At 73.0% G+C, this 55,139-nt stretch carries 50 protein-coding genes, 1 other RNA gene and 2 pseudogenes (1 of these 53 running past the window's edge); 24 read left to right on the top strand and 29 right to left on the bottom strand.

The features are described 5' to 3' along the window. Positions 1-891, bottom strand: the 5' portion of a protein-coding gene (locus tag ACZ6I1_RS28435) for a serine/threonine-protein kinase (protein WP_469291771.1). The gene continues 831 nt to the left of window position 1, outside the view; only the first 891 of its 1,722 coding nucleotides appear in the window; the start codon lies at positions 889-891; its stop codon lies off the left edge, out of view. A gap of 192 nt (positions 892-1,083) precedes the next feature. Between ACZ6I1_RS28435 and ACZ6I1_RS28430 the strand changes: the two genes are divergently transcribed. Together ACZ6I1_RS28430 and ACZ6I1_RS28425 are read left to right on the top strand one after the other, a co-directional pair. Beyond that, a complete protein-coding gene (locus ACZ6I1_RS28430; protein WP_469291770.1) occupies positions 1,084-3,228 on the top strand; it encodes an acyl-CoA dehydrogenase in 2,145 nt (714 codons plus the stop codon). Positions 3,229-3,240: 12 nt separating this feature from the next. After that, complete coding sequence (locus ACZ6I1_RS28425; protein WP_469291769.1) at positions 3,241-4,428, top strand: lipid-transfer protein; 1,188 nt, start codon at positions 3,241-3,243, stop codon at positions 4,426-4,428. Between the two features lie 41 nt (positions 4,429-4,469). On the opposite strand, the gene ACZ6I1_RS28420 is transcribed toward ACZ6I1_RS28425, so the two are convergent. Then, a complete protein-coding gene (locus tag ACZ6I1_RS28420) occupies positions 4,470-4,829 on the bottom strand; it encodes a response regulator (protein ID WP_469291796.1) in 360 nt (119 codons plus the stop codon). A 286-nt stretch (positions 4,830-5,115) separates the two neighbouring features. On the opposite strand from ACZ6I1_RS28420, the gene ACZ6I1_RS28415 reads away from it, so the two are divergent. Genes ACZ6I1_RS28415 through ACZ6I1_RS28405 form a run of 3 tightly spaced genes read left to right on the top strand, consistent with a single transcriptional unit; the run spans position 5,116 to position 8,062 of the window. Further along, positions 5,116-5,988, top strand: a complete 873-nt coding sequence (locus ACZ6I1_RS28415) for a MaoC/PaaZ C-terminal domain-containing protein (RefSeq protein WP_469291768.1) — start codon at positions 5,116-5,118, stop codon at positions 5,986-5,988. A gap of 22 nt (positions 5,989-6,010) precedes the next feature. Beyond that, entirely contained in the window at positions 6,011-7,087 is a 1,077-nt protein-coding gene (locus ACZ6I1_RS28410) for a Zn-dependent alcohol dehydrogenase (RefSeq protein WP_469291767.1), read from the top strand. Between the two features lie 33 nt (positions 7,088-7,120). Then, positions 7,121-8,062 (top strand): 3-oxoacyl-ACP reductase, encoded by a 942-nt coding sequence (locus ACZ6I1_RS28405; RefSeq protein ID WP_469291766.1) that lies wholly within the window; start codon positions 7,121-7,123, stop codon positions 8,060-8,062. Here ACZ6I1_RS28405 and ACZ6I1_RS28400 read toward each other — a convergent pair. Beyond that, positions 8,049-9,134, bottom strand: a complete 1,086-nt coding sequence (locus tag ACZ6I1_RS28400; RefSeq protein WP_469291765.1) for a hypothetical protein — start codon at positions 9,132-9,134, stop codon at positions 8,049-8,051. The two genes, ACZ6I1_RS28405 and ACZ6I1_RS28400, sit on opposite strands and share 14 nt — an antisense overlap. A gap of 215 nt (positions 9,135-9,349) precedes the next feature. Between ACZ6I1_RS28400 and ACZ6I1_RS28395 the strand changes: the two genes are divergently transcribed. From ACZ6I1_RS28395 to ACZ6I1_RS28380, 4 genes are all read left to right on the top strand, one after another. Next, positions 9,350-10,390: an ABC transporter substrate-binding protein gene (locus tag ACZ6I1_RS28395; protein ID WP_469291764.1), complete on the top strand. Its 1,041-nt coding sequence runs from the start codon at positions 9,350-9,352 to the stop codon at positions 10,388-10,390. Positions 10,391-10,461: 71 nt separating this feature from the next. Further along, complete coding sequence (locus ACZ6I1_RS28390) at positions 10,462-11,319, top strand: Nif3-like dinuclear metal center hexameric protein (protein WP_469291763.1); 858 nt, start codon at positions 10,462-10,464, stop codon at positions 11,317-11,319. Then, positions 11,316-12,059 (top strand): zinc ribbon domain-containing protein, encoded by a 744-nt coding sequence (locus tag ACZ6I1_RS28385; protein WP_469291795.1) that lies wholly within the window; start codon positions 11,316-11,318, stop codon positions 12,057-12,059. Before ACZ6I1_RS28390 ends, ACZ6I1_RS28385 begins: the two co-directional genes overlap by 4 nt. Continuing rightward, a complete protein-coding gene (locus ACZ6I1_RS28380) occupies positions 12,059-13,519 on the top strand; it encodes a bifunctional RNase H/acid phosphatase (protein WP_469291762.1) in 1,461 nt (486 codons plus the stop codon). Before ACZ6I1_RS28385 ends, ACZ6I1_RS28380 begins: the two co-directional genes overlap by 1 nt. Before the next feature lie 80 nt (positions 13,520-13,599). Here the strand turns inward: ACZ6I1_RS28380 and ACZ6I1_RS28375 are convergent, their stop codons facing one another. The 3 genes from ACZ6I1_RS28375 to ACZ6I1_RS28365 all read right to left on the bottom strand — a co-directional run bounded on the left by ACZ6I1_RS28375 (position 13,600) and on the right by ACZ6I1_RS28365 (position 15,987). Then, a complete protein-coding gene (locus ACZ6I1_RS28375; RefSeq protein WP_469291761.1) occupies positions 13,600-13,800 on the bottom strand; it encodes a hypothetical protein in 201 nt (66 codons plus the stop codon). A gap of 121 nt (positions 13,801-13,921) precedes the next feature. Beyond that, an RNA gene (gene rnpB / locus ACZ6I1_RS28370) (RNase P RNA component class A) lies at positions 13,922-14,323 on the bottom strand. A 221-nt stretch (positions 14,324-14,544) separates the two neighbouring features. Then, complete coding sequence (locus ACZ6I1_RS28365) at positions 14,545-15,987, bottom strand: RNB domain-containing ribonuclease (RefSeq protein ID WP_469291760.1); 1,443 nt, start codon at positions 15,985-15,987, stop codon at positions 14,545-14,547. A gap of 117 nt (positions 15,988-16,104) precedes the next feature. Here ACZ6I1_RS28365 and yaaA point away from each other — a divergent pair, with 117 nt between their 5' ends. Further along, on the top strand, positions 16,105-16,908 hold the full coding sequence (yaaA, locus tag ACZ6I1_RS28360; RefSeq protein ID WP_469291759.1) for a peroxide stress protein YaaA: 804 nt from the start codon (positions 16,105-16,107) through the stop codon (positions 16,906-16,908). A gap of 196 nt (positions 16,909-17,104) precedes the next feature. Here yaaA and ACZ6I1_RS28355 read toward each other — a convergent pair whose 3' ends face one another. Continuing rightward, complete coding sequence (locus ACZ6I1_RS28355) at positions 17,105-17,854, bottom strand: bifunctional DNA primase/polymerase (protein ID WP_469291758.1); 750 nt, start codon at positions 17,852-17,854, stop codon at positions 17,105-17,107. A gap of 149 nt (positions 17,855-18,003) precedes the next feature. After that, entirely contained in the window at positions 18,004-18,615 is a 612-nt protein-coding gene (locus ACZ6I1_RS28350) for a TetR/AcrR family transcriptional regulator (RefSeq protein ID WP_469291757.1), read from the bottom strand. Between the two features lie 131 nt (positions 18,616-18,746). Between ACZ6I1_RS28350 and ddaH the strand changes: the two genes are divergently transcribed. Next, complete coding sequence (ddaH, locus tag ACZ6I1_RS28345) at positions 18,747-19,604, top strand: dimethylargininase (RefSeq protein WP_469291756.1); 858 nt, start codon at positions 18,747-18,749, stop codon at positions 19,602-19,604. Here ddaH and ACZ6I1_RS28340 read toward each other — a convergent pair. Further along, a complete protein-coding gene (locus tag ACZ6I1_RS28340; RefSeq protein WP_469291755.1) occupies positions 19,601-20,608 on the bottom strand; it encodes a small ribosomal subunit Rsm22 family protein in 1,008 nt (335 codons plus the stop codon). The two genes, ddaH and ACZ6I1_RS28340, sit on opposite strands and share 4 nt — an antisense overlap. A 9-nt stretch (positions 20,609-20,617) precedes the next feature. Beyond that, the gene (locus ACZ6I1_RS28335; RefSeq protein WP_469291754.1) at positions 20,618-21,928 is read right to left on the bottom strand and encodes a Bcr/CflA family multidrug efflux MFS transporter; all 1,311 of its coding nucleotides are present in this window, start codon (positions 21,926-21,928) and stop codon (positions 20,618-20,620) included. Positions 21,929-22,036: 108 nt separating this feature from the next. Here ACZ6I1_RS28335 and ACZ6I1_RS28330 point away from each other — a divergent pair, with 108 nt between their 5' ends. Continuing rightward, positions 22,037-22,795 (top strand): SDR family oxidoreductase, encoded by a 759-nt coding sequence (locus ACZ6I1_RS28330; protein WP_469291753.1) that lies wholly within the window; start codon positions 22,037-22,039, stop codon positions 22,793-22,795. Between the two features lie 40 nt (positions 22,796-22,835). Then, positions 22,836-23,699, top strand: coding sequence for a PhzF family phenazine biosynthesis protein (locus tag ACZ6I1_RS28325; RefSeq protein ID WP_469291752.1), 864 nt, complete (start codon positions 22,836-22,838; stop codon positions 23,697-23,699). 25 nt (positions 23,700-23,724) lie between these two features. On the opposite strand, the gene efeU is transcribed toward ACZ6I1_RS28325, so the two are convergent. The 6 genes and pseudogenes from efeU to ACZ6I1_RS28295 all read right to left on the bottom strand — a co-directional run. Beyond that, complete coding sequence (gene efeU, locus ACZ6I1_RS28320) at positions 23,725-24,582, bottom strand: iron uptake transporter permease EfeU (RefSeq protein WP_469291751.1); 858 nt, start codon at positions 24,580-24,582, stop codon at positions 23,725-23,727. A gap of 71 nt (positions 24,583-24,653) precedes the next feature. Beyond that, complete coding sequence (gene efeB, locus ACZ6I1_RS28315; protein WP_469291750.1) at positions 24,654-25,955, bottom strand: iron uptake transporter deferrochelatase/peroxidase subunit; 1,302 nt, start codon at positions 25,953-25,955, stop codon at positions 24,654-24,656. 31 nt (positions 25,956-25,986) lie between these two features. After that, positions 25,987-27,138 carry an iron uptake system protein EfeO gene (gene efeO / locus ACZ6I1_RS28310; protein ID WP_469291749.1) on the bottom strand — a complete coding sequence of 384 codons (1,152 nt, stop codon included), beginning with the start codon at positions 27,136-27,138 and terminating at the stop codon, positions 25,987-25,989. 175 nt (positions 27,139-27,313) lie between these two features. Then, complete coding sequence (locus ACZ6I1_RS28305; protein WP_469291794.1) at positions 27,314-28,189, bottom strand: heme ABC transporter ATP-binding protein; 876 nt, start codon at positions 28,187-28,189, stop codon at positions 27,314-27,316. Positions 28,190-28,206: 17 nt separating this feature from the next. Further along, positions 28,207-29,019: pseudogene (locus ACZ6I1_RS28300) on the bottom strand (FecCD family ABC transporter permease); the annotation flags it as partial. Positions 29,020-29,024: 5 nt separating this feature from the next. Then, a pseudogene (locus tag ACZ6I1_RS28295) lies at positions 29,025-29,453 on the bottom strand (ABC transporter substrate-binding protein); the annotation flags it as partial. 115 nt (positions 29,454-29,568) lie between these two features. Between ACZ6I1_RS28295 and ACZ6I1_RS28290 the strand changes: the two are divergent. The 3 genes from ACZ6I1_RS28290 (at position 29,569) to ACZ6I1_RS28280 (ending at position 33,129) form a co-directional block, all read left to right on the top strand. Then, positions 29,569-30,954: an HtaA domain-containing protein gene (locus ACZ6I1_RS28290; RefSeq protein WP_469291748.1), complete on the top strand. Its 1,386-nt coding sequence runs from the start codon at positions 29,569-29,571 to the stop codon at positions 30,952-30,954. Between the two features lie 74 nt (positions 30,955-31,028). Then, positions 31,029-32,435: an HtaA domain-containing protein gene (locus ACZ6I1_RS28285; protein WP_469291747.1), complete on the top strand. Its 1,407-nt coding sequence runs from the start codon at positions 31,029-31,031 to the stop codon at positions 32,433-32,435. A gap of 31 nt (positions 32,436-32,466) precedes the next feature. Continuing rightward, entirely contained in the window at positions 32,467-33,129 is a 663-nt protein-coding gene (locus tag ACZ6I1_RS28280; protein ID WP_469291746.1) for a PhzF family phenazine biosynthesis protein, read from the top strand. 73 nt (positions 33,130-33,202) lie between these two features. Here ACZ6I1_RS28280 and ACZ6I1_RS28275 read toward each other — a convergent pair whose 3' ends face one another. Then, complete coding sequence (locus ACZ6I1_RS28275; protein WP_469291745.1) at positions 33,203-33,850, bottom strand: biliverdin-producing heme oxygenase; 648 nt, start codon at positions 33,848-33,850, stop codon at positions 33,203-33,205. A gap of 130 nt (positions 33,851-33,980) precedes the next feature. Then, complete coding sequence (gene map / locus ACZ6I1_RS28270; protein ID WP_469291744.1) at positions 33,981-34,838, bottom strand: type I methionyl aminopeptidase; 858 nt, start codon at positions 34,836-34,838, stop codon at positions 33,981-33,983. 81 nt (positions 34,839-34,919) lie between these two features. Here map and ACZ6I1_RS28265 point away from each other — a divergent pair, with 81 nt between their 5' ends. Continuing rightward, positions 34,920-35,165, top strand: a complete 246-nt coding sequence (locus tag ACZ6I1_RS28265; RefSeq protein WP_469291743.1) for a hypothetical protein — start codon at positions 34,920-34,922, stop codon at positions 35,163-35,165. 19 nt (positions 35,166-35,184) lie between these two features. Here ACZ6I1_RS28265 and ACZ6I1_RS28260 read toward each other — a convergent pair whose 3' ends face one another. Further along, entirely contained in the window at positions 35,185-35,850 is a 666-nt protein-coding gene (locus ACZ6I1_RS28260; RefSeq protein ID WP_469291742.1) for a hypothetical protein, read from the bottom strand. Between the two features lie 128 nt (positions 35,851-35,978). Between ACZ6I1_RS28260 and npdG the strand changes: the two genes are divergently transcribed. Then, complete coding sequence (gene npdG / locus ACZ6I1_RS28255) at positions 35,979-36,695, top strand: NADPH-dependent F420 reductase (protein WP_469291741.1); 717 nt, start codon at positions 35,979-35,981, stop codon at positions 36,693-36,695. 108 nt (positions 36,696-36,803) lie between these two features. Beyond that, complete coding sequence (locus ACZ6I1_RS28250) at positions 36,804-36,986, top strand: hypothetical protein (RefSeq protein WP_469291740.1); 183 nt, start codon at positions 36,804-36,806, stop codon at positions 36,984-36,986. Here the strand turns inward: ACZ6I1_RS28250 and ACZ6I1_RS28245 are convergent. Further along, positions 36,983-37,783 (bottom strand): site-2 protease family protein, encoded by an 801-nt coding sequence (locus ACZ6I1_RS28245; protein ID WP_469291739.1) that lies wholly within the window; start codon positions 37,781-37,783, stop codon positions 36,983-36,985. The two genes, ACZ6I1_RS28250 and ACZ6I1_RS28245, sit on opposite strands and share 4 nt — an antisense overlap. Before the next feature lie 73 nt (positions 37,784-37,856). On the opposite strand from ACZ6I1_RS28245, the gene ACZ6I1_RS28240 reads away from it, so the two are divergent. Next, positions 37,857-41,729, top strand: a complete 3,873-nt coding sequence (locus ACZ6I1_RS28240; protein ID WP_469291738.1) for a BTAD domain-containing putative transcriptional regulator — start codon at positions 37,857-37,859, stop codon at positions 41,727-41,729. A 44-nt stretch (positions 41,730-41,773) separates the two neighbouring features. Here ACZ6I1_RS28240 and ACZ6I1_RS28235 read toward each other — a convergent pair whose 3' ends face one another. From ACZ6I1_RS28235 to panB, 3 genes are all read right to left on the bottom strand, one after another. After that, complete coding sequence (locus ACZ6I1_RS28235; RefSeq protein WP_469291737.1) at positions 41,774-42,628, bottom strand: ABC transporter permease; 855 nt, start codon at positions 42,626-42,628, stop codon at positions 41,774-41,776. Beyond that, entirely contained in the window at positions 42,625-43,617 is a 993-nt protein-coding gene (locus ACZ6I1_RS28230; protein ID WP_469291736.1) for an ATP-binding cassette domain-containing protein, read from the bottom strand. Before ACZ6I1_RS28230 ends, ACZ6I1_RS28235 begins: the two co-directional genes overlap by 4 nt. 160 nt (positions 43,618-43,777) lie before the next feature. Next, entirely contained in the window at positions 43,778-44,656 is an 879-nt protein-coding gene (panB, locus tag ACZ6I1_RS28225; protein WP_469291735.1) for a 3-methyl-2-oxobutanoate hydroxymethyltransferase, read from the bottom strand. A 309-nt stretch (positions 44,657-44,965) separates the two neighbouring features. Here panB and ACZ6I1_RS28220 point away from each other — a divergent pair, with 309 nt between their 5' ends. After that, entirely contained in the window at positions 44,966-45,988 is a 1,023-nt protein-coding gene (locus ACZ6I1_RS28220; RefSeq protein WP_469291734.1) for an endonuclease/exonuclease/phosphatase family protein, read from the top strand. 96 nt (positions 45,989-46,084) lie between these two features. Here ACZ6I1_RS28220 and ACZ6I1_RS28215 read toward each other — a convergent pair whose 3' ends face one another. Both ACZ6I1_RS28215 and ACZ6I1_RS28210 read right to left on the bottom strand, forming a co-directional pair. Then, positions 46,085-47,842, bottom strand: a complete 1,758-nt coding sequence (locus ACZ6I1_RS28215; RefSeq protein ID WP_469291733.1) for an NAD+ synthase — start codon at positions 47,840-47,842, stop codon at positions 46,085-46,087. Between the two features lie 74 nt (positions 47,843-47,916). After that, positions 47,917-49,116 carry a DUF4190 domain-containing protein gene (locus tag ACZ6I1_RS28210; RefSeq protein ID WP_469291732.1) on the bottom strand — a complete coding sequence of 400 codons (1,200 nt, stop codon included), beginning with the start codon at positions 49,114-49,116 and terminating at the stop codon, positions 47,917-47,919. A gap of 228 nt (positions 49,117-49,344) precedes the next feature. Between ACZ6I1_RS28210 and ACZ6I1_RS28205 the strand changes: the two genes are divergently transcribed. Beyond that, positions 49,345-50,046: a DUF998 domain-containing protein gene (locus tag ACZ6I1_RS28205; RefSeq protein WP_469291731.1), complete on the top strand. Its 702-nt coding sequence runs from the start codon at positions 49,345-49,347 to the stop codon at positions 50,044-50,046. A gap of 68 nt (positions 50,047-50,114) precedes the next feature. Next, positions 50,115-50,954 carry an alpha/beta fold hydrolase gene (locus tag ACZ6I1_RS28200; protein WP_469291730.1) on the top strand — a complete coding sequence of 280 codons (840 nt, stop codon included), beginning with the start codon at positions 50,115-50,117 and terminating at the stop codon, positions 50,952-50,954. On the opposite strand, the gene ACZ6I1_RS28195 is transcribed toward ACZ6I1_RS28200, so the two are convergent. From ACZ6I1_RS28195 to ACZ6I1_RS28180, 4 genes are all read right to left on the bottom strand, one after another. Then, positions 50,939-51,358 carry a CBS domain-containing protein gene (locus ACZ6I1_RS28195; RefSeq protein WP_469291729.1) on the bottom strand — a complete coding sequence of 140 codons (420 nt, stop codon included), beginning with the start codon at positions 51,356-51,358 and terminating at the stop codon, positions 50,939-50,941. The two genes, ACZ6I1_RS28200 and ACZ6I1_RS28195, sit on opposite strands and share 16 nt — an antisense overlap. A 132-nt stretch (positions 51,359-51,490) precedes the next feature. Further along, positions 51,491-52,219 (bottom strand): DUF305 domain-containing protein, encoded by a 729-nt coding sequence (locus ACZ6I1_RS28190; RefSeq protein ID WP_469291728.1) that lies wholly within the window; start codon positions 52,217-52,219, stop codon positions 51,491-51,493. Next, entirely contained in the window at positions 52,216-52,887 is a 672-nt protein-coding gene (locus ACZ6I1_RS28185) for a DUF3105 domain-containing protein (RefSeq protein WP_469291727.1), read from the bottom strand. The genes ACZ6I1_RS28190 and ACZ6I1_RS28185 overlap by 4 nt, the downstream gene beginning before the upstream one ends. A gap of 55 nt (positions 52,888-52,942) precedes the next feature. Then, positions 52,943-53,452 (bottom strand): hypothetical protein, encoded by a 510-nt coding sequence (locus tag ACZ6I1_RS28180; RefSeq protein ID WP_469291726.1) that lies wholly within the window; start codon positions 53,450-53,452, stop codon positions 52,943-52,945. Positions 53,453-53,626: 174 nt separating this feature from the next. Here ACZ6I1_RS28180 and ACZ6I1_RS28175 point away from each other — a divergent pair, with 174 nt between their 5' ends. After that, the gene (locus ACZ6I1_RS28175; protein WP_469291725.1) at positions 53,627-54,988 is read left to right on the top strand and encodes a glutamine synthetase family protein; all 1,362 of its coding nucleotides are present in this window, start codon (positions 53,627-53,629) and stop codon (positions 54,986-54,988) included. The last annotated feature ends 151 nt before the right edge of the window (positions 54,989-55,139 follow it).

Genomic DNA, 55,139 nt, shown 5'->3' with positions numbered 1-55,139 from the left:
AGCCGGGGCGGCGGCGGTCGTGCCGTGCACCGGCCGGCCCGAGGCGACGCGCTCCAGCATGTCGCGCGCCTGGTCCGCGGTGGGCCGGTCCTCCGGTTCCTTCGCCATCAGCGCCCTGAGCACCGGCGTGAGCGGTCCCGCCCGGCGGGGCTCCGGCAGCGGCTCGGTGACGATGGCCGACATCGTGGACCACGCGGAATTGCGGCGGAACGGCGAACTGCCCTCCACAGCCGCGTACAGCGTCATGCCGAGCGCCCAGATGTCCGACGCGGGACCGGGCTCCCTGCCCTGCGCGCGCTCCGGGGGCAGGTAGTCGAGGGAGCCGACGATGTCACCGCTGCGGGTCAGCTTGGCCATGGCGTCGTCGCCGGAGGTTTCCATGGTGGCGATGCCGAAATCGGTGAGGACGACCCTCCCGCCGTGCTCCAGCAGCACGTTCGCGGGCTTGACGTCCCGATGCAGTACGCCGGCCCGGTGCGCGGCGTCGAGCGCGTCCATCAGCGCGGCGCCGATCGCCGCGGCCTCGTGCGGCTCCAGAGTGCCGCGCTCCGTCAGCAGGCCGTCGAGCGAGGTGCCCTCGACGAGTTCCATGACGATGACCGGCAGGCCCTGCTCCTCGGTCACGTCGTGCACGGTGACCACGCCGCTGTGCCGGATGCGGGCGGCGGCCTGCGCCTCCCGCTGCATCCGGGTCCGCAGACCGGCCAGTTCGGCTGCGGAGGAGTCGTTGAAGGCGCGCAGGACCTTGACGGCGACCTCGCGGTTCAGCAGTTCGTCCACGGCCCGGGCGACCACTCCCATGCCGCCGCGTCCGATCACGGAGGTCACGCGGTAGCGGCCCCCGAGGACCTTGCCCGTCAGCTCTCCGCCATTCGCTTCCCCCGTCGTCACCGCTCGCTCCGTTCGCACCCGTTCGTCATCCATCCACCAGCGGCCTCAAGGGTAGAGGCAGGCGCGCGAGGGGAGTCCGGCGGCCTTCCGGCGGCAGGACACGTCGTCAGCCGACCACTGTCCGACCACTGTCCGACATCCGACCGCAATCTGACCTTCCGTCAGATTGGAACGTGTTCTAGTCTGCCGCGCATGGGCATCGGAATCACGCAAGAGCACCGGGAGTTGGCCGAGGCGGTGCGCGGATGGGTGGCGCGGGCCGTCCCGCCCGAGGAGGTGCGCAAGCTCCTCGACACCCCGCCGCAGACCGGCGCGCGCCCGGCCTACTGGGACGCGATGGGCGCGCAAGGGCTGCTGGAACCGCACCGGGAGGGCGGCACCCTGCTCGACCTGGCCGTCGTCGTCGAGGAGGCCGCCCGGGCGGCGCTGCCGGGGGCGTACCTGCCGAGCGCGCTGGCCTCCGTCCTGCTGGACCGGGCCGGGGCCGAGCCGCTCGAGGGCAGGGTCGGGGCGGTCGCCCTCGGCCCCGGGAGCCTGACCGCCGTCGCCGTCGAGGGCGGCGGGTACCTGCTCGACGGGACCGCGCCCCCGGTGCTCGGCGCCGGTGAGGCCGACCTCGTACTCCTCGCCGCCGAGGCCGCGCACGGCACCCGCTGGTTCGCCGTGGACGCCGCCGCGCTGGACATCCGTACGCACGAGAGCGCCGACCCGACCCGGCCCACCGCCGAGGTGCACGCGCTCGGGGTCACCGCCGCGCCCGGCCGGGTGCTCGAACTGGACGCGGCCCTGGTGCGGGACCTGGCCTGCGTGCTCTTCGCCGCCGACGCCTGCGGCACCGCCGCCTGGGCGCTGCACACGGCCGCCGAGTACGCCAAGGTGCGCGAGCAGTTCGGCCGGCCCATCGGGCAGTTCCAGGGCGTCAAGCACCTGTGCGCCGACATGCTGGTCCGGCTGGAGCAGGCCAGGGCGCTGGCCTGGGACGCGGCGCAGGCGATCGACGAGCCCGCGGAGGTGCGCTCGCTGGTCGCGGCGCTGGCCGCCGGGACCGCGCTGGACGCCGCGTACTCCTGCGCGAAGGACTGCATCCAGGTGCTCGGCGGGATCGGGTTCACCTGGGAGCACGACGCCCACGTGTACCTGCGCCGGGCCCTGGTCGCCCGCCAGCTCCTCGGCCCGGGGGACGGACACCGCGTACGGGCCGTGCGGCTCGCGGCGGCGGGCGCCCGGCGCGAGCTGCGGCTGGAACTCCCGCAGGAGAGCCTGCGGGAAGCCGCGGCGTACCGGGCGAGGGCGCGGGCCGCCATCGAGGACGCGCGGGGGCTCGACCCGGCGGCCGCCCGGCGGATCCTGGCCCCCACCGGCTACGCGGCCCCCCACCTGCCGGCCCCCTACGGCCTGGGAGCCGGACCGGTCGAGCAGCTCGTCGTCCAGCAGGAGCTGCGCGCGGCCGGGGTCACGCTCTCCGACCTGGGCATCGCCACCTGGGTCGTGCCCTCGCTCCTCGCCTACGGGACGGACGCGCAGCGCGAGGCCCACCTCCTGCCGACGCTGCGCGGGGACGTGACCTGGTGCCAGCTCTTCTCCGAACCGGGGGCGGGCTCCGACCTGGCCTCGCTGCGGACGAAGGCCGAGCGCGCCGAGGACGGCTCCTGGAGGATCAACGGGCAGAAGGTGTGGACGAGTTCCGCGCACAGCGCCGACTTCGGGATCCTGCTGGCCCGGACGGACCCGGACGCCCCCAAGCACCAGGGGCTCGGCTACTTCGTCGTCGACATGAAACGAACGCCCGGCATCGACGTCCGGCCGCTGAAGGAGATCACCGGCGAGGCCCTCTTCAACGAGGTGTACTTCGACGACGCGGAGCTCCCGGCGGACGCGCTGGTCGGGGCGGCCGACGGCGGGTGGAAGGTCGCCCGCAACACCCTCGGCAACGAGCGGGTCCACATGGCCGACCAGATGACCTTCGACACCGGTCTGGAAGCCCTGATCGCCCGCTCGGCCGGGCTCGACGGGGCGTACCGGGCGCGGATCGGGGCGCTGGCCGCCGAGGCGCACGCGCTGGCCTGCATCGGGCTGCGGACCACGCTCCAGCAGGTGTCGGGGCTGGAGCCGGGCGCGGGTGCCTCCGTACGCAAACTCGTGCAGACCCCGCACCAGCAGCGGACCGCGGAGCTCGCACTCGAACTGCTGGGTCCGGCGGGCGCGGTGCGGGAGGGGGCTGGGGAGCGGGCGGTGCACGGGATGCTCATGTCCCGCTGCCTGACCATCGCCGGGGGCACCACGCAGGTCCAGCTCAACGTCGTCGCCGAGCGGATCCTCGGCCTTCCCAGGGACTAGGAGTTGTCGGGCATGAAGTCGTACATCGTGGGCGTCGGCATGACGAAGTTCGAGAAGCCGGAGTCGAGGGACTGGCAGTACTGGGACATGGCCGAGGAGGCCGGGACCGCGGCGCTGGCGGACGCGGGGGTGGACTACGGGCTGGTGGAGCAGGTGGCGGCGGGGTACTGCTTCCAGGCTTCCACGGCCGGCCAGCGGGCCGTGTACGAGCTGGGGCTGAGCGGGGTCCCGGTCTACAACGTGAACAACAACTGCGCGACGGGCTCGACGGCGCTGATGATGGCGCGGCAGTTCGTCGCGGGCGGTCTGAACGACTGCGTGCTGGCGCTCGGCTTCGAGAAGATGAAGCGGGGCGCGCTGGGCGGCGGGGCGGACGACGGCGACTTCTCGACCTCGCCGGTGGCCCGGCACTACGGGATCATGGCGGCCCGGCACGGCTTCGAGATGTCCCCGCCGACCGCGCAGATCTTCGGGAACGCGGCGCGGGAGCACATGGAGCGGTACGGGACCACGCCCGCGCAGCTGGCGGCGGTCGGTGCGAAGAACCACCGGCACTCGGCGAACAATCCGAACGCGCAGTTCCAGGACGTGTACGCGGTGGAGGAGGTGCTGGCGGCGAAGGAGATCCACGCGCCGCTGACGAAGCTGCAGTGCTCGCCGACCTCGGACGGGGCGGCCGCGGCGCTGGTGGTGTCGGAGCGGTTCGTCGTCGCGCACGGGCTGCACGACAAGGCGGTGGAGATCGTCGCCCAGTCGATGACGACGGACACGGAGGAGTCCTTCTCGTCGGGCTCGTGCATCGACGTCGTCGGCAAGCCGATGACCGCGGCGGCGGGGCGTGCCGTGTTCTCGGCCTCGGGGCTCGGCATCGACGACGTCGACGTGATCGAGCTGCACGACTGCTTCTCGATCAACGAGCTGCTGACGTACGAGGCGCTGGGCATGTGCGAGGACGGGGCCGCGGGCAAGCTGGTGGAGAGCGGGGCCACGACGTACGGCGGGCGCTGGGTGGTCAACCCCTCCGGCGGGCTGATCTCCAAGGGCCACCCGCTGGGCGCGACGGGGCTGGCGCAGGCCGCGGAGCTGGTCTGGCAGCTGCGGGCCGAGGCCGGGCCCCGCCAGGTCCCCGGAGCCCGGGTGGGTCTCGCCCACAACATCGGCCTGGGCGGGGCGGCGGTGGTGACGCTGCTCAGGCGGTAGCGCCCGCGGCCGCGACCTGGTGGAGCTTTCCGGTCAGGGCGCTAGGGGGTTTCGAGGCTGGGGTCGACCACCGTTTCGCCCATCGAGGCGCGGCGGATCGCGTCCGCGAGTTCCTCGATGGGGCCGTCGCGCAGGACCAGCCCCGCCGCCCCCGCCGCCAGGACCGAGGCGGACAGGCCCGGGTGTGCGGATCCGGTCATGACCAGGACCCGGCACTCGGGATCCTCCGCCAGCAGCGCCGGTACGGCAGCGGCCTCCTCCACCAGCGCCACCACCGGGCGGGCCGTGGCCGAGGACACCACCTCGATGTCGGGCTGCAGTCCGAGCCGCAGCGCGAGAGCCGGGTCCGGCGGGTCCAGCAGGACCCGCAGGGAGCGTGCCGGACGGTGGTGCACGGGCATTTCCTCCACGCGCGAAGGCTACGGGCAGCGCTGCCCCGACCGGTACGCAACACGCGCCACCCCGGCTTGATCTGACGTGAAGTCAGCAGTCTTCCCAACTGCTGGGGTGTGCGTTATACATTCCTTCACCGGTCCTAGAACGCGTTCTAGTACGTGAGTACGTGAATACGTGAGTACGTGCCCTGCGGGCCGGTCCCGCATACGACCTCGGTGCGGCCGACGGTGCGGACGGCCGCACCGAGGTCTTCCACGGCCCCCGTTCTCCACGACAGGGAGCAGCATTCCCATGCCGATCGATGCCGCCAAGGCCCTCGCCGCCGAACCCCGCCGGGGGGACATCGGCTGGGACCACAAGGACATCCAGCTCTACCACCTCGGCCTCGGCGCCGGTACGTCCTCCAACGGGCAGCGCGGGGCCACCGACCCCGACGAACTGCGCTACACCCTCGAGTCCAGGCTCCACGTCCTGCCCAGCTTCGCGACCGTCGCCGGCGCCGGCATGGCCATGCTCGGCGGCCTCGGCCAGCCCGGCATCGAGGTCGACCTCGCGAGCGTCCTGCACGGCGGCCACTCCATCGAGCTGCACCGGCCCATCCCCGTCAAGGGGCAGGCCACCTCCAGTTCCAGGGTCGCCGCCGTCTACGACAAGGGCAAGGCGGCCGTGATCGTGCTGCGCTCCGAGGTCGCGGACGCCGACGGGCCGCTGTGGACCAGCGACGCGCAGATCTTCGTACGGGGCGAAGGCGGGTTCGGCGGCGAGCGCGGACCCTCCGTCCGCGAGGAGCTGCCCGAACGCGCCCCGGACCGCACCGAGGAACGGACGATCCGCGAGGAGCAGGCCCTGCTCTACCGGCTCTCCGGCGACTGGAACCCCCTGCACGCCGACCCCGAGTTCGCGAAGACGGCCGGCTTCGACCGGCCGATCCTGCACGGCCTGTGCTCGTACGGAATGACCCTCAAGGCCGTCGTCGACACGGTCCTCGGCGGGGACGTGTCGCGGGTCCGCGCCTACCGCACGCGCTTCGCCGGGATCGTCTTCCCCGGCGAGACCCTGCGCATCCGGATGTGGCAGGAGACCGGCCGCGTCCTGGTGGCCGTGAGCGCCGCCGACCGCGACGACGCGCCGGTCCTCGCCGACACCGTCGTCGAACACTCGTAGCACTCACAGAAGGAGCCGCACCGTGCGCGCAGCACTGCAGAGCGAGATCGGCCAGGACAAGCTCGAGGTCGTCGACGACATGGAGGCCGTGGGCCTCGCCCCCGGCAAGGTCAAGATCCGGATCAAGGCCACCGGCCTGTGCCACTCCGACCTCTCCGCGATGAGCGGGATCCTGCCGCAGCCCGCCCCCTTCATCCCCGGGCACGAGGGCTCCGGAGTGATCTCCGACGTCGGCGACGGCGTCACGAGCCACCGGATCGGCGACCGCGTCCTCGTCTGCTGGCTGCCGCCGTGCGGCCACTGCCCGTCCTGCAAGCGCGGCCAGGGCCACCTGTGCCTGGAGAGCCTGGTCAACGCGGGCACCCCCAACTTCCGCCGGGCGGGCGGCGACGTCTTCGGGTTCGCCGCGACCGGCACCTTCGCCGAGGAGCTCGTGGTCGACGCCGCGTGCGCCGTCCCCATCCCCGACGACGTGCCCTTCGACATCGCCGCCCTCATCGGCTGCGGGGTCACCACCGGCCTCGGCGCGGCCATCAACACCGCCAAGGTGGAGGCCGGCTCCTCGGTCGCCGTCATCGGCTGCGGCGGCGTCGGCATATCCGTCATCCAGGGCGCCAAGGTGCAGGGCGCCGCCCAGATCATCGCCGTCGACCCGGTGGAGTCGCGGCGCGAGGCGGCCCTGCGGTTCGGGGCCACCGAAGCGGTCGCCCCGGACGCCTTCGACGACGCCAAGAACCGGATCACCGGCGGAGAGGGCTTCGACTACGTCTTCGAGGTCGTCGGCAAGTCGGCCACCGCGCAGACCGCGTACAAGATGACCCGGCGCGGCGGCAGCGTGGTCGTCGTCGGCGCGGGCGCCATGGACGACACCTTCCAGATCGACATGTTCTCGCTCTTCTTCGACGAGAAGAAGATCCTCCCGTCGATGTACGGCGGCGGCGACGTGCTCCGCTCCTACGAGCGCACCATCGCCCTGTGGCGGGCCGGCCGGGTGGACCTGGCGGGCCTGATCACGCACCGGGTGCAGCTCGCCGAGATCAACGACGCCCTCGACCAGATGCGTACGGGCGTGGCCCTGCGCACCTGCATCGAACTCTGACCCGTTCCACCGATTCCGAGGGGAACCGTACGGATGTCACTGCCACTTGAGGGGCTCAGCGCCATCGTCACGGGCGCGGGCCGCGGGCTCGGCCGGGCCGAGGCGATCGAACTCGCGCGGCTCGGCGCGAGCGTGGTCGTCAACGACTTCGGCCAGCCCGGCCGGGACGGCTCGGGAGAGGCCTCGGCCGCCCCGGCGGAGGAGGTGGCCGCGGAGATCCGCGCCGCGGGCGGGCAGGCCGTCGCGCACCTGGGTGACGTGGCCGACTTCGAGCAGGCGCGCGAGCTGGTCGAGCTGGCGGTCGGCAGCTTCGGCAAGCTCGACATCCTGGTCAACAACGCGGGCATCCTGCGCGACCGGATGGTCTTCTCCATGTCGGAGGCGGAGTGGGACTCGGTCATCCGGGTCCATCTCAAGGGCCACTTCAACACCACGCACTTCGCGTCCGCGCACTGGCGGGAACGGTCGAAGGCGGCGGGCGGCCCGGTCTACGGCCGGATCGTCAACACCTCCTCCGAGGCCTTCCTCGGCGGCTCGGCCGGCCAGCCCAACTACGCGGCGGCCAAGGGCGGCATCGTGGGGCTGACCACCTCCACCGCCCTGGCCCTGGCGAAGTACGGGGTCACCGCCAACGCCATCTGCCCGCGCGCCCGCACCCGGATGACCGAGGACGTCTTCGCCGGCTTCCAGGTCCCCGAGGAGGGCAAGCTGGACGCGCTCGCCCCCGAGCACGTCTCCCCGCTCGTCGGCTACCTGGCCTCACCCGCCGCGGCCAAGGCCAACGGGCAGCTGTTCGTCGTACACGGCGGGATCGTGGCCGTCATGGAACGCCCCAAGGTGGCCGCGAAGTTCGACACGACCAAGGAGGCCTTCTCCTACGAGGAGCTCGACGAGGTCCTGACCCCGCACTACGCCTCCCGTCCCGCGAACGAGACCTTCGCCGCGACGGAGGTGCTGGGCCTCAAGCACGACTGAGCGGAGCCTGCTGGAGCGGCACCGGGCGGGGCGCGGGCGGCGGTCCCGGGTCCACGCGGACCGGCGGGGGAGGGGCGAGCGGAATGCTCGACACGACGACCCCGCAGGGCACTTCGGGGGTCGCGTACGGCAGGCGCAGGCGGCCCTCCGGGCTCCACAGGCCCGTACCGCCCAGCCAGCCCCGGGGCGCCGGGAGCCGGAACACGTGCCGGTCGGCGGGGCGCCACAGGCCGATGCCGCCCTCCCCCGACGGGCCCAGCCGCAGGGCCACCCCGCAGGTCTCCGGCATCAGCGCCTGGCCCGGCTGGACCGCGAACGGGGTCGCGTCCAGGTGGCGCAGGCACTCCGGGAAGCGGACCGGCAGGGAGCTGCCCAGCACCCCCCACCCGAGACGCGTCTCACCCGGTGCGTCGGAGCGGATCAGCAGCAGCCCGCTGTCCGGGTCGGCCAGCAGCAGCCGGTCCTCGCTGTCCTCCGCGATCTGGAGCAGCGGGGACACCTCGCCGCCGCGCTCCAGGTCCACGGCCACGGCCTTGGCGGTGCCGTCCAGCTCGCGGTCCAGGGACAGCAGCCGGCCCGTCCGGTCCAGCCACACGCCGCCGGAGCAGCGGCCCGGCACCCGGGCCACCCGCTGCGGCCCGAAGGCGCCCCCCGCCACCTGCCAGACCGTGGTCCCGGCCTCGCCCGAGGCCAGCGCGAAGGCGCCGCGCCCGTCGGGGGACGGCGGCAGCAGCCGGACCCGCACCCCGTCCTCCTGCTCCACCCCGCCCAGCTGGAGCTCCCCGGTGCGCGGTCCCGCCGCGGCCCCCGTCGGATAGAGCAGCGCGAAGGCGTGCCGCTCCGCCACCCGGCGGTGGATCAGCACCCGCCCGTCGGCCAGCGGCAGCACCTCGCTGTCGGCCTCTTCGGGCTGCCCGAGCGGCAGCGGCACCGCGTACGGCTCGGGTCCGGCCAGGGTCCAGCGCTCCGCGTAGAGCGCCTCGCCGTCCCCGGCGAGCCGGGCGGCGTACGCACCGTCCGCGGCGATCGTGAACGGGGCCGTGTTCGTCGTTGCGATGGCACAGACACTCATCCGTGCGTCACCTCCGGGAGGAAGCTAGTTTTCGGACTTCCTGCCGAACAACACGACCAACCCCGCTTCACACATACGGGTGGCCGGGTGGCGGTTCCCCTGAGGGCGGGGAGGCGGTTGTGCTGCGCGAGATCGGGACGTTTAGGGTGGGGAATTGGTTAGGGGTGCCTAACTCGACCCGGCCGCCCCGGTCCCCCCACCCCAGGAGTTGTGACATGTCCTTCCGACGCCGCGGAACCGCCGCCGTCGCCCTCGCCGCTGCCGCCGCGCTCGTCCTCACCGGCTGCGGCGGACAGGACGACAAGGCGGCCGAGGACAAGGCCCCCGCCGGAGGCGGCGACAAGAAGGCCGTCGCCCAGGGCGGCAAGGAGTTCGGCGAAGCCGCGCAGAAGACGGCCGTCTTCGGGACCACCGCCGCGGCCGGCCAGTTCCCCCGCACCGTCACCCACGCCATGGGCTCCACCGAGCTCAAGGCCGCCCCCCAGCGCGTCGTGGTCCTCGACGTCGGCGAGCTGGACAACGTTGTCTCCCTGGGGATGCAGCCCGTGGGCTACGCGCCGTCCGAGGGTGACGCGGGCATTCCCGAGTACCTGAAGAAGGACGCGGGCGAGCCCAAGTCGGTCGGCACGATCAACAACCTCAACCTGGAAGCCATCAACGCGCTCAAGCCCGACTTGATCCTCGGCAGCCAGCTGCGCGCCGCGGACAAGTACGACGCCCTCTCGAAGATCGCCCCGACCGTGTTCTCCATCCGCCCCGGCTTCCCGTGGAGGGAGAACTACCTCCTGAACGCGGCCGCGCTCGACAAGACCGCCGAGGCCAAGGCCAAGCTCGACGCCTACCAGGCCAAGGCGGCCAAGCTCGGCGCCGACCTCGGCGAGAAGAAGCCCACCGTCACGATGCTGCGCTACATGCCGGGCAAGACCCGCCTGTACGCCGGGGCCTCCTTCATCGGCACCGTCCTGAAGGACTCGGGCATCCCGCGCCCGCAGAACCAGCAGGTGGAGGACCTCGCCGTCGAAATCAGCCCGGAGCGGATGGACGAGGCCGCCGCCGACTGGATCTTCACCGGCGTCTACGGGGCCAAGGACAAGACCAAGCGCGACTCCGCCGAGGCCAACCCGCTGTGGAAGGGCCTGGAGGCCGTGCAGCAGGGCCGCGCCAAGGACGTCCCGGACGAGACGTGGTACCTCGGCCTCGGCGTGACCGCCGCGGACAAGGTCCTCGACGACCTGCGCGGCTTCCTCGTCACGTGACGAGCCCCCCGCGGGCCGGCCGGTGCACGGCCGGGCCGTGGGGCGGGCGCCACGGACGGTAGCCTTGGCCCGTGCCCCGTCTCTCTGAAGTCATCGCCGCGCTGGACGCTCTCTGGCCCCCCTCGCGGGCCGAGCAATGGGATGCCGTCGGCACCGTCTGCGGCGACCCCGACGCCGAGGTCTCCCGGGTCCTGTTCGCCGTGGACCCCGTACAGGAGATCGCCGAAGAAGCCCTCACGCTGGGTGCCGACCTGATCGTCACCCACCACCCGCTCTACCTGCGCGGCACCACCACCGTCGAGGCCGGCACCTTCAAGGGCCGCGTCGTGCACACGCTGATCAAGAACGACATCGCGCTGCATGTCGCCCACACCAACGCCGACACCGCCGACCCCGGGGTCTCCGACGCCCTCGCGGGCGCCCTGGACCTGCGCATCACCGGCCCGCTGGTGCCCGACCCCACCGACCCCGCGGGCCGCCGCGGCCTCGGCCGGATCTGCGAACTGGACCACCCCGAGACGCTGCGCGAGTTCGCCGCGCGCACCGCGGCCCGGCTGCCGCAGACCGCCCAGGGCATCCGCTTCGCGGGCGACCCGGACGCCCTGATCCGCCGCGTCGCCGTCAGCGGCGGCTCCGGCGACAGCCTCTTCGAGCAGGTCCGCGCCGCCGGCGTGGACGCCTTCCTGACCGCCGACCTGCGCCACCACCCGGTCTCCGAGGCCCGCGAGCAGAGCCCGCTCGCCCTCGTCGACGCCGCCCACTGGGCCACCGAGTGGCCCTGGTGCGAGCAGGCCGCGGCCCAGCTCGACGCGATCTCCGAGCGCCACGGATGGGGTCTGCGGACCCACGTCTCGCGCACGGTCACCGACCCGTGGACGGCGCACGCGCCGTCCGTCACACACCCTTCTATCTCTGGAGCCCCCAACTGAACGCCGAGCCCGCCGACCAGATCCGACTTCTCGACGTCCAGGCCCTGGACGTGCGGCTGTCTCAGCTCGCCCACAAGCGCAAGTCGCTGCCCGAGCACGCCGAGGTCGACTCGCTGACCAAGGACCTCACCCAGCAGCGCGACCTGCTCGTCGCCGCCCAGACGCAGGCCAGCGACGCCGCACGCGAGCAGACCAAGGCGGAGCAGGACGTGGACCAGGTGCGCACGCGCGCCGCCCGCGACCAGCAGCGCCTGGACTCCGGTGTGGGCATCTCGGCCCGGGACCTGGCCAACCTGCAGAGCGAGGTCGTTTCCCTGGCCAAGCGGCAGGCCGACCTGGAGGACGTGGTCCTGGAGGTCATGGAGCGCCTGGAGGGCGCGCAGGAGCGGGTCACCGAACTCACCGGCAGCGTCTCCGCCCTGGAGGCCAAGCTGACCGACGCCACCGCGCGCCGCGACGCGGCCACCGGCGAGATCGACGCCGAGGCCGCCAGGATCGCCAAGGACCGCGAGGTCATCGTCGGCTCCATGCCGGCCGACCTGATGGCCCTGTACGAGAAGATCCGCGTCAAGCAGGGCGGGGTCGGCGCCGCGCGCCTGTACCAGCGCCGCTGCGAGGGCTGCCGCCTCGAGCTGGACATGGCCGAGGTCAACGAGATCAAGGCCGCGGCCCGCGACCAGGTCGTGCGCCACGAGAACTGCGGCCGCATCCTGGTCCGTACGGCCGACTCGGGCATCTGATGCAGGGGCCGGTCCGGTTCGTCGTGGAGGCGGACGGCGGCTCCCGGGGCAACCCGGGGCCCGCCGGCTACGGCGCGGTCGTCCTCGACCCGGTGACGGGCGAGACGCTGGCCGAGCGCGCGGAGTACATCGGCGTCGCGACGAACAACGTGGCGGAGTACAAGGGCCTGATCGCCGGGCTCAGGGCGGCGCGCGAACTCGCGCCGGGCGCGCAGGTCCTGGTCCGGATGGACTCCAAGCTGGTCGTCGAGCAGATGTCCGGACGCTGGAAGATCAAGCACCCGGACATGAAGCCGCTCGCGGCGGAAGCGGCGACGATCCTGCCCCGCTCCCAGGTGACGTACCAGTGGATCCCGCGCGAGCAGAACAAGCACGCGGACCGGCTCGCCAACGAGGCGATGGACGCGGGCAAGCGCGGCAGGCAGTGGGAGCCGTCGGCCTCCTCGGCGGCCCTCGACCGAGGGGCCGCTGCCCTGGCCGGGCCTGCGGCCCCGGCTCCGGCTCAGGCTCCGCCAGGGGACGCGGTCGCGGGAGCCGCGGCCGTCCGCGCCGCCCTCGCCACCGGCGGTCGCACGTCCTCCGGCGGTCGCACGTCCTCCGGCGCGGCCGAGGCCGCGGACGTCGGCGCCGCCCTCGCCGCCGGCAGGCGTACGGCGGCCGAGGCCGCGGGCTCCGCCGACGCCTTGTTCGGCGAAGCCGTGGCGTTCGCGCCGGCCCCCGCCGTGGCGGGGCGCGTTCCGGCACCCGCGGCCGACGCGGGTGCGGGCGGCGCCCACGCTGCCGGGCACGCCACGGCCACCGCCCCGGTGGGCGGTACCGGCTGGGGCCCCGACATGGGCACACCCGCCACCTTCGTGCTGCTGCGCCACGGCGAGACCGCCCTCACCCCGCAGAAGCGCTTCTCCGGCAGCGGGGGCAGCGACCCCGAGCTGTCCCCGGCCGGGCGCCGCCAGGCGTCGGCCGTGGCCGAGGCGCTGGCCGCCCGCGGCACCGTCCAGGCGGTCATCAGCTCCCCGCTGCGCCGCTGCCGCGAGACCGCCCAGACCGTCGCCGACCGCCTCGGGCTGCCGGTCACGATCGAAGAGGGCCTGCGCGAGGTGGACTTCGGTGCCTGGGAGGGCCTGACCTTCGCCGAGGTCCGGGAGCGGTTCCCCGACGACCTCCAGGCATGGCTGGACTCCCCGCGGGCCGCCCCCACGGGCGGCGGCGAGAGCTTCACGGCCGCCACCCGCCGGATCTCGGCGACCCGGGACCGGCTGCTCGCCGAGCACGCGGGCCGTACGGTGCTGCTGGTCTCGCACGTGACCCCGGTCAAGATCCTGGTCCGCCTCGCCCTGGGCGCCCCGCCGGAGTCGCTGTTCCGCATGGAACTCTCGGCGGCCTCCCTGTCGGCGGTGGCCTACTACGCGGACGGCAACGCCTCGGTCCGGCTGCTGAACGACACCTCGCACCTGCGCTAGCGCCACCGTACGAAAGCCCCCCGTGCCGTGCGCCGGGGGGCTTTCGTACGGGGCGGCGGTGGCTGTCCGCGCGGGCAGGGCTATGCGCCGCCGTCGCCGTTGCCGCCGCTCCCCTTCACGCCCCGGCGCCGGCTCTTGTCGGCGCTGCGCACCATGCGGCCGAGGCCGAGCGTCACGGTCGCCACGCGGCGCACCCAGAGGGGCCCGCCGCGCTCCGCCCAGACCACGCAGACGGCGCCGCCGATGGCGGCAGCCAGGAGCAGCAGGAGCAGAACGGTCATTTCCCCACCTCATCGTTGTGCCCGAGGCGTCTGGGCCGGGGGGCACGCCTGCCGCGGCATTCCCCAGGGGGAGATGCAGAACCGCCCCGGACCGGAGAGACCCCGGTTCGGGGCGTGGTGGCAGACGAGCCGGCCTGTACGCCGGGTTCTGTCGCCCGGAGACCTCGCGGTCGCCGGGGAGACGGCCATCCATCTAGGACCGGTGTTGCCACCGGCCTCGTGCGGTCTACCCGCGAACTCGGGCGGGCAGCCCTCGAGCGTTCGCGCAGACCCGTCCGGAGACGGATCCTCTTGACCTTGCTCCGGGTGGGGTTTACCTAGCCGCCTGAGTCACCTCAGGCGCTGGTGGTCTCTTACACCACCGTTTCACCCTTACCGGGGACCGAAGCCCCCGGCGGTCTGTTTTCTGTGGCACTGTCCCGCGGGTCACCCCGGGTGGGCGTTACCCACCACCCTGCCCTGTGGAGCCCGGACGTTCCTCGGCGGGATCCGGAGATCCCGACGCGGCCGTCCGGCCGACTCGTCTGCCGTGGTGGCCATGTTACCGGCTGTGCCGTTGAGGCTTGACCTTGACGCAGCGGCAGGGTTTCCACTGGGGCCACGATCACCCTGGAGCTGACCCGGCCGCTGCCCTTCGCCCGCCCGCTGGGGCCCGGGGGGAGGCGCGGACCGTCCGCTTCCACGCCGACGACCCGCGCGCGCTGGTCAGCGCGCTGCGGCGGACCGCGTAGGGAGCCCGTGCCGTCAGGCCGGGGCGAAGAGGACCTTCGCGTAGCCCGGGTCCGCCGCCGCGAGCCGGACCCGGATCCGCTCGCCCAGCGGCAGCTCCCGGGCGGTGGACACGACGCGGCCGACCACCGCCGGGTCCTCCAGGTGGACGGTGCCCTTCAGCGGCTCGTGGTCCTTGACGTCGATCACCGTGGCCTCGAAGGTCTCCCCGACGCGGTCCTTGAGCAGGGCGGCCTCGATGAGGTCCACGCACTCGCGCTCCGCCGAGTTGGCCAGCCTGCCGCCGTCCGCCATCTCCTTCGGCAGCGCGTCGAGCGCCGCCACCGCCCACGGCGGGGGCTCGGCCCCGGCCACCGCCGCCAGGCACAGCTCTCCGGTGTACCGGTCGACGAGCCGGCGCAGCGGCGCGGTGCAGTGGGCGTACGGGGCCGCGACCGCCGCGTGGAGCGCGGGGTCGGGGGTCGCGCCGCCGGTGAAGACGGTGTAGCCGGCGCCGCGCAGCAGGGTCGTGCACTCCTGGAGGAAGGCGGCGTGGGCGGGGCGGTGCGGGTCGAGGGTGCGGACGAGTTCGGCGTACGGGACGTGGTGCGGCCAGTCGATCCGCAGGGCTTTCGCCGCCCGCCGCAGCCTGCCGACGGCGCCGTCGGGAGCGGTGGGGAGGGTGCGCAGGATTCCGGTTCCGGCGGCCAGCATCAGGTCGGCCGCGGCGATGCCGGTCATGAGGGAGATCTGCGCGTTCCAGCCGTCGGCGGGGAGCGGGGCGCGGTAGGCGAGGGTGTACGAGCCGTCGTGCGCGACGACCTCCTGCTCGGGCACGCTCAGGGAGATGCCGCCGCGCTCCGCCTCGAGGGCCTCGCGGAGCCTGCCGATCTCCTGGAGGAGGGCGACGGGTTCCTCCGCGGTGCCGGTGTCGATGGCCTTCTGGACGCCGCCGTAGTCGAGCTTGGCCCGGCTGCGGACGAGGGCGCGGCGGACGTCGGTGGTCTCCACCCGGCCCTCGGCGTCGAGGTCGAGGGACCAGAGCAGCGCGGGGCGGGTCTGGTCGGGCAGCAGGCTGGCCGCGCCCTCCGAGAGCACGGCCGGGTGCAGGGGGACCCTGCCGTCGGGGAAGTAGAGGGTGGTGACGCGGCGGTGGGCCTCGGCGTCGAGCGCGCCGCCCGGGGCGACGAAGGCGGCGACGTCGGCGATGGCGTAGTGGACGCGGAAGCCGCCGCCGGGCCGCCTGGCCAGGTGCATGGCCTGGTCCAGGTCGCGGGAGGCAGGCGGGTCGAGGGTGAAGAAGGCGAGGTCGGTGGAGTCGGTGTCGGGCAGCCGGGGTTCCCTGACGGCCCGCTCGGCCTCGGCGAGCACCTCGTCCGGGAACCCGTCCGGCACGCCCAGCTTCGTCCGCAGTGCGCGCAGGGCGGCCCGCAGGGCAGCCCCGTCTGCGCCGGTGATGTGCATCTGGCGGCGTGGCATGGACCGAGCGTAGGCCCTGGCCGGGCGGTTCGCGCGGTTCGGGCCCGTCCGCCGGGGCGTCTACCCTGGCTCGGGGGCCGCATCCCCTGCGACGTGTCGTACCGAAGGAGATCCACCGTGCTCGTGCTGCTGCCGCCGTCCGAAGGAAAGGCCGCCGGCGGCTCCGGCGCACCCCTGGAGCCGGAGTCGCTGTCGTTGCCCGGTCTGGCCGCGGCCCGTGCGGGGGTCCTGGACGAACTGGTCGAACTGTGCGCGGGCGACGAGCTCAAGGCGCGCGAGGTGCTGGGCCTGAGCGAGGGCCTGCGCGGCGAGGTCGCGAAGAACGCGGCGCTGCGGTCGGCGCCCGCGCGGCCGGCCGGGGAGATCTACACCGGTGTGCTGTACGACGCGCTGGGCCTGGCCGACCTGACTCCGGCCGCGCGGGCGCTGGCCGAGGACGCGCTGCTGGTCTTCTCGGGGCTGTGGGGTGCGGTGCGGATCACCGACCGGATCCCGTCGTACCGCTGCTCGATGGGCGTCAAGCTGCCGGGGTGCGGGGCGCTGGGGGCGTACTGGCGGGAGCCGATGGCGCAGGTGCTGCCTGCCGTGGCCGGGGAGGGGCTGGTGCTGGACCTGCGGTCGGCGGCGTACGGCTCCGCGTGGAAGCCGAAGGGGGAGGTGGCGGGGCGGACGGCCACCGTGCGGGTGCTGCACGCGCAGGTGGTGGACGGGGTGGAGAAGCGGTCCGTGGTGAGCCACTTCAACAAGGCGACGAAGGGGCGGCTCGTCCGGGACCTGCTGCTGGCCGGCGCCGTTCCGGCTTCGCCGGCCGAACTGGTCACGGCCCTGCGGGACCTGGGCTACGTGGTCGAGGCGGAGGCCCCCGCGAAGCCGGGCAAGCCGTGGCCCCTCGACGTGGTCGTCACCCAGATCCACCACTGAGCCCCGACGGTGGCGAAAGATTCGGGGCTCCGCCCCGGACCCCGCGCCTCAAACGCCGGCGGGCCTGGATGCGCCCGGCTGGGCTGACCATCGCCCCGCGGAATTCCGGCCTGCCGGTCGCACCTGCGCCAGCCACAATCCAGCCTCGCCGGCGTTTGAGGCGCGGGGCCTGCGGCGGACCTCCGTCAGACACCCCCTAGCGGCCCAGGGGCCAGGCCACCGTGGCCGGAGTCGGGTTCCCGCTGCCCGCGTACGTCGCGCAGGCGTCCGTCAGGGTTTCCAGCAGGGTGAGGGGGTCCGGCAGGGGGTACTGCATGCCGCGGAGCCAGGTCACCGCCTGCTCGCCGGGGAGCACCGCCGGGGGGACCAGGACGTAGCTGCCGCGGCAGTGCCACCGCAGGCCCGGGTGCTCGTCCATCGTCTCGGGGTGGCAGTCCAGTTCGCAGGGCCACCACTCGTCCTCGTCCTCGGGCGTACCGCGGGTGGCGGTGAAGAAGAGCATCCGGGCCTGGTCCCCGGTGCCGCCCGATTCGGCGACCGGGCCCACCTCGATGCCGGCTTCCAGCAGGCGGGCGAGCGCGGCGGCGCCGGCTTCCAGCGGGACGTCGAGTACGTCGTGGACCATGCCGGTCGCGGTGATGAAGTTGGCCTGGGGCTGATTGCGCGCCCAGCGTTCGACCTGGGCGCGGTCGGTGGTCGACTGGGTCTGCCAGGCGAAGGAGACGGGGTGCCGCGCGGGGGTGGGACAGCCGATGCGGTCGCACGAACATCGATAACCGGCGGGATGGGCGGCGGGGGCGAGCGGCAGACCGGCGGCGGCGACGGCCAGGAGGAGCGCCTCGCGCTCTTTTCCGGGGTCCTCGGCGGTGGGTTTCTGCCGCCGGCGCAGCCACTGGGAAATCCTGCTCTGCTCGCCGCGTTTGACGCGGCCGGACTCAGACCCCATCTATCCCCTCACCTCACCGTATCCCCGGCGGACCTTCACATGGTCCCACCATCCTGCGCCCCGGGTGACCGGTCTCGGTGACCGGGGGGTTGGGGAGGGGTGACCGGTAACCGCCGCATAACGGAAGAATTCGGCCATTTGGCTTCCCGTCAGGCGACGGTGACGTTGGCCACCCCGCCCAGCACCCGGTCCACGAGCGCGTCGGTGAAGGCGTGCGTCAGCGGCTGCGTCCGCAGCAGCCAGCGGTAGGTGAGGGGGCCCAGCAGCATCTCCACCGTCAGCCGCAGGTCGGTGTCCGGCGCGAGCTGTCCGGCCTCCCGCGCGGTGCGCAACCGCGCTTCGTACAGGGCGAGCTGCGGCTCCAGCAGCCGCTCGTTGAAACGGGCGCCGAGCTCGGGGTCGGTCGCCCCGGCCGCCGTCAGGGCGCGCGCGGGGGCCTCGTACTTCTCGTCGCACAGCTCGTCCACCGTCGCCCGCAGGACGTGCTTCAGGTCGGCCGCGAGGTCCCCGGTGTCGGGGAAGCCGGTCCACTGGGCCTGCGCCTCCGCGTCCCCGGCGAGCGAGAGGGAGGCGTCGAGGAGGATGGCGGCCTTCGACGGCCACCACCGGTAGATGGTCTGCTTGCCGACCCCGGCGCGGGCGGCGATCGCCTCGATGGTCAGTTTGTTGTAGCCGACCTCCCCGACCAGGGCGAGCGCGGCGTCGAGGATGGCCCGCCGGGAGCGGTCGCTGCGGCGGGTGGCGTCAGGGGTCTTGGTCATGTCCTGAAACTATCAACCGAGACGTCTCGTCTTCCTCTTGTCCGCTAAACCACCCAATCAGTTCACTGCGGTGTCCCGCCGTAGGAGAGACGATTCTCTCCACACTCGTCGTAAGTCGTGAGGAGCCTTCTTTGCGCAGAGACGCCACACCCCGGCGCTACCTGATGTGCCCACCGGCACACTTCAAGGTCACCTACTCCATCAACCCGTGGATGGATCCCACGAAACCGGTGGACCTGCCCCTCGCACTGGCCCAGTGGGAGGACCTGAGGGACCGCTACCGCTCCCTCGGGCACACCGTCGAAACCCTCGAACCGCACCCCGAGCTGCCGGACATGGTCTTCGCGGCGAACGGTGCCCTCGTCGTCGACGGCCGGGTGCTCGGGGCGCGGTTCGCCCATCCGGAGCGGGCCGCCGAGGCCGGGATCCACCTCGAGTGGTTCCGCAGTCACGGCTACCGGGACGTCCACGAGCCGTCCCACGTCAACGAGGGGGAGGGCGACTTCGCCGTCACCGCCAGCTACATCCTGGCCGGCCGGGGCTTCCGCTCCAGCCCGCTCTCGCACGACGAGGCGCAGGAGTTCTTCGGCCGCCCCGTCATCGGCCTCGACCTGGTGGACCCGCGCTACTACCACCTGGACACGGCCCTGTGCGTCCTCGACGGCGACGAGGTCATGTACTACCCGGCCGCCTTCTCGGCGGGCAGCCGGGCCGTACTCCAACGCCTCTTCCCCGACGCGCTGCTCGCCGAGGCCGAGGACGCGGCGGCCCTGGGCATGAACGCGGTGTCGGACGGCCGGCACGTGCTGCTCCCGCAGGCGGCGACCGGGCTGCTGGCGCCGCTGCGGGACCGGGGGTTCGAGCCGGTCCCGATGGACCTGGGCGAGCTGCTCAAGGGCGGCGGCAGCGTGAAGTGCTGCACCCAGGAGCTGAGGCCGGCCCAGGCGGGGCCGGCCCAGGCGGGGCCGGCCCAGGCTAGGCCGGCCTAGGCGTTCTCGGAGGGGGGCGGCCAGGCCTGGCCCCAGTCGGCGTCCCGCGCCGCCTTGTAGAGGTCGCCGTGACGCTTGGTCACGTTGGCCCGGGTCAGGCCCTCGCCCTCCGGTCCGCACAGCTCCAGCAGGACCAGCCCCTTCCGGATCTGCGGCTTCCGCGTGATCCGGGAGGCGGCCGGCCCGGCCGGGAAGCGGGTCGCGGCGACGTAGCTGAACTTCTCGTCCTCGTACGGGAGGGAGCCGCCCTTGACCTGCCGGTGCAGGGAGGACCGGCTGACCCGCGCCGAGAAGTGGCACCAGTCCTGTCCGACCTCGATCGGGCAGGTCCCGTCGTGCGGGCAGGGGGCGGCGACCCGCAGTCCGGCCGCGATGAGCTGGTCACGGGCCTCGCGGATGCGCAGGTACCCCTCCGGCGTGCCCGGCTCGATCAGCACCACGGCCTGGCCGGCCCGCGCCGCCTCGGCGACGACGGCGGTACGGGCCTGCGGGGTCAGCTCGCCCAGGACGTACGAGACCGTCACCAGGTCGGCCTCCGGGAGGGTCAGCCCGGAGCCGATGACGGCCCGCCGCCATTGCGCCGCGCGCAGCACGGGGGAGTGGGAGGCCTGCGCGAGTTCCCTGCCGAGCTGCAGTGCCGGCTCCGCCCAGTCCAGCACCGTGGTCTCGCGCGGGCCGTCCCAGACGGCGTCCACCGCCCAGGTGGCCGCGCCCGTGCCGCCGCCCACGTCCACGTGGGAACCCGGAGCCCACTGCGGGGCCGCCTCCGCGAGGCCGTCCAGGGCGGACCGGACGGCCTCGAAGGTGGCCGGCATCCGGTACGCCGCGTACGCCGCCACGTCGGAGCGGTCGCGCAGCACGGGCGCGTCGGTCGGGGTCTGCCCCCGGTAGCTGGCGATGAGCCGCTCGACGGCGGTCGCGGCCTGCTTGGGCGGGAGTCCGTCGAGCAGCCCGCCGAGCGCGCTGCGGAGGGTTTCGGCGGTGGTGGGGGCGGAGGCGTTCACCAGCGAAGTTTACGGCGCTGCGGGCGCGCCCGATTCGCGGTGCTGCCAGGGGCGGCACAGGCCGAGGAAGCAGCCCACCGCCAGCAGCGAGCAGACCAGCTGCACCACCGCCATCGGCACCGCCGTGTCCTCGCCCGCGATGCCGACCAGCGGTGAGGCGATCGCGCCGACCAGGAAGGACGAGGTGCCGATCAGTGCGGACGCCGAGCCGGCGGCGTGGGGGGTGCGCATGAGGGCCTGGGCGTTGGTGTTCGGCATCACCAGGCCCATCGCCGACATCAGCACGAACAGTGCGGCGGCGATCGGGACCAGCCCGACCTTCCCGAACACCCCGGTGGCCATGAGCAGCAGCGCCACCGAGGCGACCGTGGTCACCGCGAGTCCGACGGCCAGGGTCTTGTCCATGTCGACCCGGCCGACGAGCAGCTTCCCGTTGATCTGGCCGACGGCGATCAGGCCGAAGGAGTTGATGCCGAACAGCAGGCTGAAGGCCTGGGGCGAAGCACCGTAGATCTCCTGCACCACGAAGGGGGAGGCGGCGATGTAGGAGAAGAGCACGGCGAAGGCGAAGCCGCCGGCCAGGGTGTAGCCGGTGAAGACGCGGTCGCCGAGCAGCCCCCGCATGGTGCGCAGGGCCGCGCCGACGCCGCCGGTCTGGCGGCGCTCGGGCGGCAGGGTCTCGCCGAGGCTGCGCCACATCATCACGGTGAGGACGATCCCGACGGCGGTGAGGACGACGAAGACCCCGCGCCAGTCGGAGAAGCGCAGCACCTGGCCGCCGATGAGCGGGGCGACGATCGGGGCGGTGCCGGATATGAGCATGAGGGTGGAGAAGAACCGGGCCATCTCGACCCCGTCGTACAGGTCGCGTACGACGGCCCGCGCGATGACGATCGCGGCCGCCCCGGCCAGGCCCTGGAGCAGGCGGAAGGCGATCAGCAGCTCGGCGGTGGGGGCGAGGGCGCAGATCGCGGTGGCCAGGACGTAGACGACCATGCCGATGAGCAGCGGCCGGCGGCGGCCCCACTTGTCGCTCATCGGGCCGATGACCAGCTGGCCGAGCGCCATGCCGGCGAGGCAGGCGGTGAGGGTGAGCTGGACGGTGGCGGCCGGGCTGTGCAGGGCGTTGGTGACCTCCGGCAGGGCCGGCAGGTACATGTCCATGGACAGCGGGGGGAGGGCGGTCAGCCCCCCGAGTATGAAGGTGACCAGCAGGCCGGTGCGGCGTGCGGCCTTCAGGGGTGCGGGGGCGGTGGGGACGGAGGGCGTTTCGGGCGACGGTTCGTGCGAGCGGGCCGTCACGGGGCCTCTCTCCGACATGCGGAACTCCAGTCTGCTTGTCTTCTTCATGCACCCCTGACCGACCCATGCTCTCAGCAATCGGAACGTCCGGGGACCGGGGCGCCGTGTGACGTACTCTGCGGCCCCATGGACGAACGTACGAAGAAGATCGCTGTAGTCACGGGAGCCGGCTCGGGGATCGGCCGCTCCGTGGCCCTGGCCCTGGCCGCGGCCGGCTGGTCCGTGGCGGTGGCGGGCCGCCGCACCGGGCCGCTGGAGGAGACCGCCGCGGCGGCCGGCGACGGCGCCGACGTGCTCTGCGTCCGAACGGACGTCACCGATCCGGACGAGGTCGCTGCGCTGTTCGGGGCCGTGCGCGAGCGGTACGGGCGCCTCGACCTGCTCTTCAACAACGCGGGCACCTTCGGCCCGGGCGGCCCGCTGGAGGACATCTCCTACGAGGCCTGGCGCTCGGTGGTCGACGTCAACCTGACCGGCGCCTTCCTGTGCGCGCAGGCCGCCTTCCGGCAGATGAAGGCGCAGGACCCGCAGGGCGGCCGCATCATCAACAACGGCTCGATCTCGGCGCACGTGCCGCGCCCGAACTCCGTCGCCTACACCGCGACCAAGCACGCGATGACCGGGCTGACCAAGTCCCTGTCGCTGGACGGACGCCCGTACAAGATCGCCTGCGGGCAGATCGACATCGGCAACGCGGCCACCGAGATGACCGAGCGGATGCAGACCGGCATCCTCCAGGCCAACGGGCAGCTGGCCGTCGAACCGGTGATGGACGCCGCCGACGTGGCGCGCACGGTCCTGCACATGGCGGAGCTCCCGCTGGAGGCGAACGTGCAGTTCGCGACGGTGATGGCGACGACGATGCCGTACATCGGGCGGGGCTGAGCCCGGGAATGCCCGCCGCCGCCCCGCAGTTGAGGCGATCATGACGACTGAGGCATTGCGCTACGCGGCCTTCTCCGCCGACCCCGCGGGCGGCAACCCCGCGGGCGTCGTGCTCGACGCGACCGGACTGGACGACTCCGCCCTGTTGGGCATCGCCGCCGAGCTCGGCTACAGCGAGACGGCCTTCCTGACCGCCCCGCCCGAGGGCCTGCCGGGGGAACCGGGCCGGACCTTCACGGTGCGCTACTTCAGCCCGAAGGCGGAGGTGCCGTTCTGCGGGCACGCCACCGTCGCCACCGCCGTGGCGCTGGGCGAGCGGATCGGCCCCGGGGAGCTGGTGCTCGCGACGCGGGCGGGAACCGTCCCGGTGTCCGTCACCGCGTCACCCGACGGGCTGCTGCGGGCCACGCTGACCAGCGTGGAGCCGCACACCGAGGAGATCGGCGCGGCCGACCTCGCCGAGGCGCTGGCCGCGCTGGACTGGCCGGAGGCCGACCTCGACCCGGCGTTCCCGCCCCGGATCGCCTACGCCGGAGCCCGCCACCTGGTGCTCGGCGCCCGCACCCGGGCCCGGCTCGCGGACCTCGCGTACGACTTCGCCCGGCTGGAGGCGCTGATGCTGCGCCTGGACCTGACCACCGTGCAGCTGGTGTACCGGGCGGGCCCGGCGGAGTTCCACGTACGGGACCCCTTCCCGGTCGGCGGAGTCGTCGAGGACCCGGCGACCGGCGCGGCCGCGGCCGCCTTCGGCGCGTACGCCCGCGAGCTCGGCCTGGTCCCGCAGGACGCCGTGCTCACCCTCCACCAGGGCGCGGACATGGGCCGCCCGGGGGTGCTCACCGTGGAGCTGCGCGCGGGCGACCCCCGGGTCAGGGTCGGCGGTACGGGCGTACGGATCCCCTAGTGCTGTGGGCTCAAGTGCTGTGGGCTCAGCTCGCGGGCGCGGCGTCGGCCGCGCCCGCCGGGAGCGCCTCGGCAGCGGCCGGGCGCCGGCGCTCGGCGAAGAACAGCACCAGCACGGGGATGACGTACAGCGCCCACACCCACACCTGGAGCACGGTGGGGTCCGGCTGGAAGTTGAAGACGCCCTTGAGCACGGTCCCGTACCAGCTGTCCGGCGGGACGGCCGCGCTGACGTCGAAGGCCTTGTCGCCCAGACCGCCGAGGAAGCGGGCCTCCTGGAGGTCGTGGACCCCGTACGCGAGCACGCCCGCGGCGACGACCACCAGCATGGCGCCGGTCCACGTGAAGAACCGGGCCAGGTTGATCTTCAGGGCACCGCGGTAGAACAGCCAGCCCAGCACGATCGCCGTCGCGATGCCCAGCAGTACGCCGGCCAGCGGGGCGGAGGAGCCCTCGCCGCTGGCCCGTACCGAGGCCCACACGAACAGCGCGGTCTCCAGGCCCTCCCGGCCGACGGCCAGGAACGCGGTCGTGACCAGCGCCCCGGTACCCATGGCGAGCGCCGTGTCGAGCCTGCCCTGCAGCTCGGCCTTCAGATGCCGTGCGGTGCGCTTCATCCAGAAGACCATCCACGTCACCAGACCGACCGAAAGGATGGAGAGGGTGCCGCCGAGGAGCTCCTGCGCCTCGAAGGTCAGCTCCTGGCTGCCGAACTCGAGCGTCGCGCCGAAGGCGAGCGAGATCCCGCAGGCGATCGCGATGCCGAGCCAGACCGGGCGCAGGGCGTCCCTGCGCCCGGTCTTCACCAGGTAGGCGACGAGGATGCAGACGACCAGGCCGGCCTCCAGCCCCTCGCGCAGTCCGATCAGATAGTTGCCGAACACGGCGGTGGTTCCTCTCCGGCCTCTCCGGCCTCTACGGGCTCTGCGGGCTGTACGACGGGGGACCGGGCGGACTACGCGAACAGCGTCCGGCCCCACCAGTCGTCCTCGTCGCGGACGCCCGGCGGGACGGCGAAGACCGCCGAACCCACGTGCTGGATGTACTCGTTGAGGACGTCGGCCTTCGCGAGACTGCGCTGGACCGGGATGAAGCCCGTGCGGACGTCGCGCTGGTAGGCGAGGAAGAACAGGCCCGCGTCGAGGCGGCCCAGACCGTCCGTGCCGTCCGTGAAGGAGTAGCCGCGGCGCAGCATCATCGCGCCGTTGTTGGAGTCCGGGTGGGCGAGGCGGACGTGCGCCTCCGGCTTCATCGCCTTCAGGAACGGCTCGTCGCGCTCCTTGGACTTGCCGACGGGGGCGCCTTCGCCCTTGTCGCGGCCGAAGATGTCCTCCTGCTCGCCCAGCGGGGTGCGGTCCCAGGTCTCGATGTTCATCCGGATCCGCCGGGCCACGAGGTAGGAGCCGCCGGTCATCCAGGCGCTGCCGTCGGCCGGGCCGACCCACACGTGCTTGTCCAGGGCGGCCTGGTCGGTGCCCGAGATGTTCCGGGTGCCGTCCTTGAAGCCCATCATGTTGCGCGGGGTCTGCTCTTCGGGCGTGGTCGAGGAGGTCTTGCCGAAGCCGAGCTGCGACCAGCGCATCGCGGTCCGGCCGAAGCCGATGCGGGCCAGCTGGCGGATCGCGTGCACGGCGACCTGCGGGTCGTCGGCGCAGGCCTGGACGCAGATGTCGCCGCCGGAGCGGGCCGCGTCCAGGTTGTCGCCGGGGAACAGCTCCAGGTCCACCAGGGCTTCGGGGCGCTTGTCCTCCAGCCCGAAGCGGTCCTTGGCGAACAGGCCGGGCCCGAAGCCGATGGTCAGGGTGAGCCGCGAGGGCTTGAGGCCCAGCGCCTCGCCCGTGTCGTCCGGCGGCGCCTCGGGGAGGCCGCCGAAGCCGCCCTCGCCGACCGGCCGGCCGGCCGTCATGAGCCGGGCCGCCTGCGTCCACTCCTTGAGGAGCTCGACGAGCTCCCCGCGGTCCTTCGTCTTCACGTCGAAGGCCGCGAAGTGCAGGCGGTCCTGCACGGCGGTGGCGATTCCGGCCTGGTGTGCGCCGTGGAACGGCACGGCCGCCCCGGCGGAGGACACCGGGAGCGCGTCCGAGCCGGTGGCCAGGGCCGCCACGGTGCCGCCGGACGCGGCGGCGCCGAGCGCGAGCCCGGCCCCGCCCCAGCCGAGCACGGAGCGCCGTGTGGGCGCGGGCCTGCCGCTCTCGTGGTGCTCCGCCTCCGGCTGCGTCTGCGCCTCCGGCTGCGCGGCCGGCTCCGACTCGGACATTCGGCTCTCCCGCCTGTTTCGCTGCTGCCGGTTACTTCGCGACCGCGGCCGCGAGCTTGGAGAGCGGCTCGGCGAGCGCGTTGACGCCGTCCGAGAGCTCCTTGCGCTGGGCCTCGCCGACCTTGTCGTACGGGGTGAACTCGTAACCGGTCTTGTCGGCGCGGTACGTGTCCAGGAGGGTGTTCAGGGCCGCGAACTGGGTGTCCAGCTGCTTGGCGAGCTCCGGGTCGTTCTTCGAGGCGATGGCCTTGAGGACGTCGTACGCCTTCTGCGCGCCCTCGACGTTGGCCTTGAAGTCGACCAGGTCGGTGTGGGAGTAGCGCTCCTCCTCACCGGTGACCTTGCCGGTGGCGACCTCGTCCAGGAGCTCCTTGGCACCGTTGGCGATCGAGGTGGGGGTGATCTCCGCCTGGCCGACCTTCTTCTGCCAGTCGGTCAGGTCCGCCATCAGGGTGTCGGCGAGCTTCTTGTCGTTGTCGTCGATCTTGTTGTCGGCCCACAGGGACTTCTCCAGGCGGTGCCATCCCGTCCAGTCCTTCTCCGGGTCCTGGCCGGCCTCCAGGCCGTCCTCGCGGACGTCGACCTTCGGGTCGATGTCACCGAAGGACTCGGCGACGGGCTCGGTGCGCTCCCAGCCGATGCGGGAGGGCGCGTACAGCTTCTTCGCGGCCTCGACGTCGCCGGACTTGACCGCGTCCGCGAAGGCCTGCGCCTTGGGGAGGGTCTCCTCGGCCTGCTGGACCACGTACCCGCGGTAGGCGGCGACCGCGGCGTCCATTTCGGGGCTGCGCTTCTCCTCGCCGCCCTTGCCGGTGGCCTTGACCTTCTGGGCGATGCCGTCGCCCTTCATGCCGGGCTTGCAGACGATCTCGTAGTCGCCCGCCTTGATCTCGGCGGTGATGGAGGCCTTGGTGCCGGGGCCTATGTTCTCGCGCTCGGTCACGATGCGGGCGTCCGGGAAGAGGACGTAGACCTCGGTGACCTTGGATCCCTTGTTCTCCACGTCGATCTGTACCTTGCCGGACGGGAACTCCGTCTTCGACACGTCGCAGGCGCTGTCGGAGGCCGCGACCTTGACCACGTCGTCGCCGCCCGCGTCGCTCTTCTGGGAGCAGCCGGTGACGGCGGTCAGGGCGGCCGCCACGGAGGCGGCGGCGACGACGGTGAGGCGGGCGGGGCGCATAGGGGGCTCCTGGGCGTCGACGAGGGGCCGTCCCCAGCGGGAGAGGCCAGTGAGGCGGACCTAACTTAGCCGAGGCTTAGTTGACCCATACCCCGTCGTGCAGTGATTCAGCTCTCAGCTTTTCGCGCAGGACACGGGGCCGTCACGGACGTTCCAGGACGGCCCCATGGCCGGGTCAAGCAGGGGTCAAACCCGACGGGCCGTGGGGTGTGGCCGGTTGGTCGGGTGACCGGACGGGGACGACCAGCGGGGCCCCGGTGCGCGGGTGCGGGAGGACCTCGACCGGCTGCCGGTAGACGCGGCTGAGCAGCGCGTCGTGGAACACCTCGGCCGGCGGACCGGCCGCGGCGATCCGCCCGTCGTGCAGGACGGCGGCCCGGTCCGCGTAGGCGGCGGCCAGGCCCAGGTCGTGCAGGACCACGACCACGGCGTCCCCGGCGGCGGCCCGCTCCCGGCAGATCCGCAGCACGAGTTCCTGATGGCGCAGGTCCAGGGCGGCGGTGGGCTCGTCGAGGAGCAACAGCGGCGCCCGCTGGGCCAGTACGCGGGCCAGCGCGACCCGGGCCCGCTCTCCGCCGGAGAGCGCGGAGAAGGGGCGGCCGGCGAAGTCGGTGACCTCGGTCGCGGCCATGGCGGCGGCCACCGCCTCCTCGTCCGCGTCGGCGAGCGGGGTGCCGGCCCAGGGCGCGCGGCCCATCCGTACGACGTCCGCCACGGGGAAGGGGAAGGACAGCGCGGCCGACTGGGGGAGCACCGAGCGCCGCAGCGCGAGCTCGGGGGCCGACCAGCCGTGCACCGGGCGGCCGTCGATCCGGATCTCCCCGGAGGCGGCCGGCAGGTCGGCGGCCAGCGCCGCCAACAGCGTGGACTTGCCCGCGCCGTTGGGGCCCACCAGGGCCAGTACCTCCCCGGCCCGGGCCGTCAGGTCGATGCCGGCCAGGACCTCGCGCTGTCCGAGCCGGACGTGCAGTCCGGTGACCTCGGCGACGGCCGATCCGCTCGCGGGGCGGGCCGGGACGGTCCGCCGGTTGCGGGAGAGCAGCCCGGTCAGCCTGCGGGTCGCTTCGGTCACGCCCAGCCTCCTTGCTTGCGGCGGGTGCGGCGCAGCAGCCAGAAGAAGAACGGGCTGCCGAGCAGGGCGGTCAGGACACCGAGCGGCAGCTCGGCCGGCTGGGCGAGGGTCCGCGCGGCCAGATCGCCCGCGACCAGGACGAGGGCTCCGGCGAGCGCGCTGCCCGGCACGAGGAAGCGGTGGCCGGGGCCGTGGGCCATCCGCAGCAGGTGCGGGACCAGCAGCCCGACGAAGGTGATGACGCCGGCCACGGCGACGGCGGCCGCGGTGAGCAGCGCCACGACCAGGATGAGGGCGAGGCGCAGCCGTTCGACGTCGATTCCGAGGTGGCGGGCCGGGCGTTCGCCGAGGGAGAGCAGGTCGAGGCGGCGGGAGTAGAAGGGGGCGATGAGCAGGCCGGCCAGGGCGCAGGGGAGTACGGCGAGCACCTTGGGCCAGGTGGCCTGGGCGAGGGAGCCGAGCTGCCAGAAGGTGATCTGGTTGACCTGCCCGCTGTCCGCGAAGAAGACGAACAGGCCGATGAGGGCGCCGGCGAAGGCGTTGACGGCTATGCCGGTGAGGATGAGGGTGACGACCTCGGTCCTGCCGCCGTTGCGGGAGAGGAAGTAGACGGAGCCGACGGTGGCCAGGCCCGCGGTGAACGCGCAGAAGGGAATCGTCCAGTTGCCGAGGAAGCCGAGCCCTAGCGCGATGGCGGCGACCGCGCCGACCGCGGCTCCCGCCGAGATCCCGATGATGCCGGGCTCGGCCAGGGGGTTGCCGAAGACGCCCTGCATGAGCGCGCCCGCGCAGCCCAGGCTCGCGCCGACGTGCCGGGGCCGGTGGTGGTTTCCGCGAGGACGAGCGTCGGGCGCAGCGAGAGCACGCTCTCGGCGGAGACGTCGTGCCCGCGGGTCACCACCGGCAGGGCGGCGGCCTGTTCGAAGGTGGCGGTGATGTCCTTGGCGACGACCCGGTCGCCGAGGCCCAGGGTGTGGACGATCTCGTTGAGGCCGCCGGTCAGCGGGACGACCCGGTCCGCCGAGGCGACGGTGACACGGGAGCCGTCGGCCGAGGCCACGGTCACCGGCATCGCGGGCGCCGGAGCCGGGGTGAGCGGTTCCACCCGGTCCGGGGCGGCGGCGGTGTGGGCGGATGGGCCCGGGGTGGTGGCCGTACCCCCGCAGCCCGTCAGCGCAAGTGCCAGTGCTGCCACGGCGAGAGCGAGACGGGGGAAGCGGTGTGACGCGGCGGGCGTAGGCACGAAGGCACCGTCCTGATCGTCCGACTGAGGTGGTGGGGACCGGGGGGTTTCCCATCCGGCCAGGGGTAGCTTAGGTTAGCCTAACCTTGCTCGCTAGACCCTGGAGGGGGCGGTCATGCCCACAAGACCCGTCCGTGCGTTCGCCGTCGCCCTGTTGGCGGCCGTACTGGGAGCGCTGCTCCCGGCCGGCGTCGCCCGGGCGGGCACCGTGCAGGGCGGTCGTCTCGACTGGGGCGTCAAATCGTCTTTCCAGAGTTATGTGACGGGTCCCGTCGCGAAAGGCGGTTTCCGGCTGAAGGGCGGAGCCGCGACCGTCGGCGGGAACCTGTTCCGCTTCCACACGGCGACCGGCTCCTACGACCCGCAATCCGGAGCCTTCGAGGCCTCCTATTCGGGCGGGGTGACCTTCCAGGGCCACCGGAAGCCCGACGGCGCCTATGAGCTGGACATGACCATCAGCCGCCCCACCGCCAAGATCAACGGCGGCCGCGGCACCCTGTACGTGGACGTCTCCGGCAAGGCCAAGGACACCGGAGCGGTCACCACCCAGTCCCAGGTGCCGTTCGCGACCCTCGGCGTCGGCGGGGTCGACATGAAGGGCGGCGCGAGCCCGCTGACCCTCACCACCATCCCGGCCACCCTCACCGAACAGGGCGCCAAGGCCTTCGCCGGCTACTACGCGGCCGGCGCGCAGCTCGACCCGGTCTCACTCTCCGCCGACGTCAAGGCCGCCCCGGCCGCGCAGCCTTCGCAGTCGCCCACCGCGGCGCAGCCGAGCGCGTCCGCCGCCGCGACCCCGCCGGCGCAGGCGCCGGGGGCCTTCGCCGACGCCGCCGTGGACTGGGGGGTGCGCCGTACCTTCCGCGAGTACGTCACCGGCTCCGTCGGCCAGGGCAAGTGGAGCCTCGCCGAGGGCGCCCAGGACGGCGGCGCGCTGTTCCGCTTCCCCCAGGGCAAGGGCGCGTACGACGGCGGAAAAGGCACCCTTGACGCCGCCTTCGCCGGCACCGTCCACTTCACCGGCGCCCACCTGGACCTGAAGTTCGGCGCGGTGCGCGTCACGGTGGAGCAGGGCAAGGGCGTGCTGTCCGCCGACGTCACCTCGGGCGGTACGACGAAGAACGCCGTCGCACTGGTCGAGTTCGACGCCAAGGCGCTCAAGACCGAGGGCGGCCTCGCCACCCTGACCGAAGCCCCCGCCGTCCTCACCGAGGGCGGCTCGCAGGCCTTCAACGCCCTGTACAAGCCGGGCACCGAGATGGACCCCGTCTCCCTCGCGATCGCCCTCGACAGCACCGCGAAACTGCCCGCGCTGCCCGACCTCGGCTCCACGGCCGCGCCCTCGCCGGCACCCAGCGCCTCCGCCGGGGCGGTCGCCAAGGCCGGGAGTTCCTCGAACGCCGGGACGTACACCGCCCTCGCGGCGGCCGTGCTGGTGCTCGCCGCCGGCGGCGCCGCGTTCGTGATCCGCAAGCGCCGCGCGGCGTCCGAAGCCCCGTAACGGCACCGCACCCTCGCCCCCTCCTCCGCCGCCCCTCCCCTTCCCTTCCCTTCCCTTCCCAGGAGTTTGCAGCCATGTCGTCCCACCGCCGTCCGATCGCCGTCGCGGCCGCCGTCCTCACCGCCGCCGCTCTCGGCGCCACCGCCCTGGTCCTGCCCGCCTCGGCCGCGGGCGGTCCCCCGACCGCCCCGGTGAAGATCGTCGGCGGCACCCTCGACTGGGGTGTGCTCGCCAGTTACCGCGCCTATGTGACCGGCATGGCCAAGGGCACCATCACCGTGGCGGACGGCGCCCAGCAGAACGCGGACGGCAGCCTGCGCTTCGGCGAGCCGACCGGGCAGTACGAACCGGCCGCCGGCCACGTGGTGAAGGCCGCGTTCAAGGGCAGCGTCACCTTCTCCTCGCCCGCCCCGCCGGCCGGCCACGGCTTCGAGGTCAAGCTCTCGGACTTCCGTATCGACACCGGCACCAAGAAGCTCACCGCGGACGTCACCAAGGGCGGCTCCACGGCCCAGGACGTTCCGCTGGCCGCGGTCGCCTTCGCCGGCCAGTCGATGACGGGCCTGGCGACCACGCTCACCAAGGAGGCGGCGGACGCGCTCGGTTCGGCGTCGTACGAGAACAAGGCGGGCGACCCGCTCACGGCGAAGCTGGAGTTCGAAAAGCCCACCCAGCCGACCCCCACGCCCACCCCCACCCCGACGCCGACCCCCACCCCGACCCCGACTTCCACGAAGTCGGCCACCCCCACCGTGACGCCCACGGTCCCGGCCGACGGTCCGCAGAAGGTCCTCAGCGGCAAGCTGACGTGGGGTGTGAAGGAGTCCTTCCGCACGTACGTCTTGAGCGCGGGCTCGATCACCCCGTCCGGCGGCGCCGCGAAGAACGGCGACCTCTTCGACTTCGCCTTCGGCAAGGGCGAACTGGACGCGAAGAACCAGAAGCTGAACGCCTCCTTCGAGGGCAGCCTCCGCTTCCAGTACGCGGCCCACGGCATCGACATGGCCTTCGGCGACGTCCGCGTCGAGGCCACCGGAAAGACCGGCACCCTCTGGGTGAACCAACTCCCCTTCGCCACGCTCGACCTGTCCAAGACGGACTACACAACCCGGGGCGGCGTACTGACGCTGAACGCGGTACCGGCGGCCTTCACCGCCAAGGGCGCGGCCCTCTTCGCCAACGGCACCACCGGCTCCATGTACAAGGCGGGCGACCCGATCGACCCGATCACCCTGTCGGTGGCGGTGGACAAGGACGCCACCCTGCCGCCGAGCGGCACCACCGGCGGTACGGGCGGTACGAGCGGTACGGGCGGCACCGGTGGCACGGGCGGTACGGGAGCCACCGCCGCCACCGTCGGCGGCAGCCTCGCCACCACCGGCGCCGAGATCCCCGCCGGGGCCCTGCTCGGCACTTCCGGCGCCGTCATCGCGGCGGGCGCGGGAGCCGTGTTCCTCGCGCGCAGGAGGCGTACGGCCTAGCCGCTGAGCCGTGCCGTGCTTGAATGCCCGCGTGAACGATCATCTCGACGTGTTGAAGGTCTTCTGCGCGGGCGACGGCCGGCACGGCAACCTGCTCGGTGTCGTACGCGACGGCCGGGTCTGCCCCGACGACGGGTCGCGGCAGGCCCTGGCCGCCGAACTTGGCTACAGCGAGACGGTGTTCGTCGACGACCCCGAGCGCGGAATCGTCGACATCCGCACCCCCGGCACGCGGATGTCCTTCGCCGGGCACCCGCTGGTCGGGCTCGCCTGGCTGCTGGACATCGAGGAGCTCCAGCCTCCGGCCGGCTCCGTATGGGCCCGTGACGACGGGGAGTTCACCTGGATCACGGCCCGCCCCGAGTGGGTCGAGGGCAAGCGCACCGAGCAGTACGGGTCGGTCGCCGAGGTCGAGGCGCTACCGGCCCCGCCGCCGGGCGAGGGCTGGCTGTACGCGTGGGCCTGGGAGGACGAGACCGCCGGCCGGGTACGGGCCCGCGGCTTCCCGCGCCGGGCCGACGGGGTCATCGCCGAGGACGAGGCCACCGGCTCGGCGGCGATCCTGCTCACCGCCCAGCTCAACCGCGCCCTGAACATCACCCAGGGCGCGGGTTCCCAGATCCTCACGGCCCCCTGCCCCGACGGCAGCGTGGAGATCGGCGGCCGCGTCCGCTTCGCCGGTCCGAGGCCGTAGGGCTCGCGCCAAACGGGCCGGGCCGGTGCACGCGCACCGGCCCGGCCCTTCCGCCTCACAGCACCAAACACCCCTAGGCGCTGAGCGGGAACTGCTCGCCCAGTTCCCGGAAGACCGCGCCGTTGAAGTCGAAGGCGCGCTTGCACTCGTCGACGATGCGCTGCTTCTCCAGGTCGTCCGCGGCGATCGCGTCGAGCAGTTCGCGGTAGGTCCGCTTGAAGGCCGCCGGGTTGGAGATGTCCGCGAAGACGTAGAAGCGGACGCCGTCGCCCTTGCGCTCGAAGCCCCAGGTGCGCTCCGCCTTGTCGCGGATGATCTGGCCGCCGGACAGGTCGCCCAGGTAGCGGGTGTAGTGGTGGGCGACGTAGCCGCCCGGCCACTCGGCCGCGCACTGGGCCACCCGGGCGGCGTAGGCCTCGGTCGCGGGCAGTGCCGCCACGTTCTCGCGCCAGTCCGGACCCAGCAGGTGCGCGAGGTCTCGCTCGATTTCGGCGACGCGCATCAGCTCGGGCCGGATGAACGGGCCGGCCACCGGGTCGTCCTTGAGGGATTCGGCCGCGTCCTCCAGGGCGCGGTACACGAACCACAACTGCTCGGTGTAGCGCGCGAACGCGTCCACCCCGAGCCGGCCGCCCATCAGGTCGCTCATGAAGGTCGACGTCTCTGCTTCGGTGTGCTGCTCGTGCGAGGCGACGCGGATGACCGTAGAGAAGGCGTCCAAGACGGACCTCCAGGAAGGGGAAACAGACGTGGCGGCATGCCCGCCACGTCCGATCTTCCTACTTAGGTATGCCTAAGTCAATGAGTTCCCGACGCCTTGTCGGTAAAAATTTCCCACGGGGCCGAACCGGCTAGGGCAGGGTCAGGATCTCCGCCCCGCTGTCGGTCACCACCAGCGTGTGCTCGAACTGCGCGGTCCGCTTGCGGTCCTTCGTGACGACCGTCCAGCCGTCCTCCCACATGTCGTACTCGTGGGTGCCCAGGGTCAGCATCGGCTCGATGGTGAACGTCATCCCCGGCTCGATGACGGTGGTGGCGTGCGGGCTGTCGTAGTGCGGGATGATCAGGCCGGAGTGGAACGAGGAATTGATGCCGTGACCGGTGAAGTCCCGGACCACGCCGTAGCCGAAACGCTTCGCGTACGACTCGATGACCCGGCCGATGACGTTGATCTGGCGGCCCGGCTTGACGGCCTTGATGGCACGGTTCAGCGCCTCCCGGGTGCGCTCCACCAGCAGCCGCGACTCCTCGTCCACCTCCCCGCACAGGTACGTGGCGTTGTTGTCGCCGTGGACTCCGCCGATGTACGCGGTCACATCGAGGTTCACGATGTCTCCGTCGCGCAGCACGGTGGAGTCCGGGATGCCGTGGCAGATGACCTCGTTCACCGAGGAGCACAGCGACTTCGGGAAGCCCCGGTAGCCCAGCGTCGACGGGTAGGCGCCGTGGTCGCACATGTACGCGTGCGCGACCCGGTCCAGCTCGTCGGTGGTCACCCCCGGAGCGATCAGCTTGGCCGCCTCCTCCATCGCCTGGGCGGCGATCCGGCCGGCGATGCGCATGGCCTCGATGGTCTCGGCCGACTGCACCTCCGGTCCGGTGTACGGGGTGGGTGCGGGCTTGCCCACGTACTCGGGACGGCGGATGTTTCCGGGAACGGAACGGACGGGGGAGAGCTCGCCTGGTACGAGCAGCGACTGGCCAGACATGCAAGCGAGTGTATCCAGCGGGGATGGGGCAGCATGGCGGCAGAGAGCGGTAGCAGCGGTAGCGAGAGGAGCCCGACAGCGATGGCCCTTTTCAAGAAGCGCCAAGTGGGCAAACCGGGCGAGTGGTACTACTGCCTGGTCCACCAGAAGGTGGAGGAGGGCCCCGAGTGCCCCGCCAAGGACCGCTTCGGTCCGTACGGGACCCCCGAGGAGGCGGCCCACGCCATGGAGACGGCGCAGGAGCGCAACCTCGAATGGCAGACCGACCCCAAGTGGAACGACAAGACGCGCGAGGAACGCGGGGAAGACGGGGGCACGGCCACCTGACCCGGCCGGCAGTGCCGGGCTACCAGCGGCTGGGCGGCGGCGCGGTCAGCTGATCGGCCAGCCGCGCCAGCCGGTCGCGGAACCGGCGCGGCCCGCGCTGCACCGGCAGGCTGTTCTCCCCGGCCGCCGCGCTGACCAGGTGTTGCACGGTGTCCAGGTCCATCCCCCCGCCCCCGCCACCGCCACCGCCGCCACCGCACCCGTCACCGCCGCCGGGCGCCCCCTCCGCGGGGCCCTGCGGCACCGAGAGCGCCTCGTGCGCGAGCGCGTCCAGATCCGGGTCCCCGCCGTCGAGGCACAGTACGGTCGCCCCTGCGCGCCGGGCGTCGTGGACCCGCTCCAGCAGCGCCTCGCCCGGCGCCCCGGGCGCCACCACCAGCAGCGTGTGCCCGCTCCGGGCCGCCTCCAGCCGGCCCAGCCCCACCGACAGGTGCGGCGGCTCCCCGGGCAGCACGTGGTGCCGTACGAGGGTGGGCGCCAGCTCCGGCTGCCCCGACCAGGCGGCCTCGTCCACCAGGTGCGCCGCCAGGTGCCAGGGCTCGTACCGCTCGGTGCCCACGAGCAGCAGGTTCCCGCCGGCCGGGACGACCGAGCGCCGCAGCGCGCCGGCGAAGCGGCGCGCGGCGCCGGGCCACTCCGTACCGGCGAGGACCTCGCGCAGCAACGCGACTCTCACGGCATCCATAGCGGCATCCTGCACCATGAACCGGACAAGCGGGAGCACTTCCTCCGCTCCACCCGGCGCCTCCCGCCCCTCTCCCTCCCCTCTCCCTCCCCTTCGGCTGTGCCGTACTCGGCAGTACCCTCGCCCCCATGACCTCCACAGACAGCACGCAGCAGCCCCCGGCCAAGACGCCCGCCAAGGACCCCCGGGACCTGCCGGACGTCTCCGGCCTCGTCGTCGGCGTCCTCGGCGGCACCGGCGACCAGGGCCGCGGCCTGGCCTACCGGTTCGCCCGGGCCGGCCAGAAGGTGATCATCGGCTCCCGTGCCGCCGACCGCGCGCACACCGCCGCCGAGGAACTGGGCCTCGGCGTGGAGGGCGCCGACAACGCCGCATGCGCGCGCCGCAGCGACATCGTGATCATCGCGGTGCCGTGGGAGGGCCACGCCAAGACCCTCGAAGCGCTGCGCGAGGACCTCGCGGGCAAGCTCGTCGTGGACTGCGTCAACCCGCTCGGCTTCGACAAGCAGGGTGCCTACGCCCTCCAGGTCGAGGAGGGCAGCGCCGCCCAGCAGGCCGCCGCCCTCCTCCCGGACTCCCGCGTCACCGCGGCCTTCCACCACCTCTCGGCGGTCCTGCTCCAGGACCAGTCGATCGAGGAGATCGACACGGATGTGATGGTCCTCGGCGAATCCCGCGCGGACACCGACCTGGTCCAGGCCCTCGCCGCCCGCATCCCGGGCATGCGCGGCGTCTTCGCGGGCCGCCTCCGCAACGCCCACCAGGTAGAAGCCCTGGTCGCCAACCTCATCTCGACCAACCGCCGCTACAAGGCCCACGCGGGCCTGCGCATCACGGACGTCTGACCGGGCCGTCCGCCGCGCACCGCCCGGACGCCCTTACGGGAACACTGCGGGGCATGGGAGACACTGGAGGGGCTCGACCCCCTTCAGTGTTTTCGAGGAGCTCTTCCCATGCCCCGCCTTGCCGTGTTCGCCGTTGTCGTCTGCGTTCTTGCCGTGGCCGCGGCCGTGGTCGCCTTCGTGGAGGGCAGCTTCCTCGGGATCATCTGGGTGCTGCTGGCCGGCCTCACGTCCAACATGGCCTGGTACTACATCCGCAAGGCCAAGGCGGAGAAGGCCGCGCGCGCGTCCTAGTCCTGCGGGACCGCGCAGAGGCCGTTGCCCTCCTGCCAGAAGCGGTAGAGGTCGCGGCCGCAGTACGTCTCCAGGTCCGACACGCCCAGGCCGGACAGCACGCCGCGCACCACGTCGAAGAAGAACGCGTTGACCTCCGGGATCCACAGCAGCGCGAACACCGCGATCAGGCCGAACGGCGCCAGCGGCGCCAGCTCGCGGCGGATCCGGTACGAGAGCCAGGGTTCGATCACCCCGTAGCCGTCGAGGCCCGGCACCGGCAGGAAGTTCAAGATCGCCGCGGAGACCTGCAGCAGGGCCAGGAAGGCCAGCGCGTAGCGGAAGGCGAGCGGGACGCCGTCCAGGGCGCCCAGCCAGAACGGGGCCGTGCACACCACCGCGAAGGCCACGTTGGCCAGCGGGCCGGCCGCCGAGATGAGGCTGTGCTTCCAGCGGCCCCGGATGCGGTCGCGCTCGATGTACACCGCGCCGCCGGGCAGGCCCAGGCCGCCCAGGATCACGAAGAGCACCGGCAGCACGATGCTCAGCAGTGCGTGCGTGTACTTGAGGGGGTTGAGGGTCAGGTAGCCCTTGGCGCCCACCGTGAGGTCGCCGCCGTGCAGGGCGGTGCGGGCGTGCGCGTATTCGTGCAGGCACAGGGAGACCACCCACGCCGAGGTCACGAAGAGGAACACGGCGAGCCCCGGGCTCGTCGAGTACCCGGTCCACACGGCCCAGCCGGTGACCGCCATGACGGCCGCGATGCCGAGGAATACGGAACTGATCCGCCGCTCGCCGCGGCTGCCCTGGTGACCCATGCCGGGCAACCTATCCCGGTCCCCGGTCGGAAATAAGGTCGGGGTCGGGCGCAGGTCCGGTGACAATGGGCCGGTGCGTTACGCGATTCTCGGAACGACCCAGGCCATGCGCGACGACGGGACCCCCGTCGCGGTCGGCGGAGCGCGCCTGCGGGCGCTGCTGACCGCGCTCGCGCTGCGGCCCGGCCGGGCGGTGCCGGCGCACCTGCTGGTCGCCGAGGTGTGGAACGGCGACCAGCCGGCCGACGCCCCGGCCGCCCTCCAGGCGCTGGTCGCGCGGCTGCGGCGGGCGCTGGGGCACCAGGCCGTACGTTCCGCCGAGGGCGGCTACCTGCTGGCCGCCGACCGCGAGGACATCGACCTGTACCGCTTCGAGCGGCTGGCCCGGGCCGGGGCCGAAGCCCTGGAGGCCGGGGACCCGGCCAAGGCCGCGACCCAGTACGAGGACGGGCTCGCCCTGTGGCGCGGGCCCGCCCTCGCCGACCTGCCGGACTCGGGCCCGGAGTCCGCGCGCTGGGACGCCGTACGGATGGACGCGCGCCGGGGCCGGCTCACCGCGGCCCTGGCCCTGGGCGGGGCCGAGCAGGCGCTGCCGGAGCTGACCGCGTTGTGCGCGCAGCAGCCGCTGGACGAGTCCCTGCAGGTCCTGCGCGTGCGGGCGCTGCGCGATGTGGGTCGCCCGGCGGAGGCCCTGGAGGCGTACGACGCCGTCCGCCGGGACCTGGCCGCCCGCCTGGGCACGGACCCGGGCCCGGCCCTGCGCGCCCTGCACGCCGAACTCCTCGCCCCGCCGGCCCCCTGGCCGGACACACAGCCCCCGCCCCCCGGCCCAACCGGACACCCGACCGCCCCCACGGGCCCCACGGACCACGCGCCCGGCAGCCCCGGCGCCGTCTCTGGCGGGCCCGGGCAAGCCCCGTACCCGGCCGCCCCCGCCGCGCCCGGGCAGGCCTCGTATCCGGCCGCTCCGGCCGGGGCTGGGCAAGCCCCGTATCCGTCCGTCTCCGCGGGGCCTGGGCAAGCCCCGTACCCGCCCGCCCCGGCCGGGCCTGGGCAAGCCCCGTATCCGTCCGTCTCCGCGGGGCCTGGGCAGCCCCCGTACCCGCCCGTCTCCGGCGGGCCTGGGCAAGGCCCGTATCCGGCCGCTCCGGCCGGGCCTGGGCAAGCCCCGTATCCGTCCGTCTCCGGCGGGCCTGGGCGAGGCCCGTACCCGCCGGTCTCCGCCGAGCCTGGGCAGCCCCCATACCCGCCCGTCTCCGCCGGGCCCGGCCAAGGCCCGTACCCGCCCGTCTCCGCCGGGCCTGGGCAAACCCCGTACCCGCCCGCCCCGGCCGGGCCCGGGCAAGCCCCGTACACGGCCGCCCCCGCCGGAGGCGCCGGGCAAGGCCTCCACCCGCCCGCACCCGCCGGAGGCAATCTGCGGGCTCGTCTCACCACCTTCGTCGGGCGGGAGGACGACATCCGCGTCATCGGCGAGGACCTCGCCCGCGCGCGGCTCGTCACCCTGCTCGGGCCCGGCGGGGCGGGCAAGACCCGGCTCTCCCAGGAGGCCGCCGAGGCGCAGGACCCGGGCGGCTGGCCCGACGGGGTGTGGCTCGTCGAGCTGGCCCCCGTGGACGACCCGGAGGACGTGGCCGAAGCCGTGCTCGCCGCGCTCGGCGCGCGGGAGACGAAGCTGCGCGGCGCCGCCGCCGAAGAGCTGCGGGCGCTGACCGAGCGCGCCGGGGACGACCCGCTCGACCGCCTCGCCGAGCACTGCGCGCGGCGGCGGCTCCTGCTGCTGCTCGACAACTGTGAGCACGTCGTCGACGCGGCCGCCGCCCTCGCCGAGCGGCTCCTCACCCACTGCCCCGGCATCCGGATCCTGGCCACCAGCCGCGAACCCCTCGGCGTGCCCGGGGAGACGCTGCGCCCGGTGGAGCCGCTGCCCGACCCGGTCGCGCTGCGGCTCCTCGCCGACCGCGGCGCCGCGGCCCGCGCGGGATTCACCGTGGCCCAGGACCCGGCCGCCTGCGCCGAGATCTGCCGCCGCCTCGACGGCCTGCCGCTGGCCATCGAACTGGCTGCGGCCCGCCTGCGGCTGCTCACCCCGCGCCAGATCGCCGACCGCCTCGACGACCGGTTCCGGCTCCTGACCGGCGGAAGCCGCACCCTGCTGCCCCGGCAGCAGACCCTGCGCGCCGTCGTCGACTGGTCCTGGGACCTGCTGGAGGAGCCCGAGCGCACCGTCCTGCGCCGCCTGTCCGTCTTCGCCGGCGGCTGCGACCTCGCCGCCGCCGAGACCGTGTGCGCCACCGACCCCCTCAATGCCACCGACCCCCTCGACGTCGCCGACTCCCTCGGCTCCCTCGTCGACAAGTCCCTCGTCGTCGCCACCCCCGGCCCCGACGGCTCCGGCATGCGCTACCGGCTGCTGGAGACGGTCGGCGAGTACGCCGCCGAGCGGCTGGCCGAGGCCGGCCGCGACCGGGAGGACACCGAGCGCCGCCACCTCGTCCACTACCGCGAACTGGCCCGCACCAGCGAGCCGCTGCTGCGCGGCCACGGCCAGCGGGCGGCCGCCGACCGGCTCGCCACCGAGTACGAGAACGTCCGTACCGCCCTGCGCCGGGCCGTCGCCGCCCGCGACGCCGACGAAGTGCTCTGCCTCATCCACTCCCTGGGCTGGTACTGGCACATGCACGACCTGCGCGCCGAGTCCCGGCACTGGTCCGACGCGGCCGCGACCCTCGGCCCCGACCCCTTCACGGAGCCCGTGGTCCCCGCGGAACCCGTGTACGAGCGGCTCGTCGACACGCCCCCGCCCTACAGCGGCGAACTGCGCGCCGAGGCCTGGCGCGCCGTCCACCTGGTCCGCCTGGCCTCCCGGGACCAGAGCAACGTCGGCTGGAACAGCCCGGAGGTCCGCGCCCAGGTCGACGGGGTGATCGCCACCTACCGGCCAGGACTCCCGCAGACCTGCCGGACCCCCGCCTCCCTCTGGATCTACGCCGTCATGATCGCGGGCGATCCGGGACTGCTCCAGCGGGTCGTCGACGCGACCGTCGACACCGCCCGCGCGCTCGGCTACCGCTGGGAGCTCGCCTCCGCCCTCCAGCTGCGGGCCAACATCCTCGCCAACCGGGCCGACTGGGCCGGCGACGCCTCCCGCGACGCCGACGAGAGCCTGGCCCTGTTCCGCGGGCTCGGCGACGCCTGGGGCTGCGCCGAAGCGCTGTCCGCCCGCGCCGAGTCCCTGGAGAAGCGCGGCGAGTACGGCCTGGCCGCCCGGGACTACCGTGAGGCGATCGCGTACGCCGAACGCCTCGGCGCCAAGGCGCAGGTGACGGTCCTGCGCGTACGGATGGCCGGGACCCTCGCCGAGGGCGGCCGGATGGAGGAGGCCGAGGAGATCCTCACCGGGATCGTCGCCACGGTGCAGCAGTACGGCAACGAGGCCATGCCCGCCGCCCGGATGTTCCTCGCGGGCATCCTCGGCCGCACCGGCCGGATCCCGGAGGCCCGCGCCCAGCTCCAGGCGCTGCGGGACGAGTTCGCGTTCGGCGCGTTCGCCATCTTCGACGGCTTCCTGCTCGGCACGCTGGCCTGGCTCGCGAACCGGGAGGGCGGCTACGAGGAGGCGCTCGCCCTGATGCGCCAGGCGATGGGGGCCATGCAGGACCCGCTCGCCCGGATGGTGGCCCCGCAGATGCCGGCGGTCTACCTGATGACCGCGGCGCTCTCGCTGGTCTCGCTCGGCGGCCCCCGCCGCGAGTACGACGCCGCGCGGCTGCTCGGCGCCTACCGGGCGCTGCTGCCGCCCCGGCACTTCCCCGTCGCCACGGAACGCGAGGACTCGGCCCGTGCGGAGGAGCTGGCGCGGGCGGCGCTCGGCGACGCCGCGTACGAGGCGGCGTACGCCGAAGGCGGCGGCCTCACCCTGGAGGAGGCCACCGCCCTCATCTGACCCGGTCCGCCCGGGACGCGATCCGGAACGGACCTGTTCGTGCATCAGGTCTTCTGGCGGAACTTGCGCACCGCGAGCGGCATGGTGACGGCGGTGATGGCGACGGACCAGGCCAGGGTCATCCACACCGAGTTGCCGATCGGCGTCCCGTTGATCAGGGCGCGGGCCGCGTCGGCCAGGTTGGACAGCGGGTTGTAGTCCGTGAAGGACTGGAGCCAGCCCGGCATGGTGGCCGGCGGGGCGAAGATCGAGCTGCCGAACTGCAGCGGCATCAGGACGAGCATCGCCATGCCCTGGACGGCCTGCGCGGTCTTCATGGTGAGACCGAGCAGAATGAAGATCCACATCAGCGAGGCGCCGAAGACGAGCGACAGCCCGATCGCGAAGAGCAGGTCGAGCACCGAGCCCTCGATCGACAGGCCGAGGATGAAGCCCACGCCCAGCAGGATGGCGATGGCGACCAGCATCCGGCCGATCTCGACGACGATCTTGGCGAGCAGTACGGACGAGCGGGCGATCGGCATGGACCGGAAGCGGTCCATCACGCCCTTCTTGAAGTCGTCGTTGACGCCGGTGCCGACGCCCATCGCGATGTTCATCCCCATCATGGCCATCAGACCGGGGATCAGGTAGCTGACGTACTGGCCCTGGTTGCCCTTGCCGGAGATCGCGCCGCCGAAGACGAAGACGAACAGCAGCGTGAAGATGATCGGCATGAACAGGACGTCGAACATCGACTCGGGGTCCTGCTTGATCTGCAGGGCGTTGCGGCGCACCAGGGCGCCGATGTGCCGCAGGTTGGCGCGCAGGCCGATGCGGCCTTCGCCGGGGGGAGCGGCCGCGGCGGCCCGGGCGGGCGCGCTCTCGGCAGGCTGCTTCGTCGTGGTGACGGTACTCATGCCGCGACTTCCTCGGTCATCTCGATGGCGGGCTTCTGGCCGGTGATGGACAGGAACACCTCGTCCAGGCTGGGCAGGTAGGTGCTGAGGTCGGCGATCGCGTACCCGCGGGCGGCCAGCAGCCCGACCACGGCGGTCAGCTGCTCGTCGCTGAGGATCGGCACCAGCAGGACGCCCTCGTCCGGCACGGCCTGCGAGCCGGCCACGCCGTCGAGCCCGGCCTCGGCCAGCGAGCGGGCCATGCCCGGCAGGTCGGCGGGGTCCACGGGGCGGATCCGCAGGGTGCGGCCGCCGACCCGGGCCTTCAGCTCGTCGACCTTGCCGTTGGCGATGACCTTGCCGCGGTCGATGACCGTCAGCTCGCTCGCGAGCTGCTCGGCCTCCTCCATGTACTGGGTGGTGAGCAGGACGGTGGCGCCCTCGGCGACCAGCCGCTGCACCTCGTCCCAGACCTCGTTGCGGGTCCGCGGGTCCAGTCCGGTGGTCGGCTCGTCCAGGTAGAGGACGGCCGGGTTGCCGATCAGGGAGGCGGCCAGGTCGAGCCGGCGCCGCATGCCGCCCGAGTAGTTCATGGCGGCCTTCTTCGCCGCCTCGGTCAGGGAGAACCGTTCCAGCATCTCGTCGGCCCGGGACCGGGCGTCCTTGCGGGACAGGTCGAGCAGCCGCCCGATCATGTAGAGGTTCTCCCAGCCGGAGAGCTTCTCGTCGACGGAGGCGTACTGGCCGGTGAGGCCGATGGTGCGGCGCAGCTGCCGCGGCTGGCGGACCACGTCGAAGCCGGCGACGGTCGCGGTTCCGGCGTCGGGGACGATCAGGGTGGACAGGCAGCGCACCAGCGTGGTCTTGCCGGCGCCGTTGGGTCCCAGGACCCCGAGGACGGTGCCCTCACGGACGTCCAGGTCGACGCCGTCCAGGGCTTTGGTCTCGCCGTAGTGCTTGACCAGCCCCCGTACTTCCACGGCGTGGGGGTTCTTGTCGTTTCGCGTCATGCCCACCATGGGACCAGCCGCCACTGACAAAGCACCGACAGCCGACCGACAGCGGACCGACAGCCGGCCGACAGGCCCGCATGCGGCCGACGGCCCGCCGACATCGCGTCGGCGGGCCGTCGGGTACGAGCCGGTCGATCAGGGGGAGATCAGTACGAGATCAGTGGAAGGAGTGCTCCGCCTGCGGGAACGTTCCGCCCACCACGTCCTCGGCGAACGCCTTCGCCGCGTCGTTCATGGTCTGGCGCAGGTTCGCGTACTGCTTCACGAACTTCGGCATCTTCCCGCCGGTCAGACCCATCATGTCGGTCCACACCAGCACCTGCGCGTCGCACTCCGCGCCCGCGCCGATGCCGACCGTCGGAATGTGCAGGGACCGGGTGACCTCGGCGGCCAGCTCGGCCGGGACCAGCTCCAGCACCACCGCGAAGGCTCCCGCGTCCTGCGCCGCCTTCGCGTCCCGCAGCAGCTGGTGCGCGGCCTCGTCGCTGCGGCCCTGGACCCGGTAGCCCATGGCGTTGACCGACTGCGGGGTCAGACCCAGGTGGGACATGACCGGGATGCCGGCCTGCACGATCAGCTCGGTCTGGCGCAGCGAGCGCTCGCCGCCCTCCAGCTTCACCGCTCCCACACCGGCCTCCTTGACGAGGCGGGTGGCGCTGCGCAGCGCCTGCACGGCGCCTTCCTGGTACGAGCCGAAGGGCATGTCGCCGATGACGAGGGCACGGCTGGTACCGCGGACGACGGCCGCCGACAGCATCGTCATCTGGTCCATCGTGACCGGAACGGTGGTGTCGTAGCCCAGGTGGCAGTTGCCCATGGAATCGCCCACGAGGATCACCGGAATGCCGGCCTCGTCGAACACGGACGCGGTCATCGCGTCGTACGCGGTGAGCATGGGCCACTTCTCGCCGCGTTCCTTGGCGAGGGTCAGGTCGCGGATGGTGATGCGCCGGGTGGACGAGCCTCCGTACAGGGTGGGGGTGCCCGACGGAGATGCTGCTGCGGGTTCGCGGGCAGGCGAAACGGCATGCGTCATTGCAACTGCTCCTTGTGTCATCTCGAGGCGCCCTCACGGCGTCCCCGGACTCACCCCCCATGGTGACACCCGCGCGGCCCGCGGCGGAAGTGGTACGGGCCGCGCGCCGGGCGGCGCGGCGCCCCCTCCACGCGCCCTCGAGCCAATGTGCGCGTTTCGTGACAAGCGGAACCCCTGGCGCACGGCCGTTCGTCCTCCGGAACGTACGACCGCGACAGGCGGTCGTGACATAGCGCACGGAAGGCTCCGTACATCGCCTAGGGTCAAGGGGCGGGGACGGAGCGCGAGCACGGCAGTGAGGGCAGTGGCATGGCACAGGCGTACATGACGGAAAAGGGGAACGGCGGCTCGGAGCCCGAGCCCTCCGCATCCCGCTTCCGACGCCGGGTGGCCGAACTGCGGGGGGATCGGGGGATCTGGCGGCGCGGGCTGGTGCTGGCGGCGGTCTCCGTATTGATCTCCCTGGTCATGATCTTCCACTCGCAGCTGCCCAACGACGTGGGCAACCTCGGCAGCCTGACCGAGACCTTCCTGCCCTGGCTGGGCCTGGCCGTCCCGGTGCTGCTGGCCGCCGCCCTGTTCCGCCGGTCGGCGACCGCGCTCATCGCGATACTGCTGACGGCCGTGGTCTGGGCGAACCTGTTCGGCGGTCTGGTCACCGACAAGTCCGGCTCCGGCGGCAACCTGATGGTCGCCACCCACAACGTGGACGCCGACAACCCCGACCCGCGCGGAACCGCCGACGCCGTGGCGAAGTCCGGGGCCGACGTACTGGCCCTGACCGAGCTCAAGGGCAGCGTCGTCCCCGTCTACGCCAAGGCCCTGGCGGGCACGTACAAGTACCACTCCGTCGAGGGCACGGTCGGCGTGTGGAGCAAGTACCCGCTGACCGCCAGCAGCCCCGTGGACATCAAGATGGGCTGGACCAGGGCCATGCGCACCACCGTGGACACCCCGCAGGGGCAGGTCGCCGTCTTCGTCGCCCACCTGCCCTCGGTCCGGGTCAAGCCGAACGCGGGCTTCACCGCCAACCAGCGCGACAACAGCGCCGACGCGCTGGGCGCCGCGCTCGCCGCCGAACCGCTGAAGAAGGTCGTCCTGCTCGGCGACCTCAACGGCACGATGAACGACCGCGCCCTGTCCGAGGTCACCTCGCAGATGCGCTCCACGCAGGGCGCCGCGGGCGACGGCTTCGGCTTCAGCTGGCCCGCCCAGTTCCCGATGGCCCGGATCGACCAGATCATGGTCCGCGGGATCACGCCGGAGGCGTCCTGGACCCTCCCGCGCACGGGCAGCGACCACCTGCCGATCGCCGCCAGGCTGACGCTGTAGTACGGCCGACGGCCGAAGGCAGAAGGGGAAGGGGCCCGCCGCTGATGCGGCGGGCCCCTTCCCCGTGCGCCTCGCGCCGTGCGCCGTGCGCAGCGGCTACGCCCCGTGCTCGCGCCAGCCGTTCGTGATCGGCAGCCGGCGGTCCTTGCCGAAGCCCTTCGCGGAGATCTTCGTGCCCGGCGGGTACTGGCGGCGCTTGTACTCCGCCGTGTCCACCATCCGCAGGGTCTTCGCGACCAGCTCGCGGTCGAAGCCGGCCGCGACGATCTCCTCGATGCCCTTGTCGCGGTCCACGTACAGGGCAAGGATCGCGTCCAGCACCGGGTAGTCCGGCAGCGAGTCCGTGTCCACCTGGCCGGGGCGCAGCTCGGCGCTCGGCGGCTTCACGATCGAGTTCTGCGGGATCGGCGGGACCTCGCCGCGCTCGGCAGCGGCCCGGTTGCGGTACGCGGCCAGCCGGAAGACGTCCGACTTGTACACGTCCTTGATCGGGCCGTACGCGCCCACCGAGTCGCCGTACAGGGTGGAGTAGCCGACGGCCAGCTCCGACTTGTTGCCCGGGGCCAGCACGATGTGGCCTTCCTGGTTGGAGACGGCCATCAGCATGGTGCCGCGCAGCCGGGACTGGAGGTTCTCCTCGGCGAGGCCGGTGAGGCCCAGCGCGCCCATGTACGCGTCGAACATCGGCTCGATCGGCACGGTGCGGAGGTTCAGCCCGGTCCGCGCGGCCAGGTCGGCCGCGTCGCCCCGGGAGTGGTCCGAGGAGTACTTCGAGGGCATCGAGATGCCGTACACGTTCTGCGCGCCGATGGCATCGCAGGCGATCGCGGCGACCAGCGCGGAGTCGATGCCGCCGGAGAGCCCGATCAGGACGGAGCGGAATCCGTTCTTCTTGACGTACGCGCGCAGGCCCACGACCAGCGCGTCGTAGATCTCCTCGTCGTCGTCGAGGCGGTCGGCGTACCCGCCGGGGACGACCGGCTCGTACGGCTCGACCGGCTCTTCGGACAGGATCACCCGGTCGATGCGCAGCCCGTCGTCGACCACGCCCTCGGGGGCGTCGGCCTGCGCCGCGGGGAGGTCGAGGTCGACGAGTACGCAGCCTTCGGAGAACTGCGGGGCGCGGGCGATGACCTCGCCGCTGTCGTCGACGACGATCGAGTCCCCGTCGAAGACCAGCTCGTCCTGTCCGCCGATCATCGCCACGTAGGCGAGGGTGCAGCCGGCTTCCTGGGCCCGCTTCTGGACCAGTTCGAGGCGCAGGTCGTCCTTGTTGCGCTCGTACGGGGAGGCGTTGATCGAGATCAGCAGTCCGGCCCCGGCGGACCGGGTGGCCGGGACGCGCCCGCCCTCCTGCCAGAGGTCCTCGCAGATGGCCAGGGCCACGTCGATGCCGCGGACCCGGATGACCGGCTGGGTGTCGCCCGGCACGAAGTACCGGAACTCGTCGAACACCCCGTAGTTGGGGAGGTGGTGCTTGGCGAAGCGCAGCACGACCTCGCCGCGGTGCAGCACGGCGGCGGCGTTCTCCGGGGAGCCGGCCGGGCGGCCGAGCCGGGGCGCCGCCTTCTCGGTGCGGTCGAGGTAGCCGACGACGACCGGCAGTTCGCCGAACCCCTCGTCCGCCAGCCGCCGCGCGAGCGCGCGCAGGCCGGCGCGGGAGGCCTCGACGAAGGACTCGCGCAGGGCGAGGTCCTCGACCGGGTACCCGGTCAGCACCATTTCCGGGAACGCCACCAGATGGGCACCCTGCTCGGCGGAGTGCCGGGTCCAGTGGACGACCGAGTCGGCGTTGGCCGCGATGTTGCCGACGTGCGAGTCGATCTGATTCAGAGCGAGACGAAGTTGAGGCACGGGCCCAGTCTAATCGTCTTTCTGACGCGATGTCCTGGGCCGCGGCCGATTTCCGTTGCGGACCCGCCGCCGGATCAGGTGAGGGGACCGGCGTACTTCACGTCGTCGAGCCCGGTTCCGGCGGAGATGTCCGCGCTGATCCGCGTGGTCCCCTCGGGGAGCTCGAACGCCGCGATGCCGCTGGCGGACTCGCCGGGGAGGATGGACCCCTGGATCATCTTCGGGACGATGCTGCCGCTGCCGTCGATGTCGAAGACCATCTCGGCGGCCATGCCCTTGTCGTCGCGGACGTTGGGCATCGCGTAGATCACGTCGTGCGGATTGGCCGAGCCGTTGGTGATGGTGATCGTGATCTGGACCGCGTTCTTCACCTGTTCGCGGGCGATCGGGCCCTTCGGCCGGTACTTCTTCGGCGCGGAGAGGGTCACCTTGACGCCGTTGTCGTACGTGAAGGTCTCGCCGAACGCCAGCGCGCTGGTCAGGCCGGGGACCTGTGTGGGCGTGGGCGTGGGCATCGGCTTCGCGCTCGGCGGTGAGTCGGGGTAGGGCAGCAGCTCGCGGTCCTGCTGCCGTTCGAGGTTGCGCCCGGCGCGGTCAACGGCCTCCTCCGCGACGAGAACGGTGAGGAAGGCGCCGCCGACGGAAGCGGCGAGGCCGAGTACGCCGAGGACGGTGCCGGTGACGGCCATCGCCTTGCGCGGGCCGCCCTTGGAAGCGCGGACCAGCGCGCCGATGCCGAGGCCCAGGGCGGTCGCGGCGAGGACGGCGCCGGCCCAGAAGAAGAAGGGGACGAGCGCGAGCAGGATGCCGATGATCCCGACGACCAGGGCGGCGACGGCCAGCCCGTTGGTGACCGGGGCGGCCTGCGGGTATCCCGGGTAGCCGGCGTAGCCGGGGTATCCGGGGTAGCCCGGGTGTCCGGGGTGTCCCGGGTGTCCGGGGTGCGGACCCGTGCCGGAGCCGGGGGTGGGCTGTGCCCACGGCTGGGCGGGGGCGGCGGGGGCCGCCGGGGGAGCGGGCGCATCGGGGGTGGGCGGGGCGAACGGGTTCCGCGGGGGCGAGGGGGGCTGCGCGGCCGACGGGGTTTCCTCTTCCCCGGCCGGGGGTTCCGCGGCCGGCGCGGGCTTCTCGAGCGAGGGGGCCTGTGCGGGCGGCGCCGGCTTCTCGAGCGAGGGCGGCTCGGCGGGCGACGGGCCCGCCCCGGGTATGGGGGTGCCGTCCGGTCCCGTCGGCGGTTCGTCCGGGGTGCTGGGCGGGTTCGGCGGAGTGCTCATACCGGCGGAGGCGTCCTTTTGTCGCAGCAGTCCTGATCACCGCAAGGGTGCCACGCCGCCGCCCGGCCCCCACCGGGTTTTCACAGGGGAGCACCTGCCGGGCCGGGTGTTGCCGCGCCCCCGAGCGGCGCGGCGACTCGCCGGGAACTGCCCGTCAGGCCGGGACGTTACCCGCAGCGGGTATCCGATCGGAGGACCGACCCGTCTTTGCATAGGATTAGTCACACTATGTCCCCTCATGGCCTCACTCCGCGCACCGCCGGGCCGGTCGCCGCGCTCATAGCCCTGGGCGCCGCCGCCTACACCGCGTGGGTGCTCGAAGTCGTCCTCTCCACGGGCCTCAATCCCATCGAGACGTACGTCAGCGAGCTGGCCGCCCAGGACCAGCCGCTCGGCGGCCTCTTCCGGGCGACCGACTTCACGGCCGGGATGTTCGCCTTCCTCGGCGGACTGCTGGCGCTGCTCCGGCTGGTGCGGCACTCCGAGTCCCGCCGCCTGTGGGCGGTCGCAGGCTGGGCGGGCGTCGCCCTGTTCGGTGCGGCCACCGCCGCCGACGCCTGGCTGCCGCTGAGCTGCGCGCCCACCGCGGATCCGGAGTGCGCCGCCCGCGAGACCGCCGGGCTCGTCCCCGCCACCCATCAGGCCCATGCCGTCAGCAGCAGCCTGGCCATGACCGGCGCCCTGGTCGGGATCGTGGCCCTCACCGTCGCCGCCCGCCGCTACGGCTGGTTCGCCCCGCTCGCCCGCTACGGGCCGCTGCTCGTCGCCCTCGAACTGCTCGCCACCGTCTGGACCCTGTACTCCATCGCGATGTTCACCGCCGGACGCGGAACCTGGGCGCTGGGCGCCGGCCAGCGCCTCCAGGTGCTGTTCGTCGCGCTCTGGCTGGGCCTGCTCGCGTACTCCGTCCACCGGGAGCGCCGCACGTGAACAGGGGGTACGGGGACGCGCGATCCAGGGCTGCGCGGTCCGGGAACGGCGCCGGCCGGTTCGTCCGCGTGGACGGGGTCCCGCTGCACGTCGTCGTCGAGGGCCGCGGGCCGGTGGCCGTGCTCAGTGCCGGGCTCGCCATGGCCTGGTTCGACTGGGACGCGGTCGCCGCCCTGCTGGTGGCCCGCGGCCGCACCGTCGTCCGCTTCGACCGCCCCGGGCACGGCCTCAGCGGCCCCGCCACCGCTCCGGCGACCGCCGCCGGGGAGGCGCACCGGATCGCCGGCCTGCTGGACGCCCTGCGGCTCCCGGGGCCCGTCACCGTCGTCGGCCACTCGATCGCCGGATTCCACGCCGAGGCCTTCGCCCGCCTCCACCCGGAGCGCACCGCCGCCCTGGTGCTGGTCGACTCCAGCGTGGAGGAGGCCCCCCGTCCGGTGCTGCCCGCGGCCCTGCGCACCGCCGCCGCCCGCGCGCTCGGCCGGGCCGCGACCGCCGCCGGACTGCCCGCCGCGCTGGGACCGGCGGCCCGGCGGGCGACCGTACGGGCCTCCCGCACCGGCGGCGGCGACCCGGCCGCGCGGGAGCTCGTACGCCGCTGCTACCGCACCGGCCGCGTCTGGCGCGGGGCCCTGCTGGAGAACGCGGGCTACCCGGACACCGCCGCCGAGGTCCTGGCGCTGCGCGGAACGCACGCGCTGACCGCGCCGGCCACCGTCCTCGTCGCCCACGACGGCTCCGGGGGCCGCGGCGCCCTGCGCTGGCCGGCCCGGCAGGCGGAGCTCGCCGACCGGCTGGGGGCCCGCTTCGAGGTCGTCGAGCCCGCCGGCCACCTGGTCATGCTGGACCGCCCGGACCAGGTGGCCCGGGCGGTCCTGCACGCCGCGGCCGATCAGGACCGTGCGTAGACCTTCTCCATCCAGCCGGCGAGCTGGTCGTCCGTGAGGTGCTTGGCCAGGTCGGCCTCGCTGATCATGCCGACGAGCTTCTTGTTCCGGATCACCGGCAGCCGCTTGATCTGGTGGCTCTCCATCTCCTCGAGCACTTCGGAGACGTCCGCACCCGCGTCGATCCAGCGCGGCGTGCCCTGCGCCATGTCACCGGCCGTCACCTTCGCCGGGTTGTGGCCCTTGGCCACGCAGCCGACCACGATGTCGCGGTCGGTCAGGATGCCGCAGAGCCGTTCCGTCTTGTCGCTGATGGGCAGCGCGCCCACATTGAGGCGGGCCATCAGCTGGGCGGCCCGGTCGAGGGTCTCGGTGGCGGGGATCCACTGGGCCCCGGCGTGCATGATCTCTCCGGCGGTGGTCATCGCATCAACCTCCTGAGCGCCGTTGTGCGGCGGGACGCGGACGCGCCCGCCTCGGCACCTCCGTCCAGGACGGGCCAGTGCACGCCCGTACGGCCGGGAGGCGCCCTCCCCCCACCGTACGGGCGTCCCCCGTCACCCGCGCGGCGCAGCCCCGCGCTGCCGCAGCATGTCCGCCATCAGGGTGAGCTCCGAGCGCTGCGCGTCGACCATGCCCTGCGCCAGCTCCTGCTCGACCGGGGTCCGGCACTGCCGCGCGCAGCCCTCGGCCATCGCGACGCCGCCCACGTGGTGGTCGGTCATCAGCTGGAGGTAGAGCACCTCGGCGTCCCGGCCGGAGGCCGCCTCCAGCCGGGTGAGCTCCTCCTTGGTGGCCATGCCGGGCATCAGCGCGCCGGGCTTGGCGGTGTGGCCGTCGCCGTGGCCGGCATGCCCTCCCCCGGCCCCCGGGGTGCCCATCCAGGACATCGGCGGCTCGCCTGCCACCACCTTCGGCAGCCCCCACAGGTCCAGCCACCCGAGCAGCATGCCCCGCTGGTTGGCCTGGGTGTTGGCGATGTCGTAGGCGAGGCTGCGCACCGCCTCGTCCTGCGTGCGGTCCCGTACGAGGAACGACATCTCCACCGCCTGCTGGTGGTGCACCGCCATGTCCCGGGCGAAGCCCGCGTCCGGCGAGTGCAGCGCCGGGGTGCGGGCCGCCGTACCGCTGCCGCCGGTGCCGCCGGTGCCGCCGGTGCCGCCGGTGTCGCCGGTGTCGCCGGTCGCGGCGGCGACCGTGGCGGCCGCCGCGAACAGCAGCGCCAGCAGGACGGCCGTGCCGGCGACCCAGTACGTACGGGCGGCGCCGCCGGGCCGTCGGGTCACTGGCCGACCACGCCGTTGGTGCAGGCGGCGCCCGGCTCCGGGGTCTGCGGGCCCTGCACGTACTTGGTGAAGAACTGCGCCACGCGCGGGTCGTCGGCCTTCTCCACGGTCAGCTGCTTGCCCCACGCGCTGAGCATGATCGCGCCGGCCTGCTCCTTGACCGGGCTCATCAGCGTGTACGGGGTCTTGCCGACGGTCTGGGCGAGCTTGTCCACCTCGCCCTGGGCGGCCTTGTCGTTGTACGTCACCCAGACCGCGCCGTGCTCCAGCGAGTGCACCGCGTTCACCTCGGGCACCGGGTTCTTGTAGACGTCGCCGTTGCAGTTCATCCAGCGGGGGTGGTGGTCACCGCCGACCGGGGGGTTCATCTCGTACTTCACCGGGGTCTCGACGTGGTTGCGGCCGAGGGTCTTGGCCTCCCAGGTCTGCTCGCCGTCGACCGGCGACTTGCGGGCCAGTTCGATGGCGTCCTTCTTGCGCTGCTCGGTCTGCTTCTGGTCGATCAGCACCCAGGCGCCGAAACCGACCAGGCCGACGACGATGACCGAGGAGGTCGTGATCGCGATGGCCTTGTTGCGGCGGTCGCGCGCTTTTTCGGCCCGGCGCATTTCGGCTATGCGCGCCTGGCGGGAGTGCTGCTCTGAGGTCTTTCCGGACTTGCTGGCCATGGTGCCCTGGTTCCTTCTGCTGTGAGGGGGGTGGATGGACGCGAAACCGGACCCGTCAGGTCCGCAGCACCTGGAGGGCATGCAGGTCAGGGGCGCGCGCGAACGCGAGGGGAGCCCGGATCCGGCCCGGAGCGCCGGCCGCGGCGACGGGCGGCGGATCGCCGCCGGCCACGGTCACGGCGGGCGGCGGCACGGGCAGCAGCCCGGGCGTCACATGGGCGAGGGCCGAACAGCCGGGCAGGTCGTACGGGGACACGCAGACGGCACGCGCCGATCCGTGCCGGTGGTGGACGGGGGCCGGGACGTATCCCTGGACGTGTCCCTGGTCCTGGTCCTGGACCTGCGCCTGGACCTGCGCCTGGACCTGCGCCTGGACCTGCGCCTGGACCTGCCCTTGGGTGGGTGCCGGGGCCGGTGGTTCACCGGGCGGCGCGCAGAAGAGCAGCACCCCGGCGACCGCCGCGGCGAGTGCGCCGACGAGCGGGCCGCGGGCGACCGTCAGCAGGGCGCGCAGAAGGCCGGGGCGTGTGTGACGCCCCCCTCGCGTGTGCCCTCGGCCCCCCATGGGCGCAGATGGTAATGCTCATGACCACCGCATGGTCAGAGCGGGGGTGTCACGACCTTTGCGGGGTGCGTAATGTGGCGGAAACCACCGCTGGCGATACTGGTCCGCCCCCAGCTGTGCGCCGGGCCCCCTCGGTGGTGGTGCACAGGCCGTCTGAACTGCGAGGATGAAGGCATGGACAAGCAGCAGGAATTCGTCCTCCGGACGCTTGAGGAGCGCGACATCCGCTTCGTGCGCCTGTGGTTCACCGACGTACTGGGCTTCCTCAAGTCCGTCGCGGTCGCCCCCGCGGAGCTGGAGCAGGCCTTCGACGAGGGCATCGGCTTCGACGGCTCCGCGATCGAGGGCTTCGCCCGGGTCTACGAGTCCGACATGATCGCCAAGCCGGACCCGAGCACCTTCCAGATACTGCCGTGGCGCGCCGAGGCCCCCGGGACCGCCCGCATGTTCTGCGACATCCTGATGCCGGACGGTTCCCCGTCCTTCGCGGACCCGCGCTTCGTCCTCAAGCGCATCCTGGCCAAGACCTCGGACCTGGGCTTCACCTTCTACACCCACCCCGAGATCGAGTTCTTCCTGCTGAAGGACAAGCCGCTGGACGGCACCCGCCCGGTCCCGGCCGACAACTCCGGCTACTTCGACCACACTCCGCAGAACGTGGGCATGGACTTCCGCCGCCAGGCGATCACCATGCTCGAATCGATGGGCATCTCGGTGGAGTTCAGCCACCACGAGGGCGCTCCGGGCCAGCAGGAGATCGACCTCCGCTACGCCGACGCCCTGTCCACCGCCGACAACATCATGACCTTCCGCCTGGTCATGAAGCAGGTCGCCCTCGAGCAGGGCGTCCAGGCCACCTTCATGCCCAAGCCCTTCTCGGAATACCCGGGTTCGGGCATGCACACCCACCTCTCCCTCTTCGAGGGGGACCGCAACGCCTTCTACGAGTCGGGCGCCGAGTACCAGCTCTCCAAGGTCGGCCGCTCCTTCATCGCGGGCCTGCTGAAGCACGCCGCCGAAACGGCGGCGGTCACCAACCAGTGGGTCAACTCGTACAAGCGTATCTGGGGCGGCTCCTCCCGCACGGCCGGCTCGGGCGGCGAGGCCCCCTCGTACATCTGCTGGGGCCACAACAACCGCTCCGCGCTGATCCGCGTCCCGATGTACAAGCCGGGCAAGACCGGCTCCGCGCGCGTCGAGGTCCGCTCGATCGACTCGGGCGCCAACCCCTACCTCACGTACGCCGTCCTCCTGGCGGCGGGCCTCAAGGGCATCGAGGAGGGCTACGAACTCCCGGCCGGCGCCGACGACGACGTCTGGGCCCTCTCCGACGCCGAACGCCGCGCGATGGGCATCGAACCCCTCCCCCAGAACCTCGGCGAGGCCATCGCCCTGATGGAACGCAGCGAACTGGTCGCCGAAACCCTCGGCGAACACGTCTTCGACTTCTTCCTCCGCAACAAGAAGCAGGAGTGGGAGGAATACCGCTCGGAGGTCACGGCCTTCGAACTCCGCAAGAACCTTCCCGTCCTGTAACCGGAGTTCAGTTCCGCCGTCGGAAAGTTCTGGCGTCCCGGGGGGGGGGGGGGGGGCCCCCCGCCCCGGGGCGTTTTTCCGTCGCTTTGCGGGTGTGTCGACGCCCCCCCCCTCTAAGGGCACAGAACTGGAAAGGGTTGTTGTGGGGGAA

The sequence above is a fragment of the Streptomyces sp. NPDC046303 genome (assembly GCF_055588085.1).
Note: the sequence above shows the minus strand (reverse complement) of the source record. Positions and strands in the feature narration are given on the sequence as shown.

Bases quoted from the DNA above. Each gene is read 5' to 3' on its own strand.
- ACZ6I1_RS28430 (WP_469291770.1), top strand. From the start codon at position 1,084: ATGGGCATCGGAATCACGCAAGAGCACCGGGAGTTGGCCGAGGCGGTG.
- ACZ6I1_RS28425 (WP_469291769.1), top strand. From the start codon at position 3,241: ATGAAGTCGTACATCGTGGGCGTCGGCATGACGAAGTTCGAGAAGCCG.
- ACZ6I1_RS28420 (WP_469291796.1), bottom strand. From the start codon at position 4,829: ATGCCCGTGCACCACCGTCCGGCACGCTCCCTGCGGGTCCTGCTGGAC.
- ACZ6I1_RS28415 (WP_469291768.1), top strand. From the start codon at position 5,116: ATGCCGATCGATGCCGCCAAGGCCCTCGCCGCCGAACCCCGCCGGGGG.
- ACZ6I1_RS28405 (WP_469291766.1), top strand. From the start codon at position 7,121: ATGTCACTGCCACTTGAGGGGCTCAGCGCCATCGTCACGGGCGCGGGC.
- ACZ6I1_RS28400 (WP_469291765.1), bottom strand. From the start codon at position 9,134: ATGAGTGTCTGTGCCATCGCAACGACGAACACGGCCCCGTTCACGATC.
- ACZ6I1_RS28395 (WP_469291764.1), top strand. From the start codon at position 9,350: ATGTCCTTCCGACGCCGCGGAACCGCCGCCGTCGCCCTCGCCGCTGCC.
- ACZ6I1_RS28380 (WP_469291762.1), top strand. From the start codon at position 12,059: ATGCAGGGGCCGGTCCGGTTCGTCGTGGAGGCGGACGGCGGCTCCCGG.
- ACZ6I1_RS28375 (WP_469291761.1), bottom strand. From the start codon at position 13,800: ATGACCGTTCTGCTCCTGCTGCTCCTGGCTGCCGCCATCGGCGGCGCC.
- ACZ6I1_RS28365 (WP_469291760.1), bottom strand. From the start codon at position 15,987: ATGCCACGCCGCCAGATGCACATCACCGGCGCAGACGGGGCTGCCCTG.
- ACZ6I1_RS28355 (WP_469291758.1), bottom strand. From the start codon at position 17,854: ATGGGGTCTGAGTCCGGCCGCGTCAAACGCGGCGAGCAGAGCAGGATT.
- ACZ6I1_RS28350 (WP_469291757.1), bottom strand. From the start codon at position 18,615: ATGACCAAGACCCCTGACGCCACCCGCCGCAGCGACCGCTCCCGGCGG.
- ACZ6I1_RS28335 (WP_469291754.1), bottom strand. From the start codon at position 21,928: ATGTCGGAGAGAGGCCCCGTGACGGCCCGCTCGCACGAACCGTCGCCC.
- ACZ6I1_RS28330 (WP_469291753.1), top strand. From the start codon at position 22,037: ATGGACGAACGTACGAAGAAGATCGCTGTAGTCACGGGAGCCGGCTCG.
- ACZ6I1_RS28325 (WP_469291752.1), top strand. From the start codon at position 22,836: ATGACGACTGAGGCATTGCGCTACGCGGCCTTCTCCGCCGACCCCGCG.
- efeB (WP_469291750.1), bottom strand. From the start codon at position 25,955: ATGTCCGAGTCGGAGCCGGCCGCGCAGCCGGAGGCGCAGACGCAGCCG.
- efeO (WP_469291749.1), bottom strand. From the start codon at position 27,138: ATGCGCCCCGCCCGCCTCACCGTCGTCGCCGCCGCCTCCGTGGCGGCC.
- ACZ6I1_RS28290 (WP_469291748.1), top strand. From the start codon at position 29,569: ATGCCCACAAGACCCGTCCGTGCGTTCGCCGTCGCCCTGTTGGCGGCC.
- ACZ6I1_RS28285 (WP_469291747.1), top strand. From the start codon at position 31,029: ATGTCGTCCCACCGCCGTCCGATCGCCGTCGCGGCCGCCGTCCTCACC.
- map (WP_469291744.1), bottom strand. From the start codon at position 34,838: ATGTCTGGCCAGTCGCTGCTCGTACCAGGCGAGCTCTCCCCCGTCCGT.
- ACZ6I1_RS28265 (WP_469291743.1), top strand. From the start codon at position 34,920: ATGGCCCTTTTCAAGAAGCGCCAAGTGGGCAAACCGGGCGAGTGGTAC.
- ACZ6I1_RS28260 (WP_469291742.1), bottom strand. From the start codon at position 35,850: ATGGATGCCGTGAGAGTCGCGTTGCTGCGCGAGGTCCTCGCCGGTACG.
- npdG (WP_469291741.1), top strand. From the start codon at position 35,979: ATGACCTCCACAGACAGCACGCAGCAGCCCCCGGCCAAGACGCCCGCC.
- ACZ6I1_RS28250 (WP_469291740.1), top strand. From the start codon at position 36,804: ATGCCCCGCCTTGCCGTGTTCGCCGTTGTCGTCTGCGTTCTTGCCGTG.
- ACZ6I1_RS28245 (WP_469291739.1), bottom strand. From the start codon at position 37,783: ATGGGTCACCAGGGCAGCCGCGGCGAGCGGCGGATCAGTTCCGTATTC.
- ACZ6I1_RS28235 (WP_469291737.1), bottom strand. From the start codon at position 42,628: ATGAGTACCGTCACCACGACGAAGCAGCCTGCCGAGAGCGCGCCCGCC.
- ACZ6I1_RS28230 (WP_469291736.1), bottom strand. From the start codon at position 43,617: ATGACGCGAAACGACAAGAACCCCCACGCCGTGGAAGTACGGGGGCTG.
- panB (WP_469291735.1), bottom strand. From the start codon at position 44,656: ATGACGCATGCCGTTTCGCCTGCCCGCGAACCCGCAGCAGCATCTCCG.
- ACZ6I1_RS28220 (WP_469291734.1), top strand. From the start codon at position 44,966: ATGGCACAGGCGTACATGACGGAAAAGGGGAACGGCGGCTCGGAGCCC.
- ACZ6I1_RS28210 (WP_469291732.1), bottom strand. From the start codon at position 49,116: ATGAGCACTCCGCCGAACCCGCCCAGCACCCCGGACGAACCGCCGACG.
- ACZ6I1_RS28205 (WP_469291731.1), top strand. From the start codon at position 49,345: ATGTCCCCTCATGGCCTCACTCCGCGCACCGCCGGGCCGGTCGCCGCG.
- ACZ6I1_RS28195 (WP_469291729.1), bottom strand. From the start codon at position 51,358: ATGACCACCGCCGGAGAGATCATGCACGCCGGGGCCCAGTGGATCCCC.
- ACZ6I1_RS28185 (WP_469291727.1), bottom strand. From the start codon at position 52,887: ATGGCCAGCAAGTCCGGAAAGACCTCAGAGCAGCACTCCCGCCAGGCG.
- ACZ6I1_RS28180 (WP_469291726.1), bottom strand. From the start codon at position 53,452: ATGGGGGGCCGAGGGCACACGCGAGGGGGGCGTCACACACGCCCCGGC.
- ACZ6I1_RS28175 (WP_469291725.1), top strand. From the start codon at position 53,627: ATGGACAAGCAGCAGGAATTCGTCCTCCGGACGCTTGAGGAGCGCGAC.